Source organism: Cupriavidus sp. SS-3 (genome assembly GCF_035818815.1).
Lineage (GTDB): Bacteria > Pseudomonadota > Gammaproteobacteria > Burkholderiales > Burkholderiaceae > Cupriavidus > Cupriavidus taiwanensis_C.
The window spans coordinates 1-57,671 of record NZ_JAYLVT010000016.1 but is presented as its reverse complement, the minus strand read 5'-3'; the positions used below and the strand labels follow the sequence as shown (position 1 = coordinate 57,671).

Annotated in this window: 47 protein-coding genes and 2 riboswitches (1 of these 49 running past the window's edge); of the genes, 10 read left to right on the top strand and 37 right to left on the bottom strand. The window is 66.8% G+C overall.

Annotation, left to right across the window (positions count from 1 at the left end):
• Positions 1-1,403: the 5' portion of a UvrD-helicase domain-containing protein gene (locus U9J39_RS21680; RefSeq protein ID WP_326348017.1), read on the bottom strand. 694 nt of this gene lie to the left of the window's left edge; only the first 1,403 of its 2,097 coding nucleotides appear in the window; it begins with the start codon at positions 1,401-1,403; its stop codon lies off the left edge, out of view.
• A 270-nt stretch (positions 1,404-1,673) separates the two neighbouring features.
• On the opposite strand from U9J39_RS21680, the gene U9J39_RS21675 reads away from it, so the two are divergent.
• From U9J39_RS21675 to U9J39_RS21635, 9 genes are all read left to right on the top strand, one after another.
• On the top strand, positions 1,674-1,901 hold the full coding sequence (locus U9J39_RS21675; RefSeq protein WP_012354259.1) for a glycine zipper 2TM domain-containing protein: 228 nt from the start codon (positions 1,674-1,676) through the stop codon (positions 1,899-1,901).
• A 75-nt stretch (positions 1,902-1,976) separates the two neighbouring features.
• Positions 1,977-2,064: riboswitch (glycine riboswitch) on the top strand.
• 21 nt (positions 2,065-2,085) lie between these two features.
• A riboswitch (glycine riboswitch) is annotated at positions 2,086-2,210 on the top strand.
• A 95-nt stretch (positions 2,211-2,305) separates the two neighbouring features.
• Positions 2,306-3,433: a glycine cleavage system aminomethyltransferase GcvT gene (gene gcvT / locus U9J39_RS21670; RefSeq protein ID WP_326348016.1), complete on the top strand. Its 1,128-nt coding sequence runs from the start codon at positions 2,306-2,308 to the stop codon at positions 3,431-3,433.
• 100 nt (positions 3,434-3,533) lie between these two features.
• Positions 3,534-3,914, top strand: a complete 381-nt coding sequence (gene gcvH, locus U9J39_RS21665; protein WP_018006183.1) for a glycine cleavage system protein GcvH — start codon at positions 3,534-3,536, stop codon at positions 3,912-3,914.
• A 97-nt stretch (positions 3,915-4,011) separates the two neighbouring features.
• Complete coding sequence (gene gcvP, locus U9J39_RS21660; RefSeq protein WP_116311896.1) at positions 4,012-6,942, top strand: aminomethyl-transferring glycine dehydrogenase; 2,931 nt, start codon at positions 4,012-4,014, stop codon at positions 6,940-6,942.
• Between the two features lie 151 nt (positions 6,943-7,093).
• On the top strand, positions 7,094-8,470 hold the full coding sequence (locus U9J39_RS21655) for an L-serine ammonia-lyase (RefSeq protein WP_115711314.1): 1,377 nt from the start codon (positions 7,094-7,096) through the stop codon (positions 8,468-8,470).
• Positions 8,471-8,525: 55 nt separating this feature from the next.
• The gene (locus U9J39_RS21650; RefSeq protein WP_116311897.1) at positions 8,526-9,263 is read left to right on the top strand and encodes an MBL fold metallo-hydrolase; all 738 of its coding nucleotides are present in this window, start codon (positions 8,526-8,528) and stop codon (positions 9,261-9,263) included.
• 29 nt (positions 9,264-9,292) lie between these two features.
• Complete coding sequence (locus tag U9J39_RS21645; RefSeq protein WP_115711318.1) at positions 9,293-9,766, top strand: OsmC family protein; 474 nt, start codon at positions 9,293-9,295, stop codon at positions 9,764-9,766.
• A 19-nt stretch (positions 9,767-9,785) separates the two neighbouring features.
• Positions 9,786-10,643, top strand: coding sequence for an alpha/beta hydrolase (locus tag U9J39_RS21640; protein ID WP_326348014.1), 858 nt, complete (start codon positions 9,786-9,788; stop codon positions 10,641-10,643).
• A gap of 142 nt (positions 10,644-10,785) precedes the next feature.
• Positions 10,786-11,277, top strand: coding sequence for a YMGG-like glycine zipper-containing protein (locus tag U9J39_RS21635; protein WP_115678914.1), 492 nt, complete (start codon positions 10,786-10,788; stop codon positions 11,275-11,277).
• Positions 11,278-11,307: 30 nt separating this feature from the next.
• Here U9J39_RS21635 and U9J39_RS21630 read toward each other — a convergent pair whose 3' ends face one another.
• The 24 genes from U9J39_RS21630 to U9J39_RS21515 form a co-directional block, all read right to left on the bottom strand.
• On the bottom strand, positions 11,308-12,423 hold the full coding sequence (locus tag U9J39_RS21630) for a YbdK family carboxylate-amine ligase (protein WP_115678915.1): 1,116 nt from the start codon (positions 12,421-12,423) through the stop codon (positions 11,308-11,310).
• The gene (locus U9J39_RS21625; protein WP_115711322.1) at positions 12,423-13,649 is read right to left on the bottom strand and encodes a cation:proton antiporter; all 1,227 of its coding nucleotides are present in this window, start codon (positions 13,647-13,649) and stop codon (positions 12,423-12,425) included. Before U9J39_RS21625 ends, U9J39_RS21630 begins: the two co-directional genes overlap by 1 nt.
• Positions 13,650-13,815: 166 nt before the next feature.
• Positions 13,816-15,786, bottom strand: coding sequence for a tetratricopeptide repeat protein (locus U9J39_RS21620; RefSeq protein WP_326348011.1), 1,971 nt, complete (start codon positions 15,784-15,786; stop codon positions 13,816-13,818).
• Positions 15,787-15,935: 149 nt separating this feature from the next.
• Positions 15,936-17,087 (bottom strand): branched-chain amino acid ABC transporter substrate-binding protein, encoded by a 1,152-nt coding sequence (locus U9J39_RS21615; protein WP_326348009.1) that lies wholly within the window; start codon positions 17,085-17,087, stop codon positions 15,936-15,938.
• 169 nt (positions 17,088-17,256) lie between these two features.
• Positions 17,257-21,240 carry a trifunctional transcriptional regulator/proline dehydrogenase/L-glutamate gamma-semialdehyde dehydrogenase gene (putA, locus tag U9J39_RS21610; RefSeq protein ID WP_326348008.1) on the bottom strand — a complete coding sequence of 1,328 codons (3,984 nt, stop codon included), beginning with the start codon at positions 21,238-21,240 and terminating at the stop codon, positions 17,257-17,259.
• Between the two features lie 195 nt (positions 21,241-21,435).
• Entirely contained in the window at positions 21,436-23,751 is a 2,316-nt protein-coding gene (locus tag U9J39_RS21605) for a primosomal protein N' (RefSeq protein WP_326348007.1), read from the bottom strand.
• Positions 23,752-24,274: 523 nt separating this feature from the next.
• Positions 24,275-25,372, bottom strand: a complete 1,098-nt coding sequence (gene hemE, locus U9J39_RS21600) for a uroporphyrinogen decarboxylase (RefSeq protein ID WP_326348006.1) — start codon at positions 25,370-25,372, stop codon at positions 24,275-24,277.
• A 46-nt stretch (positions 25,373-25,418) separates the two neighbouring features.
• Positions 25,419-26,369 (bottom strand): alpha/beta hydrolase, encoded by a 951-nt coding sequence (locus U9J39_RS21595; protein ID WP_326348005.1) that lies wholly within the window; start codon positions 26,367-26,369, stop codon positions 25,419-25,421.
• A 48-nt stretch (positions 26,370-26,417) separates the two neighbouring features.
• Positions 26,418-26,858, bottom strand: coding sequence for a CoA-binding protein (locus tag U9J39_RS21590; RefSeq protein WP_115711331.1), 441 nt, complete (start codon positions 26,856-26,858; stop codon positions 26,418-26,420).
• 714 nt (positions 26,859-27,572) lie between these two features.
• Positions 27,573-27,989, bottom strand: coding sequence for a F0F1 ATP synthase subunit epsilon (locus tag U9J39_RS21585; protein ID WP_010811262.1), 417 nt, complete (start codon positions 27,987-27,989; stop codon positions 27,573-27,575).
• A gap of 148 nt (positions 27,990-28,137) precedes the next feature.
• On the bottom strand, positions 28,138-29,541 hold the full coding sequence (atpD, locus tag U9J39_RS21580) for a F0F1 ATP synthase subunit beta (protein WP_115678922.1): 1,404 nt from the start codon (positions 29,539-29,541) through the stop codon (positions 28,138-28,140).
• A 33-nt stretch (positions 29,542-29,574) separates the two neighbouring features.
• Positions 29,575-30,450, bottom strand: coding sequence for a F0F1 ATP synthase subunit gamma (atpG, locus tag U9J39_RS21575; protein WP_092316767.1), 876 nt, complete (start codon positions 30,448-30,450; stop codon positions 29,575-29,577).
• Positions 30,451-30,524: 74 nt separating this feature from the next.
• A complete protein-coding gene (gene atpA / locus U9J39_RS21570) occupies positions 30,525-32,066 on the bottom strand; it encodes a F0F1 ATP synthase subunit alpha (RefSeq protein ID WP_018006200.1) in 1,542 nt (513 codons plus the stop codon).
• 38 nt (positions 32,067-32,104) lie between these two features.
• The gene (locus U9J39_RS21565; RefSeq protein WP_115711333.1) at positions 32,105-32,650 is read right to left on the bottom strand and encodes a F0F1 ATP synthase subunit delta; all 546 of its coding nucleotides are present in this window, start codon (positions 32,648-32,650) and stop codon (positions 32,105-32,107) included.
• Positions 32,651-32,652: 2 nt separating this feature from the next.
• Positions 32,653-33,123 carry a F0F1 ATP synthase subunit B gene (locus tag U9J39_RS21560; RefSeq protein ID WP_062795846.1) on the bottom strand — a complete coding sequence of 157 codons (471 nt, stop codon included), beginning with the start codon at positions 33,121-33,123 and terminating at the stop codon, positions 32,653-32,655.
• Positions 33,124-33,222: 99 nt separating this feature from the next.
• Entirely contained in the window at positions 33,223-33,489 is a 267-nt protein-coding gene (atpE, locus tag U9J39_RS21555) for a F0F1 ATP synthase subunit C (protein WP_011299478.1), read from the bottom strand.
• A gap of 88 nt (positions 33,490-33,577) precedes the next feature.
• A complete protein-coding gene (atpB, locus tag U9J39_RS21550) occupies positions 33,578-34,444 on the bottom strand; it encodes a F0F1 ATP synthase subunit A (protein WP_115711335.1) in 867 nt (288 codons plus the stop codon).
• 242 nt (positions 34,445-34,686) lie between these two features.
• The gene (locus tag U9J39_RS21545) at positions 34,687-35,193 is read right to left on the bottom strand and encodes an ATP synthase subunit I (RefSeq protein WP_326348003.1); all 507 of its coding nucleotides are present in this window, start codon (positions 35,191-35,193) and stop codon (positions 34,687-34,689) included.
• A 317-nt stretch (positions 35,194-35,510) separates the two neighbouring features.
• Positions 35,511-36,413 (bottom strand): ParB/RepB/Spo0J family partition protein, encoded by a 903-nt coding sequence (locus U9J39_RS21540; protein ID WP_115711339.1) that lies wholly within the window; start codon positions 36,411-36,413, stop codon positions 35,511-35,513.
• A 16-nt stretch (positions 36,414-36,429) separates the two neighbouring features.
• The gene (locus U9J39_RS21535) at positions 36,430-37,203 is read right to left on the bottom strand and encodes a ParA family protein (RefSeq protein WP_062795850.1); all 774 of its coding nucleotides are present in this window, start codon (positions 37,201-37,203) and stop codon (positions 36,430-36,432) included.
• A gap of 85 nt (positions 37,204-37,288) precedes the next feature.
• Positions 37,289-37,990, bottom strand: coding sequence for a 16S rRNA (guanine(527)-N(7))-methyltransferase RsmG (gene rsmG / locus U9J39_RS21530; protein ID WP_115678925.1), 702 nt, complete (start codon positions 37,988-37,990; stop codon positions 37,289-37,291).
• A 23-nt stretch (positions 37,991-38,013) separates the two neighbouring features.
• On the bottom strand, positions 38,014-39,969 hold the full coding sequence (mnmG, locus tag U9J39_RS21525) for a tRNA uridine-5-carboxymethylaminomethyl(34) synthesis enzyme MnmG (RefSeq protein WP_326348002.1): 1,956 nt from the start codon (positions 39,967-39,969) through the stop codon (positions 38,014-38,016).
• Positions 39,970-40,180: 211 nt separating this feature from the next.
• Positions 40,181-41,053: an N-formylglutamate amidohydrolase gene (locus U9J39_RS21520; protein ID WP_326348000.1), complete on the bottom strand. Its 873-nt coding sequence runs from the start codon at positions 41,051-41,053 to the stop codon at positions 40,181-40,183.
• A 3-nt stretch (positions 41,054-41,056) separates the two neighbouring features.
• Entirely contained in the window at positions 41,057-42,052 is a 996-nt protein-coding gene (locus tag U9J39_RS21515) for a tripartite tricarboxylate transporter substrate binding protein BugE (protein WP_326347999.1), read from the bottom strand.
• A gap of 159 nt (positions 42,053-42,211) precedes the next feature.
• Between U9J39_RS21515 and U9J39_RS21510 the strand changes: the two genes are divergently transcribed.
• Complete coding sequence (locus tag U9J39_RS21510; RefSeq protein WP_116311908.1) at positions 42,212-43,147, top strand: LysR substrate-binding domain-containing protein; 936 nt, start codon at positions 42,212-42,214, stop codon at positions 43,145-43,147.
• 259 nt (positions 43,148-43,406) lie between these two features.
• On the opposite strand, the gene U9J39_RS21505 is transcribed toward U9J39_RS21510, so the two are convergent.
• The 12 genes from U9J39_RS21505 to U9J39_RS21450 form a co-directional block, all read right to left on the bottom strand.
• Positions 43,407-44,150: an ABC transporter ATP-binding protein gene (locus U9J39_RS21505; protein WP_326347997.1), complete on the bottom strand. Its 744-nt coding sequence runs from the start codon at positions 44,148-44,150 to the stop codon at positions 43,407-43,409.
• 21 nt (positions 44,151-44,171) lie between these two features.
• Positions 44,172-46,013, bottom strand: coding sequence for a branched-chain amino acid ABC transporter ATP-binding protein/permease (locus U9J39_RS21500; RefSeq protein ID WP_326347995.1), 1,842 nt, complete (start codon positions 46,011-46,013; stop codon positions 44,172-44,174).
• A 3-nt stretch (positions 46,014-46,016) separates the two neighbouring features.
• Positions 46,017-47,069 carry a branched-chain amino acid ABC transporter permease gene (locus tag U9J39_RS21495; RefSeq protein WP_092316787.1) on the bottom strand — a complete coding sequence of 351 codons (1,053 nt, stop codon included), beginning with the start codon at positions 47,067-47,069 and terminating at the stop codon, positions 46,017-46,019.
• 256 nt (positions 47,070-47,325) lie between these two features.
• The gene (locus U9J39_RS21490; RefSeq protein ID WP_115711352.1) at positions 47,326-48,474 is read right to left on the bottom strand and encodes an ABC transporter substrate-binding protein; all 1,149 of its coding nucleotides are present in this window, start codon (positions 48,472-48,474) and stop codon (positions 47,326-47,328) included.
• 286 nt (positions 48,475-48,760) lie between these two features.
• Positions 48,761-49,522: a sulfite exporter TauE/SafE family protein gene (locus U9J39_RS21485; RefSeq protein WP_115678933.1), complete on the bottom strand. Its 762-nt coding sequence runs from the start codon at positions 49,520-49,522 to the stop codon at positions 48,761-48,763.
• 85 nt (positions 49,523-49,607) lie between these two features.
• Entirely contained in the window at positions 49,608-50,144 is a 537-nt protein-coding gene (locus tag U9J39_RS21480) for a hypothetical protein (RefSeq protein ID WP_326347993.1), read from the bottom strand.
• Positions 50,145-50,462: 318 nt separating this feature from the next.
• Complete coding sequence (locus U9J39_RS21475) at positions 50,463-51,518, bottom strand: branched-chain amino acid ABC transporter permease (RefSeq protein ID WP_240987575.1); 1,056 nt, start codon at positions 51,516-51,518, stop codon at positions 50,463-50,465.
• The gene (locus tag U9J39_RS21470) at positions 51,518-52,402 is read right to left on the bottom strand and encodes a branched-chain amino acid ABC transporter permease (RefSeq protein ID WP_115705447.1); all 885 of its coding nucleotides are present in this window, start codon (positions 52,400-52,402) and stop codon (positions 51,518-51,520) included. Before U9J39_RS21470 ends, U9J39_RS21475 begins: the two co-directional genes overlap by 1 nt.
• Before the next feature lie 318 nt (positions 52,403-52,720).
• The gene (locus U9J39_RS21465) at positions 52,721-53,929 is read right to left on the bottom strand and encodes an ABC transporter substrate-binding protein (RefSeq protein WP_115678456.1); all 1,209 of its coding nucleotides are present in this window, start codon (positions 53,927-53,929) and stop codon (positions 52,721-52,723) included.
• Positions 53,930-54,008: 79 nt separating this feature from the next.
• A complete protein-coding gene (locus U9J39_RS21460) occupies positions 54,009-54,728 on the bottom strand; it encodes an ABC transporter ATP-binding protein (RefSeq protein ID WP_115678935.1) in 720 nt (239 codons plus the stop codon).
• Positions 54,729-54,744: 16 nt separating this feature from the next.
• The gene (locus tag U9J39_RS21455) at positions 54,745-55,521 is read right to left on the bottom strand and encodes an ABC transporter ATP-binding protein (RefSeq protein WP_115711358.1); all 777 of its coding nucleotides are present in this window, start codon (positions 55,519-55,521) and stop codon (positions 54,745-54,747) included.
• 351 nt (positions 55,522-55,872) lie between these two features.
• Positions 55,873-57,564: a GMC family oxidoreductase gene (locus U9J39_RS21450; protein ID WP_326347992.1), complete on the bottom strand. Its 1,692-nt coding sequence runs from the start codon at positions 57,562-57,564 to the stop codon at positions 55,873-55,875.
• Positions 57,565-57,671 lie beyond the last annotated feature (107 nt).

Below are 57,671 nucleotides of genomic sequence, written 5' to 3'. Positions count from 1 at the left end.
CAGAACACGCGCAGCGGCTCCAGCTGGCGCGGCTGCAGCTTGCCCTCGATGCCGCCCATCATCGCCGCCTCGAACAACGACACCTTGGCCTGCCCGGCAAACGTGCCCAGCACTTCGAGCGTAGTGTTGCCGACGCCGCGGCGCGGCGTGGTGATCGCGCGGATAAAGGCGGGATCGTCGTCGGGATTGGCGATCAGGCGCAGGTAGGCGCAGATGTCCTTGATCTCGGCCTTGTCGAAGAAGCTCTGGCCACCCGACAGCACATAGGGAATGCGCTCGCGCCGCAGGATCTGCTCGAACAGCCGCGCCTGGTGGTTGCCACGGTAAAGGATGGCGTAGTCGCGGAACTGCGCGCGGCGCTCGAACTTGTGCGCCGACAGGCGGAACACCACCGACTCGGCCTCGTGCTCCTCGTCGTTCATCGGGTGGATGGCGATGGGATCGCCCATGCCGTGCTCGCTCCACAGCTTCTTGTCGAACAGCTTGGGATTGTTGGCGATGACCGCGTTGGCCGCTTCCAGGATGCGCACGGTGGAGCGGTAGTTCTGCTCCAGCTTGATCACCTTCAGGTTGGGGAAGTCGGTCTGCAGGCCGCGCAGGTTATCCAGCGTGGCGCCGCGCCAGCCGTAGATGGCCTGGTCGTCGTCGCCCACCGCGGTGAAGGCCGGTGCGCGCAGGTGCGAGCCACCCGCCAGCAGCTTGAGCAGCTGGTACTGGCAGGCGTTGGTGTCCTGGTACTCGTCGACCAGGAAGTAGCGCAGCCGGTTCTGCCACTTCAGCTGTACCGCCTCGTTGCGCGCGAACAGTTCCGCCGGCAGGCGGATCAGGTCGTCGAAATCCACCGCCTGGTAGGCGTTCAGCGTGGCGACGTAGTTGCGGTAGACCAGCGCGGCCTGGTGCTCGTCGGCATTGGCAGCCTGCGCGATCGCGGCCTCGGGGTCGACCATGCCGTTCTTCCACAGCGAGATCGTGCTCTGCACGCCGCGGATCAGCTTCTTGTCGGTGGTGCCCAGTTGCTCCTGGATCAGGCCGAAGCAGTCGTCCGAATCCATGATCGAGAACTGCGGCTTCAGGCCCACGTGCTCGGCTTCCATGCGCAGGATCTGCACGCCCAGCGAGTGGAAGGTGCAGACCGTCAGCTGCTTGAGCGGAATGCGCTTGCCCTCGCGCGTGGTCTTGCCCTCCATCAGCTTGGCGATGCGCTCCTGCATCTCCTTGGCCGCCTTGTTGGTAAATGTGACGGCGGCGATATGGCGCGGCTCGAAGCCCTTGTCCTCGATCAGATGCGCGATCTTCTGCGTGATCACCCGGGTCTTGCCGGAGCCCGCGCCGGCCAGCACCAGGCAAGGCCCGTCCAGGTAGCGGACGGCTTCGGATTGGGCGGGGTTCAGGCCATGGGTCATGCGGGCAGGTGTCGGGGGCGGCAGCGGAATCGCGGGAAAGAGCGGATTTGCCGGCATCCCGTCACCCGGGCCTGCGGCAAAGCTGCCGATGTTAACACGCTCGCCGCGGCGGGTCAGTCAGCGCAAGCCGCGAGGGTGGGCCAGGCCGTGTCACTGGCGTAACACTTCGTAAAGACCGGAGCCAATGACATAACGCGACACTCTAATCAGTGTGTCCCCCGGTCCGCCGGATCGCTCGGGCATGCACGAATCATCACATCGGAGCCAACAATGAAAACCCTGCAAACTTTGACCAAGGTGACCCTGATCGGCATGACGGTCGCGGCCTTTGCCGGTTGCGCGGACATGACCCCGAAACAACGTAACACCGCCATCGGCGCCGGTGCCGGCGCGGTCGGCGGCGCCGTCCTGACCGACGGCAGCGCGCTGGGTACGCTGGGCGGCGCGGCCGTGGGCGGCGTCATCGGCAACGTTGTCACCGACGACAAGAAGAAGTAAGCAGCCCCGGCGCGCAGCGGCGGGTACGGGCCCTTGCCGTGGTTTGACAAAGGCCGGGGCCTCCCGTACATTGCGCGCATCCAACCGGGAGAGCGCGCATCGCCTGCGCCGCCGAAGGGGTATCACCCGAAAACTCTCAGGCACCACGGACCGGTCGGATCGGCATGCAACATGCACACAATGCATGCCGCACTCTGGAGAGCGGCACCCGTCATTCGTGGCGAGCGTGCCCACCGAAGGGGCGCGCGAGGATTGGGTCCACGGGATCCGCCTCGTAATCTCTCAGGTATCGAGGACAGAGGGGTCATCCGCCGCAGCGGATTGCTCGCCATATTGGCGTAGCGATCGTTGCGGCGGATGGCCCTTTTTTGTTTTCGCCAACCGAGACTGCCCCCGAGGATTCCATGACGCTCCATGCCACGCCCCTCAACGCTATCCACCGCGCCCTCGGCGCCCGCATGGTCGACTTCGGCGGCTGGGACATGCCGGTCAACTATGGCTCGCAGATCGAGGAGCACCATGCCGTGCGCAACGATGCCGGCATGTTCGACGTCTCGCACATGTGCGTGGTCGATCTCGCCGGCCCGAATACCCGCAGCTTCCTGCGCGGCCTGCTGGCCAACAACGTCGACAAGCTGCAGTCCCCCGGCAAGGCGCTCTATTCCTGCATGCTGGACGAGAACGGCGGCGTCATCGACGACCTGATCGTCTATTTCTTCGCCGAGGACCGTTTCCGCCTGGTGGTCAACGCCGGCACCGCGGTCGGCGATATCGACTGGATCCGCGCCCGCAACGACGCCACCGGCAGCGGCGTGACCATCACCCCGCGCCGCACGGACGTCGCGCCCGAGGGCGTGCAGCCGCTGGCGATCGTCGCGGTGCAGGGACCCAACGCCCGCGCCAAGGTGTGGAGCACCTTCCCGTCGACCCAGCCTTCCGACGCACTCAAGCCGTTCAATGCCGTGGTCGTGCAGGATCCCGACCTCGGCGAAGTGATGGTGGCGCGCACCGGCTACACCGGCGAGGACGGCTTCGAGCTGGTGGTGCCGGCCGCAAGCGTCGCCGGCCTGTGGGAAAAACTGAATGCCGCGGGCGTGCGCCCGGCCGGCCTGGGCGCACGCGACACGCTGCGCCTGGAAGCCGGCATGAATTTGTACGGCCAGGACATGGACATCAAGGTCTCGCCGCTGGACGCGGGCCTGGCGTGGACCGTCGACCTGCAGAGCGAGCGCGACTTCACCGGCAAGGCGGCACTGACCGCGGCGGGTTCGCGCCAGCAGTTCCTCGGCCTGATCCTGCGGGACAAGGGCGGCGTGCTGCGCGCCCACCAGAAAGTCATCACCCCCGCCGGTGACGGTGAAATCACCAGCGGCACCTTCAGCCCTTCGCTGTCGCAATCGATCGCCTTCGCGCGACTGCCGCAGGGCGTGAACGTGGGCGACACCGTGCAGGTGGAGATCCGCGACCGCAAACTCAACGCGACTGTGGTTAAACTGCCGTTTGTGCGTCATGGCAAGGCACTCGTGAGCTAAGGGGACAGCCCCGCTCACCCAACGGTCGCCCTCGCCTGCCGGCAGCGTTGCCGGGCAGGCATCACCCAACAAGAAACAGATCTGAATCCGGAGAACCTTCATGAATTTCCCCGCTGACCTCAAGTACACCGAGTCGCATGAGTGGGTGCGCGTCGAAGCCGACGGCACGCTCACCATCGGCATTACCGACCACGCACAGGACGCGCTGGGCGACATCGTCTTCCTGGAGCTGCCCGAAGTGGGCAAGTCGGTCGGTGCCGGCGACGCGCTGGCCGTGGTCGAGTCGGTGAAGGCCGCTTCCGACATCTACGCGCCCGTGGCCGGCGAAGTGATCGCCGTCAACGAGGCCGCCACCGCGGCGCCGGAAAGCGTCAACGCCAACGCCTTCGACGCGTGGCTGTTCAAGCTCAAGCCGGCCAATGGCGACGACGTCAACGGCCTGATGTCGGCCGACGCCTACAAGGCCAGCGTCGGCGCCTGATCGCCCGCCGGTCCCCCTCCGGGACCGGCATACCGCATTCGCGGCGCCGCGGCACGGCTGACCACCTGCCGCCGCGCCCTCCACGAGGTTCTTGCCCATGAACGCCCCGCTGCCCATGAACGCCGCCCAAGCAAACCGGCCCACGCTGGCCGAACTGGAGGCGCGCGACGCCTTCGCCGCCCGCCATATCGGCCCCGATAGCCCCGAACAGCAGCACATGCTGAAGGTGCTCGGCTACGAGAGCCGCGCCGCGCTGATCGACGCCGTCATCCCCGCCGCCATCCGCCGACGCGACGGCATGCCGATGGGCGAGTTCACCGAGCCGCTGAGCGAAGAGGCCGCGCTGGCGAAGCTGCGCGCGCTGGCGGGCAAGAACAAGGTGCTGAAGAGCTTCATCGGCCAGGGCTACTTCAACACCATCACACCCGGCGTCATCCTGCGCAATATCTTCGAAAACCCCGCCTGGTACACCGCCTACACGCCCTACCAGCCGGAAATCTCGCAAGGCCGCCTGGAAGCGATGCTGAACTTCCAGCAGATGGTGACCGACCTGACCGGGCTGGACATCGCCAACGCGTCGATGCTGGACGAAGGCACCGCCGCCGCCGAAGCGATGACGCTGCTGCAGCGCGTGAACAAGCACGACTCCAATATCTTCTTCGTCGCCGACGACGTGCTGCCGCAGACGCTGGAAGTGGTACGCACGCGCGCGCTGCCGCTGGGCATCGAAGTCAAGGTCGGCCCCGCCGCCGACGCCGCTGCCGCGAGCGCGTTCGGCGTGCTGCTGCAGTACCCGGGCGTGAACGGCGACATCAATGACTATCGCGCCATCGCCGACGCGGTGCACGCCGCCGGCGGCCTGGTGGTGGCCGCCGCCGACCTGCTGGCGCTGACGCTGATTGCCGCGCCGGGCGAATGGGGTGCCGACGTGGCCGTGGGCAACTCGCAGCGCTTCGGCGTGCCGCTGGGCTTTGGCGGCCCGCACGCCGGCTACATGGCGGTGAAGGATGCGTTCAAGCGCTCGATGCCGGGCCGCCTGGTGGGCGTGACCGTCGACGCGCAGGGCAACAAGGCGTATCGCCTGGCGCTGCAGACGCGCGAGCAGCATATCCGCCGCGAGAAGGCCACCTCCAACATCTGTACCGCGCAGGTGCTGCTGGCGGTGATGGCATCGATGTACGCCGTGTATCACGGCCCGCAGGGCCTGAAGCGCATCGCGCAGCGCGTGCATCGCCTGGCCGCGACGCTTGCCGCCGGCCTGGAGCAGCTTGGCTTTGTCCGCACCAACGCGACCTTCTTCGACACGCTGACGCTGGAAACCGGCTTCAACACCGAAGCCATCCATGCCGCCGCCACCGCGCGCGGCATCAACCTGCGCCATGCCGGCGCCACGCGCGTCGGTATCTCGCTGGACGAGACCGCCACGCGCGACGACGTGGTGGCGCTGTGGGAAATCTTCACGCAGGGCAAGCCGCTGCCGGCGGGCCTCGATTTCGACAAGCTCGAAGCCGCCACCCATGACGCCTTCCCGGCCGAACTGGCGCGCGCCAGCGAGTACCTGACCCACCCGGTGTTCAACACGCACCACGCCGAGCACGAGATGCTGCGCTACCTGCGCATGCTGGCCGACAAGGACCTGGCGCTGGACCGCACCATGATCCCGCTGGGCTCGTGCACGATGAAGCTGAACGCCACCAGCGAGATGATCCCGGTGACCTGGCCCGAGTTCAGCCAGATCCACCCGTTCGCGCCGCTGGACCAGACCGTGGGCTACCGCGAGATGATCGACCAGCTCGAGGCCATGCTGTGCGCCGCCACCGGCTACGCCGCGGTCAGCCTGCAGCCCAACGCCGGCTCGCAGGGCGAGTACGCGGGCCTGCTGATCATCCATGCGTATCACGCCAGCCGCGGCGAAAGCCATCGCGACATCTGCCTGATCCCGTCGTCGGCGCACGGCACCAACCCGGCGTCGGCGCAGATGGCCGGGATGAAGGTGGTGGTGGTAGCCTGCGACGAGAACGGCAACGTCGACCTGGAAGACCTGGCGAAGAAGGCCGAGCAGCACAGCAAGAACCTGGCTGCGATCATGATCACCTACCCGTCCACGCACGGCGTGTTCGAGCAGGGCGTGCAGCAGATCTGCGAGATCGTGCACCAGCACGGCGGCCAGGTCTATGTCGACGGCGCCAACATGAACGCGATGGTCGGCACCGCCGCGCCGGGCCAGTTCGGCGGCGACGTGTCGCACCTGAACCTGCACAAAACTTTCTGCATCCCGCATGGCGGCGGTGGCCCGGGCGTTGGCCCGGTTGCGGTCGGCGCGCACCTGGCGGATTTCCTGCCCAACCAGGACAGCGTCGGCTACCGCCGCGACGACCGCGGCATCGGCGGCGTGTCGGCGGCACCGTTCGGCTCGGCCAGCATCCTGCCGATCTCGTGGATGTATATCGCGATGATGGGTTCGGCCGGCCTGACCGCCGCCACCGAGAACGCCATCCTGGCGGCCAACTACGTGGCCAAGCGCCTGGCACCCTACTACCCGGTGCTGTACACAGGCCAGCACGACCTGGTCGCGCACGAGTGCATCCTGGACGTGCGCCCGCTGCAGAAGGAAACCGGCATCAGCAACGAAGACGTGGCCAAGCGCCTGATGGACTACGGCTTCCACGCGCCGACCATGAGCTTCCCGGTGCCGGGCACGCTGATGATCGAGCCGACCGAATCCGAAGCGCTGCATGAGCTGGACCGCTTCATCGACGCGATGATCGCGATCCGCCAGGAAATCGGCCGCGTCGCCGACGGTACTTTCGACCGCGAGGACAACCCGCTCAAGCACGCGCCGCACACTGCCGCGGTGGTGACCGCCAACGAGTGGACCCACAAGTACACGCGCGAGGAAGCCGCCTATCCGGTGGCGTCGCTGCGCACGCAGAAGTACTGGCCGCCGGTCGGCCGTGCCGACAACGTGTATGGCGACCGCAACCTGTTCTGCAGCTGCGTGCCGGTCAGCGACTACGTGGTCGACTGACGCACCCCCGGGCCGTGCCATCGCCTCGGCGGTGGCACGGCCGTCGCACTATGCTCAAGATGAAGGGCCCGCCGGCGGCGGTGTCCGTTGCCGTACTTCGACCGCCTGAAAAAGAGCCTCTGCAAGACCATCCCGTTGCTGGAGACAATCCGTGGCAGTCAGCGTATTCGATCTGTTCAAGGTGGGCATCGGCCCGTCGAGCTCGCATACCGTGGGCCCGATGCGCGCGGCCCTGATGTTCGCGCAGGGGCTTGAGCGCGACGGCCTGCTGCCGCAGGTGGCCAGCGTGCGGGTCGAGCTGTACGGCTCGCTCGGCGCCACCGGCAAGGGGCACGGCACCGACAAGGGCGTGATCCTCGGCCTGATGGGCGAGTCGCCCGACACCATCGATCCCGATTCCATCGACACCCGACTCGCCGCGTTGCGCAAGTCGCGCGAGCTGTCGCTGCTGGGCCGCCATATCGTGCCCTTTGTCGAGAAGGAGCACATCGCGTTCTACCGCCGCGAGGCCCTGGCCGAGCATCCCAACGGCATGAAGTTCCATGCCTTCGACAGCGGCGGCGCGAGCCTGCGCGAAGCGCGCTACCTGTCGGTGGGCGGCGGCTTCGTGGTCACCGCGGGTGCGCCCAACACCCAGGTGCTCAACGCCGCGCAGCAGCTGCCGCACCCGTTCCGCAGCGGCAAGGACATGCTGCAGATGGCGCGGGACAGCGGCAAGAGCATTGCGCGGCTGATGCTGGAGAACGAACTGACTTGGCGCAGCGAGCAGGAAGTCGTCGACGGCCTGCTGCATATCTGGGACGTGATGCAGGCCTGCGTCGCGCGCGGCTGCCGCACCGATGGCGAACTGCCGGGGCCGTTCAAGGTCAAGCGGCGCGCGCCCGAGTTGTTCCGCAGCCTGACCGAGCGCGCCGAACGCACGCTGTCGGATCCGCTCTCGGTGATGGACTGGGTCAACCTGTACGCCATCGCGGTCAATGAAGAAAACGCGGCGGGCGGTCGCGTGGTGACCGCGCCGACCAACGGCGCGGCCGGCATCATTCCTGCCGTGCTGCACTACTACGACCGCTTCGTGCCGGGCGCGAACCAGCAGGGCGTGGTCGACTTCCTTCTGACTGCGGGCGCGATCGGTCTGCTGTACAAGCTCAACGCATCGATCTCCGGTGCCGAAGTCGGCTGCCAGGGCGAGGTCGGCGTGGCCTGCTCGATGGCGGCCGGCGCGCTTGCCGCGGTACTCGGCGGCAGCCCGGCGCAGGTGGAGAACGCGGCCGAGATCGGCATGGAGCACAACCTCGGCCTGACCTGCGACCCGGTCGGCGGGCTGGTGCAGATTCCGTGCATCGAGCGCAATGCGATGGCGTCGGTCAAGGCGGTCAACGCGGCGCGCATGGCGCTGCGCGGCGACGGCACGCACTATGTATCGCTCGATTCGGTGATCAAGACCATGCGCGAGACCGGCGCCGACATGAAGACGAAATACAAGGAGACGGCGCGCGGCGGGCTGGCGGTGAATATCGTGGAGTGCTAGCGCCGGTGCGGCGTATCATGGCGGCGTTCCCCGGCCAAACAACAAGAGGACGGCCATGCAGACCTTCCACCAGCTGTTCGACGAGACCTCGTCCACCTTCACCTACCTGCTGATCGACGCCGCTACCGGGGACGCGCTGCTGATCGATCCGGTCGACCACCAGTTCGAGCGCGACCTGAAGCTGCTGCAGGAAACCGGCGCGCGCCTGGCTTGGGTGATCGAGACCCACGCCCATGCCGACCACATCACCTCGGCCGGCCACCTGGCCCTGCAGACCGGCGCGCATACCGCGGCGCCGTCCGGCTGCGACATCAAGCCCGCGCACAAGCAGCTGATCGACGGCGACACCGTCGCCTTCGGCAAGCAGGTGCTGCGCGCCATCCATACGCCCGGGCACACCGCCGGCAGCATGAGCTACCTGTGGGAAGAGGCCGGCGCCGACGGCATCGTGCGCCGCATCTTCACCGGCGACGCGCTGCTGATCGACGGTTGCGGCCGCACCGATTTCCAGTCCGGCGACGCCGGCACGCTGTACGACAGCCTGACCCGCAAGCTGTTCGCGCTGCCCGACGACACGCTGGTCTATCCGGCCCACGACTACAAGGGCCGCACCGTGTCCACCATCGGCCATGAACGCGCGCACAACAGCCGCGTCGCCGGCCGCACGCGCGAGCAGTTCATCGAGATGATGCGCAACCTGAACCTGCCGCGCCCCAGGCTGATCGATGTCGCGGTGCCGGCCAACCAGCGCCTGGGCCTGCGCGACGGCGAAAGCGTGCCGCACGGCGCCTGAATTCCCTCCCCAACCTCAGGAGTCCCTGCATGTCCACCTATACCGCTGAAGTCCTGTGGCAACGCGACGGACAGGATTTCGCCGGCAACCGCTACAGCCGCCGGCACGTGCTGCGCTTCGACGGCGGCGCCGAAGTCCCGGGCTCGTCGTCGCCGCATGTGGTGCCGCTGCCGATGTCCGACGCCAGCGCGGTCGACCCGGAAGAGATGTTCATCGCCTCGCTGTCGAGCTGCCACATGCTGTGGTTCCTGTCGCTCGCAGCCAGGCAGCGCTTGGTGGTCGACCGCTACCTGGACGCGGCCACCGGTGTGATGGAAAAGAACGCCGACGGGCGCATGGCGATGACCGTGGTGACGCTGCGCCCGCAAGTCACGTTTGGCGGCGAGGCCGAGCCCACGCGCGACCAGCTCGACGCCCTGCACCACGCCGCGCACGAGGCCTGCTTTATCGCCAACTCGGTCAGGACCGAGGTGCGCTGCGAGCCGGTGTACGCCGGCGCCTGACCGCCCCAGGCACACGGCCATGCCTGCCAGCGTGCTGCCCGGCGCGCCCGCACCGTCGGCGCTGCCACGGACGGCGAGGGCGCGCCTGTGGCGCTGGCTGGCCGCGGCGCTGGCGGGGCTAGCCGCGATCGCCATGCTGCAGGATCACTTCCTTTATTTCCCCGAACGCGCTTCGGTCGACGACATGGTTTCGCCCGGGCTGCGCGCGTGGCCGGGTCCGGACGACTTCCGCGGACTGGTGGCCGAGCCGCGCGGGCCGGTGCGCGCCACCGCGATGGTGTTCCACGGCAACGCCGGACATGCCGGGCATCGCGACTACTACGCCAGCGCGCTGGCGCCGCTGGGCGTGCGCGTGATCCTGGCCGAGTACCCGGGATACGGGCCGCGCCCGGGCACCCTGGGCGAACGCAGCTTCGTCGCCGACGCGGAACAGTCGATTGCGCTGGCGCGGCGCCAGTTCGACGGCCCTCTGCTGCTGATCGGCGAATCGCTGGGAGCTGGCGTAGCGGCGGCGGCGGCCGCGCGCCAGCGCGACAGCGTTGCCGGCGTGCTGCTGATCACGCCGTGGGACAAGCTGGCGCACCTGGCCTCGCATCACTATCCCTGGCTGCCGGCCGGCTGGGTGCTGCGCGACCGCTACGACAGCGTCGCCAGCCTGGCCGGCTTTGGCCGCCCGGTGATGGTGGCGGTGGCGCAACGCGACACCATCGTGCCGGCGCGCTTCGGCGAGGCGCTCTATGCGTCGCTGGGCGAACCCCGGCGGCTGGCGGTGATCGACGGCGCCGGCCACAACGACTGGACCGGGCATGTCGACCTGGCCTGGTGGCAGCAGGCCACCGCGTTCCTGCTGGCGCCGCCACCCACCACAAACAAATAACATCGCGCCGCCAAAACACTGATTTGACTTAGCCCTGCGGGCCGCAAATACTGGCCTTCAGAGAACACGGAACGGCTTGCCGCGCGCGCACCGGGCGGCGCGTCCAGCATTGCGTGGCCGACAACTGCGGGGGAACACGATCATGAAGCAACGCCAGCATCGCAAGCCGTATCTCGCCCTCGGCGCGCTGGCCGCGGCCCTCGCGCTGGCGCCGTTCCAGGCCACGGCGCAGAGCAAGCCCGTCGCCTATCCGGCCAAGGGCCAGAGCCAGCAGCAGCAGGCCAGCGACGACGGCGCGTGCTACAGCTGGGCCAAGCAGCAGACCGGCGTTGATCCTGCCCAGGCCGCCAACGCGCCGCCGCCGGCCCAGGCGCAAAGCGGCCAGCGCGTGCGGGGTGCGGCAGGCGGCGCTGCTGCCGGGGCCGTGGCGGGCGCGATTGCGGGCGACGCCGGCAAGGGTGCGGCAATCGGCGCTGCAACGGGTACGGTCGCCGGCGGCATGGCGCACCGCCAGTCACGCCGCCAGGCGAATGCCGCCAACCAGCAGGCGGCGGCCAATACCAGCCAGGCGATGGGCTCGTACTACCAGGCCTGGGGCGCCTGCATGCAGGGACGAGGCTACAGCGTCCAGTAAGGCAGCGGCGCGTTCAACGGGCGCGCCCACTCAGGCAGCCCACTGGTCACACGCCTTGCGCACCGTCTCGCGCTGGCTGCGCGCCTCCGCGTCGACCTGGCGCAGCCACTCGGCATCACCGTCGCGGCGCGCGGCCAGGGCGCGGATATTGGCCAGCGCCTCGAGCGAGCCGAGCGCCTCGGCATGCGGCACCAGCGCGTCGCAGATCGACAGGATATGGTCCGCGATCGGCATGCGGGTCAGTTCGTTGGGGTGCACGTATTCGCCTTCCAGCCCGAAGCGGCAGGCCTGGAAGCGGTTGAAGGTGTACACCAGGTAGTCGTCTTCCTGCGGCATGAACGGGCGCGACAGCAACAGGTAGCGCGCCAGCATCTGGATATAGGCGGCGATATCGCAGGCGCGCTGCACCGTCAGCGGCGTGTCCATCACGCGGACCTCGATGGTGCCGAATTCCGGCTTGGGCCGGATATCCCAGTAGAAGTCCTTCATGCTCTCGATCACGCCGGTATTGCGCATCTTCTCGAAGTACGCGGTGAAGGCATCCCACGTCAGCAGGAACGGCGCGCGCCCGCTCATCGGAAAGGCCGCGACCGAATTCAGCCGTGCCGAGGCAAAGCCGGTATCGACACCCTGCACATACGGCGACGACGCCGCCAGCGCGACGAAGTGCGGCACATAGCGGCCGATGGCGTGCAGCAGGAACAGCGATTCGTCGGCGCTGGGGCAGCCGATATGCACGTGCTGGCCGAACACGGTGAACTGCTTGGCGAGGTAGCCGTAGAGCTCGGAGATGTACTGGTAGCGCGGCGAATCGGAGATGGTGCGGTCGGACCATTGCTGGAACGGATGCGTGCCGCCGCCGGCAATGCCCAGGTTCAGCGAGTGCGACGCCGCCACCATCAGGTCGCGCATCACGGTCAGTTCTTCCAGCGCCTGCTGGTAGCTGTGGCAGATGCCCGTGCTGATCTCGATCATCGACGGGCTGATCTCGGGCTTGATGTCGCCGGCATGCTGGGCGCCCTTGAGCGCGCGCAGCAGGTCGGGCGCGAACGGCGCCAGGTCATAGTCGTGCCGGTTGACCAGCTGCAGCTCCAGCTCGACGCCGAACGTCAGCGCCTCGGATTGCTTGAACGGCTCGAGCGACATCAGCGCCCTCCTCCATTGGCCCGGATATCGACGCGGACTTCGCCTGCGTAGCGCAGCGCCCACGCCGCGATCACCGGGCCGAAAAGTTGTTCGATGGCCAGCGCGCACAGGATGATCGCCGCCAGCGGCTGCCCGGTGCCCGGGTAGAGGCGCGCGACGTCATGCATCAGCAGGTAGGCCAGGCCCGACATCGGCGCCAGCGCCATTCCCAGCGCCATGCACTGGCGCAGGCTCAGTCCCGAGAACGACCCCAGCGACACCACGCCGGCGAGCTTGGCGACGTGGCGCAGCACCACCAGCGCGATGGCGTAGACGCCGCCCACGGCCCAGTCCTGCGCCGTCAGCGGCAGGCCCAGCGACACCACCATGACGATGATCAGCAGGCTGCCGGCGCTGCCGAAATGCGGCGGCCACACGTGCGGCTGGTTGTCCTGGTGCTTGAATACCACGCCGGCCAGCATCAGCGTCAGCGGCATCGACAATTTTAGTACCCGGGTCAGCGCCAGCGTGAACAGCACCAGGCCCACCAGCACCAGGAAGCTGTAGTGATCGTCGGCCGACATGCGGTCGTAGATGGCATGGCCGAGCTTTCCCACCACCCAGGCCAGCAGGCACGAACCCACCAGCAGGTACAGCGGATGCAGCAGCGCCGCGCCCAGGTTGCCGTATTCCGAATGCAGCCAGCCGGTGGCGACCTGCACGATGGCGGCGGCATAGATGCTGTTGAGCGCGGCCATGGCCAGCAGACGCTCGGTGACCTGCCCGTCGGCGCGCAGCTCGTTCTTGAGCTGCAGCACGATGGTGGGCGAGGTGCTGACCGCGATGCCCCCGGCAAGTATGGCCACGCCGGGCGAGGCGCCGATCCACTGCAGCACTGCCGCCACCAGGCCCCAGGTCAGCAGGCTTTCAAAGGCACTGGTCAGCAGCAGCCAGCGGTTGGCGCGCAGCCAGGTCAGCGAAAGCCGGTGGCCGAGTTCGAACAAGGCCAGTGCCAGCGCCATATCGATCAGGATACGGGTCTGGTTGATCATGTTCTCGTCGACGATGCTGCGGCCCAGCATGCCTGCGCACAACCCCGCCGCGGCATAGCCGACGATGCGCGGGCAGCGCAGCCAGCGCCGGCTCAGCTCGCCCGCCAGGCCAGCGCCGACCAGGGCCAGTCCGACCCAGAAGAGGCCGCCGGGCGCGAGCGGGAGGCTAGGAAAAAGTTGGCTCAGTCCATTCATGGCGACATGGTAATGTAAGCACTTCACAATCCATGTCAGTGATTGTCCGACACCGCACCAAACGCGCGTCTTATTTCGGTCATCTTCACGTAAAAAACGCCATCTACGGATGGCGTTTTTTACATACCTTACATCTTCAGCCGATTCGCGGGCCGCCAGAGACGTTTCAGACGCCCCACATCTTCCACACCGGGCGGGTGGCCTTCAACGCCGCCTCGACCTGGCCGTGCAGCGTGCGCGTTGTGCCCTGCGCCGCACCCCGGGCACGCGCCTGGTCGAAGTAGCCCAGCGCGGCTTCACGCTGGCCCTGTCCGAGTGCGGACTGCACCGCGCGCAGGTACACCTCGGCATCCCAGTCGTCACGCGCGGCGAAGGCCGCGACGAAGTCCGCCAGCGCGGCGTCGTGGCGGCCCGCGGCGTTGTGCACCAGGCCGCGCTGCACGCGCGGGCCGGCCTGGTCCTGCGGATCGCCCTCGGTCAGCGCCACCGCCTGCTCGAACAGCGGCAGCGCGCGCTCGGGCTCGCCCAGGTCGCGCCAGACCTGGCCGAAACGGTTGTACAGCCAGGCGTCTTCCACCAGCAGCGCGCGGCGCTGCTGCACCTCGATCTCGGCCAGCGCATTGGTGCGGTCGTGCTCGTCCATGCCGGCCATGCGGGCCTGCAGCAGCGCGGCATAGTAGGCACGCGCATGCGCCATCGGATGCGCGGCCTCGCTGCGGGCTTCAACCGGCAGCGCGTCCAGGCGCGCATCCATGTGCGCCATCGCGGCGCGCGCGGCCTCGGTCGGCTCGGCGCCGCCGAGCGCCTTCCAGGCGGCGATCATGCGGCTGAAGGCCCAGGTCACGTCGGCCGGGTTGCGCTCGAGCGGATAGCGGTTGAGCACCTCGCCCGCCAGTTCCGCCACCTTCTGGTGCTGGCCCGCGTCGGCGTGGCAATCGAGCAGGTCGATCCAGTGCTCGATGAACTCGCTCGCGGCCATGCCCTGGCGGTGCAGCGCGATGCGCTCGTCGGCATGCGCGGCGTCGGCCGGCAGGCTGCGCGCCAGCAGCCGGCACAGCAGCGAATAGAGATGGGGGTCGGCATTGCCGCCATGGCCGGCGGCGTCGCCCTGGCCCGTGGCAAAGTACTGGTCGAAGCGCGCCACGCCCGCGCGCCCGGCCTGCACCAGCAGCGGTCGCAGCGCGGCCTCGGCGGCGGGCACGTCGTCGATGAATTCGCCCAGCGCCATCGCGGCGCGGTAGTAGCCGGCGCCGTCGTCGGACTGGTCGGTCAGCGTGAAGCGCAGCCACGGCTCGGGTTCGGCGGAGGCGGAGGGAGTGCCGTCGCCGCGCTGCGCCAGCTGGTGGCGCCAGGCCAGCTCGCGTACCTGGCTCTGCGGGTCGGGCACCTGGCGCAGGTAGACGCCGAGGTCTTCGAGCGCGCCTTGCAGGTCACCGACGCCATGGCGCAGCGGCGCGCGCAGCCGGCGCGCCTCGGGGTGGTCGGGGTGCTCGGCCAGCACGCGCGCGGCCTGGTCGGCGGCGACGGCATCGCCGGCCGCGGCATCGAGCTCCAGCAGATGCGGGTTGTCCAGCGCGATCCGGCCCAGGCAGACGCGCATCAACGGCTCCGCCGGCACGCCGGCAGCCTCGGTGCGGGCGATGTAGTCCGTTACCAGCGGCGCGATATCGTCGGCACCCAGGTCGGGGTTGCGCACCATCAGGTCGTACCAGTAGCGCGCGGCGCCGGCCATGTCGCCCAGCCGCAGCGCCGCCAGGCCGGCGTGAAAATGCGCGGCCCATTCGCCGGTCAGCAGGCCGCTGCGCTGCGCGGCCTCGTGCAGCCAGGGGCGGGCCTCGGCATCGCGGCCCAGGCTCATCATCATGGCGCCGTAGCGGTGCGCGATCACCCCGCGCGAGACCCAGCGGTGCGGAGGCTGCAGCGGCAGCGTCTCGAGCCGCGCCAGCGCCTCGTCCAGCACCGCCAGCGCGGCGCCGGCATCGCCGTTGTCAAAGTGCAGCCGCGCCCGCAGCGTGACGAAATCCACCACCTCGGGGCGCGCCAGCGACAGCTGGTCGGCAATCTGCAGCGCTTCGGCGAAGCGCCCCTGGTTGGCTAGCCCGATGGCGTGGTCGTAGCTGGCTTCCTGCTCGGACACGTACTGCTCCTATGGATGAAAAAAGTGCGAGTGCGGGATTATGCGCCAATGGCGGGATAGGGACCTTGTCTCGCCCGTCGCCGGCACCCGGGAAAGAAAAACGCCGCCCGCAGGCAGCGTTCTTCCCATGCGCCAGATGTGGCGGCAGCTTACTTGCCGCCAACCGTCTCCAGCACCGTCCACTTGCCGCCCACCACCTTGTAGACCGTGATACCGCCGTCCTTCAGGTCGCCGCGCGCGTCATACGCCAGCGTCTTGGTGGTCACGCCCTGCATATTGGTTGCAGCCAGCACCGGCAGATAGCGCGCAGGGTCGGTCGAGCCTGCCTTGACCATGGCCGTCATCATCGCGGTGGCGCCGTCGTAGGCGTACGGCGAATAGGTCTGGACCTTGGAACCGAAGCGCTTCTCGTACTTCTTCTCGTACGCGCCGCCGCCGGGCATCTGGTCCAGCGGCAGGCCGGCCAGCGACACCACGGTGCCTTCGGCAGCGGGGCCGGCCAGCTTCAGGAAGTTGTCGGTCTTGGACATTTCGCCCGACACCAGCGGGGCCTTCATGCCCAGTTCCTTGACCTGCTTGGCCATCGGCGCGGACTGCGTCTCGGCGCCGCCGTAGAAGATGATGTCCGGGTTGCTGCGCTTGATGTTGGTCAGCACGGCCTTGAAGTCCACCGCCTTGTCGTTGGTAAACTCGCGGCGCACGATCTTGCCGCCGGCGGCCTTGGCGGCCTTCTCGAACTCGTCGGCCAGGCCCTGGCCGTAGGCGGTGCGGTCATCGACGATGGCGATGTTCTTCGCGCCCAGCTTCTTCACCACGAACGCGCCGATCACCGAACCCTGCTGGGTGTCGGAGGTCATCATGCGGAAGGTGGTCTTGAAGCCCTGCTTGGTGTATTCCGGCGCGGTCGCCATGGCGATCTGCGGAATGCCGGCGCGGTTGTAGACCATCGACGCCGGGATCGTGGTGCCGGAGTTGAAGTGGCCCAGCATGCCCTGGATGCCGTTATCCACCAGCTTCTGCGCGACCACCGAGCCGGTCTTGGGATCGGCCTGGTCGTCTTCGGAAACCAGCACGAACTTGACTTCCTTGCCGCCGATCTTGGGCTTGGTGGCGTTCATGTCCTCGATCGCGAGGACGATGCCGTTCTGCATGTCCTTGCCGTACTGAGCCTGGCCGCCGGTCATCGGGCCGGCGTAGCCCAGCTTGATTTCCTGCGCCTGCGCGAACGCGGCGGAGGCGGCGGTCAGGCCAGCCAGGGTCAGGGCAACGGTCATTGCCGTCTTGTGGAAAGTCGAGCTCATCAGATCTCCTTGGGTCCCAAATGGTGCCGATGTGGTGCCGATGTGGTGTCGTTACCGGCAGTTGTATTGCGGCGCGGCCTGGCAGTGCCGCGCCGTGCTTTCTCTGCGCGGCGGGGCGGGATCGCCGCCATCGCCGCGCGCTTCGACATGACGCCGTCCGAGGGTTGCCTCAGCCGATCGTCATCAAACTGGCATTGCCGCCCGCGGCCGCGGTGTTGACCGAGAGCGAGCGCTCGATCAGCAGGCGGTCGAGCGCAATGTTCCGTTCACCCTGCGCCAGGCCCTGCACGCCGATGATCGGACCAGGACGCGCCGCGACCTGCTCGCACACCGTGCGCAGCTGGTCCGAATCGCCATGGTGCAGCACCGCATCGATTGCCGTGTCCGCCGCGGTCCAGTCGGCCACCATGCGGACGCGCGATTGTACGCCCTTAGGTAGGCGCGCAAACAGCCCCCGGGCGACAGGGTTTTCCGGCCATACCGCCTCGGCGCCCACCGTCAGCACGGCGCCCAGCTGCAGGGCCAGGTCGGCCTCTTGCGCGGCCAGGCAGAGCACCCGCTCGCGCGCCAGCAGCGTGTAGGTGTTGCGCTCGCCAGTGGGCCCGGCCAGCGTCACCGCGAGGCCCGAGGCCGAGGCCTCGGCGAAGCGCTCGCACGCGGCCGCCACCTCGGGCTGCTCGCGGCGCGCCCACTCGCGGAAGGCCTCGGTGGCGCGCACGGCTTCGTCGTCCGGCCCCACGGTCTGGGCGCCGCCGGCGCCGGCATTGACGTCGGCCGCGCGCACGCTGCGCGCCACCGCGTCCTGCGGACAGACCGACAGCAGCCGGTGCAGGTAGAGCGGGCCGCCGGCCTTGGGACCGGTGCCCGACAGCGCCTCGCCGCCGAACGGCTGCACCCCCACCACCGCGCCGACGATATTGCGGTTCACATACAGGTTGCCCACCTGCGCCCGGCTGACGATGAACGAGATGGTCTCGTCGATGCGGGTATGGATGCCCAGCGTCAGGCCATAGCCGGTGCCGTTGATCTGGCTGACCATGGTATCCAGCGCCGCGCGCGGGAAGCGCACCACGTGCAGCACCGGGCCGAAGACCTCGCGCTTGAGTTCCTCGATGCTGTCCAGCTCGATCAGCGTCGGCGGCACGAAGGTGCCATGGCGGCAGCTGGCGCCCTGCGCCGCGTTGGGATCGGCCTGGTGGACGCGGCGGCCCTTGGCGCGCATCGCATCGATATGGCGCACGATGCCGGCGCGCGCCTCTTCGTCAATCACCGGGCCGACGTCGGTCGACAGGCGGTCCGGGTTGGCCATGGTCAGTTCCTGCATCGCGCCCTTGAGCATTTCCAGCACGCGCTCGGCCACGTCCTCCTGCAGGCACAGCACGCGCAGCGCCGAACAGCGCTGGCCGGCCGAGTCGAAGGCGGAGTTGACCACGTCGCCGACCACCTGCTCGGCCAGCGCCGAGGAGTCGACGATCATCGCGTTCTGGCCGCCGGTTTCGGCGATCAGCGGAATCGGGCGGCCGGCGGCGTCCAGGCGCCCGGCGACATTGCGCTGCAGGATGCGCGCGACCTCGGTCGAGCCGGTGAACATCACGCCCTTGACGCGGGCATCGCCCACCAGCGCGGCGCCGACGGTCTCGCCGCGGCCCGGCAGCAGCTGCACCGCGCCGGCCGGCACGCCGGCCTCGCGCAGCAGCCTCACCGCGGCGGCGGCGATCAGCGGGGTCTGCTCGGCCGGTTTGGCCAGCACCGGGTTGCCCGCCGCCAGCGCGGCGGCCACCTGGCCGGTGAAGATCGCCAGCGGGAAGTTCCACGGGCTGATGCAGACCACCGGGCCCAGCGGGCGATGGGTCTCGTTGTCGAAGCCGCGGCGCACCTCGGCGGCGTAGTAGCGCAGGAAGTCCACCGCCTCGCGCACTTCGGCGATGGCATTGGAGAAGGTCTTGCCGGCCTCGCGCATGATGATGCCCATCAATGACTGCATCTGGGCTTCCATCAGGTCGGCGGCGCGCTCCAGCGCGGCGGCGCGCACGTCCGGCGGCGTCGCCTGCCAGATCGGCGCGGCATTGACCGCGGCCTGCAGCGCGGCGTCGACCTCGGCCTTGCCGGCTTCGGTCACATGGCCGACCACGTCGCGGTGATCGGCCGGATTCAGTACCGGCGTGGTGATGGCATCGGCGGCGCGCGCCACTTCGGCGCCCAGCATCGGCTCGGCCACCAGACGCTCGCCGGTGCCGGCCAGCAGCGCCGACGACAGCGACGCCAGCCGATGCTCGTTGGCCAGGTCGATGCCGGCCGAGTTGGGCCGGCTCTTGCCATACAGCGTGCGCGGCGACGGAATGCGCGGGTGCGGCAGGCCGAGCACGCCTTCGTCGCGATGCATGGCCTCGACCACGGCCACCGGATCGGCAACCAGCTCATCCAGCGAGATGGTGTCGTCGGCAATGCGGTTGACGAACGAGGTGTTGGCGCCGTTCTCCAGCAGCCGGCGCACCAGGTAGGCCAGCAGCGTTTCATGCGTGCCGACCGGCGCGTAGATGCGGCAGGGCCGGTTGTACTTGCCGTCGGCGGTGGGGCCCACCACCTGGTCATAGAGCGGCTCGCCCATGCCGTGCAGGCACTGGAACTCATACTGGCCGGGGTAGTAGCTGTGCCCGGCGATCTGGTAGATGGCCGACAGCGTGTGCGCGTTGTGGGTGGCGAACTGCGGGTAGATCGCGTCCGGCACCGACAGCAGCTTGCGCGCGCAGGCGATGTACGACACATCGGTGTAGACCTTGCGCGTATAGACCGGATAGCCTTCCAGCCCTTCCACCTGGGCACGCTTGATCTCGCTGTCCCAATAGGCGCCCTTGACCAGGCGGATCATCAGGCGGTGGCGGCTGCGGCGGGCCAGGTCGATCAGGTAGTCGATCACGAACGGGCAGCGCTTCTGGTAGCCCTGCACCACGAAGCCGATGCCGTTCCAGCCGGCCAGCTCGGGCTCGAAGCACAGGCGCTCGAGCAGGTCCAGCGAGATCTCGAGGCGGTCGGCCTCCTCGGCGTCGATATTGATGCCGATGTCGTACTGGCGCGCCAGCAGCGTCAGCGACTTCAGGCGCTCGTACAGTTCGCCCACCACGCGCTCGTGCTGCGCGCGGCTGTAGCGGGGGTGCAGCGCCGACAGCTTGATCGAGATGCCCGGGCCTTCATAAATGCCGCGGCCGCGCGAGGCCTGGCCGATGGCGTGGATGGCCTGCTCGTACGACGCCAGGTAGCGCGCGGCATCGGCCTCGGTCATGGCCGCTTCGCCCAGCATGTCGTAGGAATAGCGGAAGCCCTCGGCCTCGTAGCGGCGCGCATTGGCGAGCGCCTCGGAAATGGTCTCGCCGGTGACGAACTGCTCGCCCATCAGGCGCATCGCCATGTCCACGCCCTTGCGGATCAGCGGCTCGCCGCCCTTGCCGATGATGCGCGTCAGCGCCTTGGTCAGCCCCGATTCGGTATGGGTGGCGACCAGCTTGCCGGTCAGCAGCAGGCCCCAGGTGGCGGCGTTGACGAACAGCGACGGGCTCTGGCCCAGGTGCGACTGCCAGTTGGCGCCGCTGATCTTGTCGCGGATCAGCGCATCGCGCGTGGCCTTGTCGGGAATGCGCAGCAGTGCCTCGGCCAGGCACATCAGCGCCACGCCTTCCTGCGACGACAGCGAGAATTCCTGGATCAGCCCCTGCACCAGGCCCTCGCGCCCGGTCCCGACCTTCTGCTCGCGCAAGCGCGTCGCCAGTGCCTTGGCCATCTTGATGGCGGCCTCGGCCTGCTGCTGCGGCAGGCGCGCCTGCTCCAGCAGCACCGGCACGCAATCGGTTTCCGGGCGGCGATAGGCGGAGGTGATGGCGGCGCGCAGCACCGACTGCGGCTGGATGCTCTGCGCAAATTCCAGGAACGGCTGCGGTGCGCCGTCGCCATGGAGCGCATCCGCGCCGTCGCTGCCCTCGCCCTCGGCCCCGGCCGCGCCGGCTTCGTACGGCAGGTGGCCGCGCTCGATCTGCTCGAGGTAGCAGAAGATGGCCTGCTTGATCAGCCAGTGCGGGGTGCGGTCGATGGATTGGGCAACGCGCTTGAGGCGGTCGCGCGAGGCGTCATCGAGCTTGACGCCAAGGGTGGTGGTGGCCATTGCGGGCAATTCTCCGAAAGACTGGAGCCGCCGCCGGTGCTACCTCGTCCGAGCCGACAGGCAAGGGCGCGCGACCGGCCGCAGCCTGTGAGCTGGCGCGATCTTACTCCCGAAAATCACCAAGGTGCAACCTAGTGCAACCCTATCGAAAACCCTAACGCAGAGGTTGCACTTCTGCTCCACATGCCGGCGCGACTAGATCCGCAACGGGTCGATTTCCAACTGCCAGCGCACCCCCTTCACCTCCGTGCCAACCTCTGCGAAAGTCTGTACCCACTCGGCCACAAACCGTTGCAGTACAGGGCGCACGCTGGCTTCGACCAGCATCTGGGCACGCTCGCGGTTGAACACCCGCACCATCGACATCGGCACCGGATCATGCAGTTGCACCTCCGGCGCCAGGGTGCAGCGTTCGGCATGCCGGCGCGCGGCTTCCAGGAACTGCAGCGCCCGCTCCAGCTGCCCGTGTTCCGCGGTGACCAGCACCTGGAAGCAAAACGGGGGCAACCCGGCCTGGCGCCGCTCGCGCAACTGGCTGGCCGCGAATCCATCATAGTCATGGCGCGTCAGGGCCTGCAATGCCGGGGTATCGGGATAGCGGGTCTGGATCAGCACCTCGCCCGGCAGGCCGGCGCGCCCTGCCCGCCCGGCCACCTGCATCAGCGACGCAAACAGGTGCTCGGCGGCACGGAAGTCGTGGCTGAACATGGCCGCGTCGGGATGGACGATACCGACCAGGGTCACGCGCTGGAAGTCGTGCCCCTTGGCCACCATCTGGGTGCCGACCAGGATGTCGACTTCACCGGCATGGACCTCGTCGAACATGGCCTGTGCGCTGCCCTTGCGGCGCGTGGAATCGGCATCGATGCGGGCGATGCGGGCCTGCGGGAAGCGCGCCGCCAAGGCCTCTTCGATGCGCTGCGTGCCACGCCCCAGCGGCGCGATATCGACATTGCCGCAATCCGGGCAGTGGTGCGGCACGGGCGCCTCGAGGCCGCAGTGGTGGCAGCGCAGGCGCCGTTCGGGCCGGTGCAGCACCAGGTACGCCGAGCAGCGCGGGCAACCCGACAGCCAGCCGCAGCTGTCGCAGGCGATCACCGGCGCATAGCCGCGGCGGTTCAGGAACAGCAGGCTCTGCTCGCCGCGCGCCAGGCGTGCGTCGATGGCCTCCAGCAACGGCACCGACAGGCCCTCGAACAGGGCGCGCTGGCGCTGGCGCTCATGGTTCAGGTCGACCAGCCGCACCGCCGGCAGCGCCGCATCGGTCTGGGCGCGCTCGCGCAGCACCAGCTTGCGGTAGGTGCCCTGCCCGGCCCGCCACCAGGTTTCCATGGACGGCGTGGCCGAACCCAGCACCACCGCGATGCCGCGCTGCTTGGCGCGCCACACTGCCAGGTCGCGCGCGGAGTAGCGCAGCCCTTCCTGCTGCTTGTAGGAGGTGTCGTGCTCCTCGTCGACCACGATCAGCGCCAGCGCCGGCAGCGAGGCCATCACCGCCATGCGCGTGCCCAGCACGATGCGGGCCTCGCCGCGGTGCGCCGCCAGCCACTGCAGGCTGCGCTCCTGGTCGGCCAGGCCGCTGTGCAGCACCGCCAGCGGCAACTGCGGGAAGCGCGCGGCAATGCGGCTTTGCAGCTGCGGGGTCAGGTTGATTTCCGGCACCAGCATCAGCACCTGGGCCCGCGGGTCGCGCCCCAGCACCGACTGCATCGCATGCAGGTAGACCTCGGTCTTGCCGCTGCCAGTCACGCCGTGCAGCAGGAACGGGGCAAAGCCTTCGGCGTCGGCGATCGCCTGCACCGCGGCGCGCTGCTCGTCATGCAGCGGCGGCGCGGCCGACGGCGGCTGGGTGGGGTCGGTCGTCAACAAGGTGCGCGCGGTGCGGCTGGCCTCGACCAAGCCTGCGGCCTGCCATTCGGCCAGCCGCGACGGTGCCGCGGCACAAAGGGCACGCGCTTCCGCCAGGGGCAGCGGCTCGCCCGTGGCGGCGCGGTCGGACAGCGCCTGGGCCAGGGCCCGCACGCTGCGGGCGCGGGGCGGCACGGCCGCCAGCAAGGCCTCGGCCTGGTCCGGCAGCACGCGGTATTCATCGGTGCGGGCGCGCTGCGCCAGGCTGGGCCAGCTTTCAACCTCGCGCAGGGCGGGCGGCAAGGCCGGCAGCATCACTTCGCCTAGCCGGCGCTGATAGTAGCGCGCGGCAAAGGCTGCCAGCCCGATCCAGTCCGGCTGCAGCGGCGGCAGCCAGTCCAGCCGTTGCGCCACGGGGCGCAACTTGTCCACAGGCACTTCCGAGTCTTGCGCAAATTCGAGCGCGACGCCGACCATGCTGCGGCGGCCGAACGGCACCACCACCAGGTCCCCGGGCGCGATGTCGGCGATGGCGAGGTAGTCGAAGCAGTCGTCCGCGGGCGTGTCGAGCGCAACCCGTATCACCGGCGGCGACGACAACGCCACCCGTGCGGCGGCTGGCGCCGTGGACTCGGGAAGGAGGGTGCCGCTATCGGGCAGCATGCACGGCTTGAAGGTGCATCGCCGGGGGGCAAGGCTGGGTCCACTGACAGCCTGCCCGGCCATGGCGGAGGGTTGGTGTGCGGCGCAGCATCAACTTAAAGTAAAACTTCAAATGTGGCCCTAAGTCGATGATAGATGACTGGTTTTCCACTAATTCCACGGCCCCTGTGGATAACTTTGTTGAAAAGTCGCTTTGCCTGGCCCGGAAGCCCCGAGAAACAAGGGATCCACTGGCATCGACCCCTACTTTGCAAATCTTCCAAAGCCTTAAAAATCAAGGGCTTGCAAACATCCCCCAGATAGGTTAGGGAATAACCCTGTCCTGCACTGCGGCAAACCTATCGGTGTGCATAAGTCAAGTGCCGCCAATCAACCCAGCACACCTTTTTGGTGACTCTTGGCGAAAAAGTTAACTTGACACGGTACGCCCGCGCGGCTCGCGCAGCACTGGGTACGGGCCCGGCCGGGACGTTGCAGCGCGGGGCGGCGCCGCATCGCCCTGCCGGGCTGCATACCGCGACCGTCACTTTACTGCTGTGCGCAGCTGGCGGCTGTGCCGGTGCACCTCGTCGACCAGCACGGAAACACTCTCCGGGGGCGTGAACTGCGAAATCCCGTGGCCGAGGTTGAAGACATGGCCGTCGCTGCCGCCGCCGGCGGCATAGCTGTCCAGCACGCCACGCACCTGCTCGCGGATCGCGGCCTCGGGCGCAAACAGGACGGTCGGGTCGATATTGCCCTGTAGTGCCACGCGGCCGCCGGTGCGCCGGCGCGCTTCGGCCAGGTTGACGGTCCAGTCCAGCCCGATGGCATCGGCGCCGGTGTCGGCCAGCGCTTCCAGCCACAGGCCGCCGCCCTTGGTAAAGACGATCGCCGGCACTTGCTGTCCGGCGTGCTCGCGCTTCAGGCCGGCCAGCACGCGGCGCATGTACGCCAGCGAGAACGCCTGGTACATGCCGTCGGCGAGCGCCCCGCCCCAGGTGTCGAAAATCATCACCGCCTGCGCGCCCGCCTCGATCTGCGCGTTCAGGTACGCCGTGACCGCCTGCGCATTGATGTCGAGGATGCGGTGCATCAGGTCGGGACGGCCGTACATCATCGCCTTGACCGTGCGGAAGTCGTCCGAGCCGCCGCCTTCGACCATGTAGCAGGCCAGCGTCCAGGGGCTGCCCGAGAAGCCGATCAACGGCACGCGCTGACGGCCGTCCTGCACCAGCGCGCGGCGGATCTCGCCCACGGCGTCGAACACGTATTGCAGCGATGCCATGTCGGGCACGGCCAGCTTCTGCACGTCGGCTTCGGTGCGCAGCGGATGCGCGAAGCGCGGGCCCTCGCCCTGGGCGAACGACAGGCCCAGGCCCATTGCATCCGGCACCGTCAGGATGTCAGAGAACAGGATGGCCGCGTCGAGCGGATAGCGGTCCAGCGGCTGCAGTGTCACTTCGGTGGCATAGGCCGGGTTCTTGGCCAGCCCGAGGAAGCTGCCGGCGCGCGCGCGCGTGGCGTTGTACTCGGGCAGGTAGCGGCCTGCCTGGCGCATCAGCCACAGAGGCGTGTATTCGGTCGGCTGGCGGCGCAGCGCGCGCAGGAAGGTATCGTTCTGCAGTGCGGTCATGGTCATCCTCGTAAGACCGCCATTCTAAGGGATGGCCGCACGCGGATGCCGCTCAGACGTCGTCGATCATCCCCGCGAACGCCGACGCGGCGCGACGCATCCATTCCCGCGCGCGCTCGGCCTCCGGCTGCAGCCGGGCGAAGCCGTGGGTCATGCCGCTGGCCTCGATGGTGATGACCGGGGCGTCGTGGCGCACCAGGAAGTCGGCATAGGCCAGGCCGTCGTCGCGCAGCACATCGTGCGCCGCCACCATCAGCACGGTGGCCGGCGGCCGCACCGGCGGCGCGGCCATCAGGTGCACGCGCGGATCGGCGTGGGCAGCGCCCTGCGCCAGGGCCTCGGCACCGATGAACTGGGTCCAGAACCACGCCATCTCGTCACGCGTCAGGCCGGGGCCATCGGCGAAGGCGCGATAGCTTTCGGTGCTGAGCACCGGCGCCGCGACCGGATAGATCAGCAGCTGGGCGTCGACCCGCACCGCCTCGCCGGCATTGAGCCGCTGCGCGGCCTGCGCCGCGAGGTGGCCGCCGGCGCTGTCGCCGGCCACCGCCAGGAAATCGGGCGCCAGCCCCAGCGACTGACGCTGGCCGGCCAGCCACACCACGGCTTCGGCGGCATCGTCGCAAGGCGCCGGGAAGGCGTGCTCGGGGGCCAGCCGGTAATCGACACTGGCCACGGCGCACCCGGTATCGGCCGCGAGCAAGGCCGCGACGGTGTGGTGCGTCTGCGTCGAACCAACCACCCAGCCGCCGCCGTGGAAGTACACCAGCAGCCGTGGCGCGGCCACGCCGGCCGGACGGAACAATCGTGCGCCCAGCGTGCGTCCGGCCAGCGCCACTTCGAGCGGCTGCACCACAACGCCCTCCGGATCCGGCCGCAACGAGGCGGCGGCGATCTCGGCGAAGCGGGCGCGCTGCGCCGGGACGTCGGCCGGCGCCGGCTCCGTGGCATAGCGTTCGGCCAGGCGGCGGTAATAGGCGAGCAGTTGCGGATCGATGGCCATGGTCGGCGGCAAAGGGGTAATCAGTAGGGATAAAAGAAACGGCGGGAATCAGGCCCCGCCGAGCTGGCGCGTCAGCTCGATCTTGCTGCAACAGTCCTGCACCGCCAGCAGCCCGGCATCGGTGGCACGACGCACCGCCTGGTCGTTGATGATGCCAAGCTGGAGCCAGACCCCACGCGCGCCGATGGCGATGGCCTCGTCGACCACACCGGGTGTGTCCTCGGCGCGGCGGAAGATATCGACCCATTCGATCGGGGCGCCTGCCGCCGCGGCGGCGTCGGCGGCCTCGCGCAGCGTCGCGTGGCAGGTCTGACCCAAGATGCGTTCGCCGGCATGGCGCGGATTGACCGGCACGATGCGGAAGCCGTGGCCCTGCAGGAATTCGGCGACCTCATGGCTGGGCCGCTCCGCACGGTCGGACAAGCCGACTACGGCTACGGTCTTCATCGCCAGCATGGCTTGTATGGCTTGCTGCATCTCGGGCGGCATTGCGTCTCCGGGCTGTGGAGGTGAGTGACCAGATGACCGCCGGGCTGCATCGCAACGGGGACGCAACTCCGGCGGCCATTGAATCGTAACCGCAATTGTCACGCAGGATTTGGTGCGGAAACGAACACAGAAATCACGGATATAAAGATAATCCCGCAACACATGGCGGCGCAAAACGTGACGGCAAGGCGCGAAAATATGCCGATCACGCCGGATTTTAGGCGCTCCGGCTTTCAACTTCTTTCAAACCGATACATTTTGTTACTGCCATGCCCGGGAGTTTCCCCCACAATGCATTGACACACCCGCTGGGCGGGCGTGGCGCCCCGGTAAAAATGGCCGTGCAGACTAAAGGGGCGTGCTGAAGAAAGCCTTTTTGTAGCGTTTCCGGCAGTAACCCGATTTTCCGATCCAGCGTAAAGCTTGCTGGACCGGAGCACCAGGAAGACCGTTGCAGCGCGTGGCCTTTGCGGCCTGTGAGCGGATATTTGGATATCCGGTGCGCCTTGCTTGTCGACCTGGACCGAACCCGTTCCTTCGAATTGACCCCTCGAAGGGATTTTCCCGTCCGCGCGGAGCCTCCCCGGCCCGCGCGCTTTTTTTTGTCCAGGCGCGGCCAAAGCATATCGCCGCGCTTACAAAAAAGGCAGCCTCGCGGCTGCCTTTTTAAATGTCGCATCGAAAAAACAACAACGCGACAGTCCTGCTCGATGCTTACTTCTTCCGACGCAGACGGGCAATTGCTGCCAGTTGCGCCGCGGCCACGGCGAGTTCGCTCTGGGCGCGTGCCAGGTCGAGATCGCTGCTCTGGTTCTGCATCAGCTCTTCGGCCGCGCGCTTGGCTTCCTGGGCCTTGGCTTCGTCCAGGTCGCCACCGCGAATCGCGGTGTCGGCCAGCACAGTGACGTGCTTGGGCTGCACTTCGAGAATGCCGCCGGCAACGAACACGAACTCTTCGCTGCCGTCTTCCTTCTCGATGCGCACCGCACCCGGCTGGATGCGCGTGATCAGCGGCGTGTGGCCCGGCAGGATGCCCAGCTCACCCGACTCGCCCGGCAGCGCCACGAACTTCGCCTGGCCGGAGAAGATCGACGCTTCCGCGCTGACGACGTCTACAAGAATGGTTGCCATATCTGATCCTTTCTCCACTCACTTCGCTTCCGACGGCAAAACGCTTTACGCGATTTACCGTCGCCCCCGCGAACGCGGGGGCCCAGTGACTTTGGAACGACGTTCAAAGACGCTGGGTTCCCGCTTTCGCGGGAACGACAAGCAAGGCTTACTGGAGCTTCTTGGCCTTCTCGAAGGCCTCGTCGATCGAGCCGACCATGTAGAACGCCTGCTCGGGCAAGTGATCGCACTCGCCGTCGACCAGCATCTTGAAGCCGCGGATGGTTTCCTTCAGCGGCACGTACTTGCCCGGCGAACCCGTGAACACTTCTGCCACGTGGAACGGCTGCGACAGGAAACGCTGGATCTTACGGGCGCGGTTCACTGCCAGCTTGTCTTCCGGCGACAGTTCGTCCATGCCCAGAATCGCGATGATGTCGCGCAGTTCCTTGTAGCGCTGCAGGGTCTGCTGCACGCGGCGGGCGACTTCGTAGTGCTCGGTGCCGACCACTTGCGGGTCCAGCTGGCGCGAGGTCGAGTCGAGCGGATCGACGGCCGGGTAGATACCCAGCGCGGCGATGTCACGCGACAGCACCACGGTCGAGTCCAGGTGCAGGAAGGTCGTTGCCGGCGACGGGTCGGTCAAGTCATCTGCAGGCACGTACACGGCCTGGATCGACGTGATCGAGCCGGTCTTGGTCGAGGTGATGCGCTCTTGCAGCTTGCCCATTTCCTCGGCCAGCGTCGGCTGGTAGCCCACTGCGGAAGGCATACGGCCCAGCAGTGCCGACACTTCGGTACCGGCCAGGGTGTAGCGGTAGATGTTGTCGACGAAGAACAGGATGTCACGGCCTTCGTCGCGGAAGCGCTCGGCCATGGTCAGGCCGGTCAGCGCCACGCGCAGACGGTTGCCCGGCGGCTCGTTCATCTGGCCGAACACCATGGCCACCTTGTCGAGCACGTTCGAGTCCTTCATTTCGTGGTAGAAGTCGTTCCCTTCACGGGTACGCTCGCCCACGCCGGCGAACACCGACAGACCGCTGTGCTGCTTGGCGATGTTGTTGATGAGCTCCATCATGTTGACGGTCTTGCCCACGCCGGCGCCACCGAACAGGCCCACCTTGCCGCCCTTGGCGAACGGGCAGACCAGGTCGATCACCTTGATGCCGGTTTCGAGCAGGTCAACGGAAGGCGACAGTTCGTCGAACTTCGGTGCCTTCTGGTGAATCGCACGCAGTTCGTCCGAAGCGATCGGGCCGGCTTCGTCGATCGGGCGACCCAGCACGTCCATGATGCGGCCCAGGGTGCCGTGGCCAACCGGCACCGAAATCGGGGCGCCGGTGCTCTTCACCGACATGCCGCGGCGCAGGCCGTCCGACGAGCCCAGGGCAATGGTACGCACCACGCCGTCGCCCAGCTGTTGCTGGACTTCGAAGGTCAGGCCCTTCTCGGCGAACGAGGCATCGCCGGATTCTTCCAGCACGAGCGCGTCGTACACCTTCGGCATTGCGTCGCGGGGGAACTCGATGTCCACCACGGCGCCAATACACTGCACAATATTTCCGATACTCATTTCGTATCTCCGATAGCTTGAATTCGTGACGCCTTAGACCGCAGCTGCGCCGCTGACGATTTCCGACAGTTCCTTGGTAATCGCGGCCTGACGGGTCTTGTTGTAGACCAGTTGCAGTTCGCCGATCACGTTCTTGGCGTTGTCGGACGCAGCCTTCATGGCCACCATGCGCGCCGATTGCTCGGACGCCATGTTCTCGGCCACGGCCTGGTACACCAGCGCCTCGACGTAGCGGACCAGCAGCTCTTCCACGACGGTCTGGGCGTCAGGCTCGTAGATGTAGTCCCACGAGTAGGCGCGCTTTTCTTCTTCGGTCTGCGACAGCTTGTCGGCGGCGAGCGGCAGCAGCTGCTCAACCATCGGTTCCTGCTTCATCGTGTTGATGAACTTGGTGTACGCCACGTACACCGCGTCGACTTCACCATTGGTGAAGGCGTCGAGCTGGACCTTGATCGCGCCGATCAGCTTTTCCAGATGCGGGGTGTCACCGAGGTGCACCACGTGCGAAACCACCTTGGCGCCGATACGGCCCAGGAACTGCATGCCCTTGGTGCCGATGGCGGTGGCTTGCACATCCACGCCACGGCCTTGCAGGGCCTTCAGCTCATTGGTCACCGAGCGCAACACGTTCGTGTTCAGGCCGCCGCACAGCCCCTTGTCGGTCGTGACCACGATCATGCCGACGCGCTTGACTTCGCGCTCCTGCATGAACGGGTGCTTGAACTCGGGGTTGGCCGTAGCCAGGTGCGCCGCAATGTTGCGCACCTTCTCGGCATAGGGACGGGCGTTGCGCATCCGCTCCTGCGCCTTGCGCATCTTGGACGCGGCGACCATCTCCATCGCCTTGGTGATCTTGCGCGTGTTCTGCACGCTCTTGATCTTGGTTCGAATCTCTTTCGTTCCGGCCATATCTTCCTCTCCATCCGAACCATCGCCGCGCCGGCGTGAGCCAGGCGCGGCGACGATGTCGTGGAATTACGCGGTTAGAACGCGGCGGACTTCTTGAAATCCTCGACAGCGGCACGCAGGGCGGCTTCATCTTCCTTCGAGAGCTGCTTGGTCTCTTCGATGCGGTTGATGAGGTCGGCGTACTTGGTCTTCAGGTGGTCGTGCAGGCCCTTCTCGAACGGCAGGATGTCCTTCACTTCCACGTTGTCGAGGAAGCCGTTGTTGGCGGCGAACAGCGAAGCCGACAGCTGCCACACTTGCAGCGGCTGGTATTGCGGCTGCTTCAGCAGTTCGGTCACGCGGCGGCCGCGCTCCAGCTGCTTGCGGGTGGCATCGTCCAGGTCCGAGGCGAACTGCGCGAAGGCAGCCAGTTCACGGTACTGGGCCAGGTCGGTACGGATACCGCCGGACAGGTTCTTCACCACCTTGGTCTGCGCAGCACCACCGACGCGCGACACCGAGATACCGGCGTTGATGGCGGGGCGGATACCGGCGTTGAACAGGTCGGTTTCCAGGAAGATCTGGCCGTCCGTGATCGAGATCACGTTGGTCGGCACGAACGCGGACACGTCGCCGGCCTGCGTTTCGATCACCGGCAGCGCGGTCAGCGAACCGGTCTTGCCCTTGACGGCGCCGTTGGTGAACTTCTCGACGTAGTCGGCGTTCACGCGGGCGGCACGCTCCAGCAGGCGCGAGTGCAGGTAGAACACGTCGCCCGGGTAGGCTTCGCGGCCCGGCGGGCGGCGCAGCAGCAGCGACACCTGGCGATAGGCCCAGGCTTGCTTGGTCAGGTCGTCATAGACGATCAGCGCGTCTTCGCCGCGGTCGCGGAAGTACTCGCCCATGGTGCAGCCGGCGTAGGCGGCCAGGTACTGCATGGCGGCCGAGTCCGAAGCGGCGGCGGCGACGACGACGGTGTATTCCATCGCGCCGTGCTCTTCCAGCTTGCGCACCACGTTGGCGATCGTCGAAGCCTTCTGGCCGATTGCCACGTACACGCAGAAGACGCCCTTGCCCTTCTGGTTGATGATGGCGTCGACGGCGACGGCGGTCTTGCCGGTCTGGCGGTCGCCAATGATCAGCTCGCGCTGGCCACGGCCGATCGGCACCATCGCGTCGATCGACTTCAGGCCGGTCTGCACCGGCTGGCTCACCGACTGACGCGCGATCACGCCCGGGGCGACCTTCTCGATCACGTCCGTTTCCTTGGCGTTGATCGGGCCCTTGCCATCGATCGGCTGGCCCAGCGTGTTGACCACGCGGCCCAGCAGTTCCTTGCCCACCGGCACTTCCAGAATGCGGCCGGTGCACTTGACCGTGTCGCCTTCGGAAATGTGTTCGTACTCACCCAGCACCACGGCGCCGACCGAGTCGCGCTCGAGGTTCAGCGCGAGGCCGAAGGTGTTGCCGGGGAATTCCAGCATCTCGCCCTGCATCACGCCAGACAGGCCATGCACGCGGCAGATACCATCGGTCACGGAGATCACCGTGCCGGTGTTGCGCACTTCAGCTTCGGCGCCAAGGCCCGAGATGCGGGTCTTGATCAGCTCGCTGATTTCTGAGGGGTTCAGTTGCATCACAATGCTCCTAATTCTTCAATCCGCCGGACGGCCGCTCAGGCGGCGGTCAGCGCGGTTTGCATGGCTGCCAGGCGCGCACGCACGGAGGTGTCGAGCACTTCGTCGCCAACCTTGACGCTGACGCCGCCGATCAGGGACGGGTCCACCGCCACCTGCGCGTACAGCTTGCGGCCGAACTTGCGTTCGAGGGCGGCGACGAGGTCGTTCAGCTGACCATCTTCCAGCGGGAAGGCGCTGGTGATTTCAACGTCGGACGACCCTTCGCGGGCATTCTTGAGCGCATGGAACTGTTCGGCGATGTCGGGCATCACCGTCAGGCGGTTGTTGTCCACCAGCAGTTGCACGAAGCGGCGCGCTTCGTCGCTGACCGGGGACTTCAGCACCGACACGAACAGTTCGGCCAGCTTGGCGCCGGGAACGTTCGGATCGTCGGCGACCGCCTTCATGTCGGGATTGGCGGCAACCTGCCCCATTTCCGACACCAGCTCGGACCATGCACCCAGGTTGCCTGCGCTCGATTCACTGGCGACGCGGAACAGCGCCTCAGCGTAGGGACGGGCAATGGTTGCGGTTTCAGCCATGATTAGAGCTCAGCCTTGAGTTGATTGAGCAGGTCGTTGTGGACCTGCGCGTTCACTTCACGCTTGAGGATCTGCTCGGCACCCTTGACGGCCAGCACGGCAACCTGGTCGCGCAGTTCTTCGCGCGCGCGGGTAACCTGCTGTTCGGCTTCGGCCTTGGCCTGGGCAATGATGCGTGCGGCTTCTGCCTGGGCGTTCTGCTTGATCTCGTCGGCCGTCAGCTGGGCGCGCTTCTCGGCGTCAGCGACACGTTGAGCGCCTTCGGTGCGGGCTTCGGCCATGGCCTGGTCCACACGCTTGTTGGCGAGTTCAAGCTCGGCCTTGCCCTTCTCGGCAGCGGCGAGGCCATCGGCGATCTTCTTTGCGCGTTCGTCGAGCGCCTTCACCAGCGGCGGCCAAATGAATTTGGCAACAACCCACCACAGGATGAAGAACACGACCATCTGCGCAAAAAACGTTGCGTTCAGATTCATGGTGTGTTCCTTTCGGTAATCAAACTACAGATAAATGCACAAAAGGCGGCCAGGCTGGTGGCCCGCGCCGCCCGTCAGCATCATGCAGACCGAAAAGAATTACTGGATGACAGCCAGCAGCGGGTTGGCAAACGCGAACAGCATTGCAACACCCACGCCGATCAGGAATGCCGCGTCGATCAGGCCGGCCAGCAGGAACATCTTGGTTTGCAGCGGGTTCATCAGCTCAGGCTGACGTGCGCAGGCTTCGATGTACTTGCCACCCATCAGTGCGATACCCAGGCAGGCGCCGATAGCGCCCAGGCCGATGATGATGCCGATACCGATGGCGGTCAGACCCTGGATGTTGGCGAGAAATGCTTGCATGATGACTCCTTTAATTTAGAGAGACTTAGAACCAAAAAACCAAAAACCAAAAAACCTAAAACCTTGAACCTGCGCTGACCGATGACGATCAGTGGTGATCGTGAGCCTGGCCGATGTACACCAGCGTCAGCATCATGAAAATGAACGCTTGCAGCAGCACGATCAGAATGTGGAAGATCGCCCAGACTGCGCCGGCAATGACGTGGCCGACAAAGCCCAGCGCCGACAGGTCGGCACCGAACGTCCAGATGGAGCCCAGCAGCGCGATCAGCAGGAACACCAGTTCGCCGGCGTACATGTTGCCGAACAACCGCATGCCCAGCGACACGGCCTTGGCCAGGAATTCGATGATGTTCAGGACCAGGTTGAACGGGGCCAGGTACCACTTGGCGCCGAACGGGGCCGAGAACAGCTCGTGCATGAAGCCGCCCGCGCCCTTGATCTTGAAGCTGTAGTAGATCATCAGCACCAGCACGGCGCACGACATGCCCAGCGTGCCGTTCAGGTCGGCCGTGGCCACCGCGCGGTGGTGGGGGATATGGATGTGGAAGATCTCGAGGACCTTGTTCAGGCCGGTGACCCAGTCGACCGGGATCAGGTCGATGGCGTTCATCATGGTGATCCAGCAGAACACCATCAGCGCCAGCGGGGCGATCCACGAACGGTCGCCATGGATGATGCCCTTGGCCTGGTCGTCGACCATCTCGACGATCATCTCGACGAAGGCCTGGAAGCGGCCCGGCACGCCCGCGGTGACGCGGCGCGCGGCGGCATACAGGAACAGCACGGCGATGGCGCCGCACAGCACCGACCAGAACACCGTGTCATAGTTGATCACGGAGAAATCGACCACCGACGCCTGCTTGCCGCCGACCGAGTTCAAGTTCTGCAAGTGTTCGGCGATATAGCCGGAGGGTGTCAGCACGTGTTCCGCGCTTTGGGTAGCTTCTGCCATTGTCGAATCGAACGGTATATTGCGAAATCTTCGGGCCGCGCGCCGCTGTTCTGTGCAGCGCCCGGTACGCGTCTTGCATCACCTTCGGCGGATTCGCCGGTCACCGCGATGCAAGCGGGTTTCCAACCTTGGCCGTGTCCGGTGTCAGCGCCATGAAATCCGCCGCAACCGTCACGGAAACTCTTGATATTCCGTCTTGGTGCCACCACTTGCAAAGGAAGCACCGTTTTCAAGCAGCGGTCCTAGCGCAACGCCAGGGCCACTACCCAGTATGTCTTCAGCGCCAGCAGGAACGTGACCAGCATCGGCACCCAGCGCAGATCGCGGTACAGCACCACGACCAGCACCAGCAGCGCCACCGTGGCAAAGACCTTGATCGCCTCGCCCAACACCAGTCCGCCTACCGAAGCGCGATCGCGCGCCAGCCACAGGCGGAAGGCGAAGAACCCGCTCGGCACGAAGCACGCCATGCCGCCGAACAGCGCCGACCATCCATATGGTCCCGGCTCCTTCGCAAACAGCGCCCAGCACAGTGCCGACAGCAGGGAAACCGCCACCTGCGCCAGGACAACCTTGCCCGGGGTCATGCGCGAAGGACGCAGCGCGCGCTCGCCAAACAGCGTCACCGCCTCGGCATGCGACAGCGGATCGACAGCCTCTTCCTCACGGTCCGCGCCTTCTCTCCAGTCGTCCCAGTCATCTTCCTGACGGGACCCGGCGCCTCGTTGCTGACGGTCTCGCACCACCACCTGCCTGCCTTATCCGGGCCGGAACTTTTCGGCCCGACCAGAATTCAAACCGCACGATTTTAAGGGGAACTACGGATTCGCGTCAATCTGCTTACATTTACCTTGCAGTGCGTTGCGCACAACGGTTGCCATCACGATTGCATGATGGCTGCGCAAAAATTGCGCGGCAATGATGTTTGACGTAATTGGATTGCGCAGTGAACCCTGCGCATGATGGGGGATTACCGGTCGGACACAAGGTATACCGCGGATCGTCCCGACCAGTGCTGCGTGCGCGCAACAGTCGCCGCAGCAATGGCCGTTAATCGCGCAGTAAATCAGGCAGCCTGCTGCCCTTCGCGCGATTCGCGCAGGCGCGTCAGCACCCCTTCGAGCGCATCGTTGTTGCTGAAGTGGATCGTCAGCTGGCCCTTGCCGCGTGGCGACAGCTTGATCTGCACCGCCAGCCCGAGCGCATCCGACAGCTCCTCTTCCAGCCGCGCCACGTCGCGCACGTTATTGGCGCCTTTCTGCTTGAGCGACTTCAGGTCGAACGGCTTGAGCGTCGACGCCACCAGCTTCTCGGTCTCGCGCACCGACAGCCGCTTGTTGACGATCTGGTTGGCCAGCGTGATCTGGTTGGCACCGTCCAACGCCAGCAGCGCGCGCGCGTGGCCCATGTCGAGGTCGCCGGCCATCAGCATGGTCTGCACCGGCGCAGCCAGGTTCAGCAGGCGCAGCAGGTTGGACACCGCGCTGCGCGAGCGGCCCACCGACTCGGCCGCCTGCTCGTGCGTGAAACTGAACTCGCGGATCAGGCGCATGATGCCCTGCGCTTCTTCCAGCGGATTCAGGTCTTCGCGCTGGATGTTCTCGATCAGCGCCATCGCCGCCGCGGCTTCGTCGGCCACATCCTTGACCAGCACCGGCACCTTGTCCAGCCCGGCCAGTTTAGAGGCGCGGAAGCGCCGCTCGCCGGCAATGATCTCGTAGCGGTCGGGTTCGGCCACGCGTCGCACCAGGATCGGCTGCATCAGCCCCTGCGCGCGGATGCTCGCGGCCAGCTCTTGCAGCGCGCCCTCGTCCATGCGCGTGCGCGGCTGGTACTTGCCCGGCTGCAGCTGGTTCAGGTTCAGCACGGTGGGCGCGCCCTCCTGCTTGACCGACTCGACGATTTCAGCGGGCCCGCCCAACAGCGCTTCCAGGCCGCGGCCCAGGCCCTTCTTCTTTGCAGTGCTCATGCTCTTGCCCTCTCCTTCAGCCCAGCTGCCGGACCCGCGCGATCATCTCGGCGCCGAAGTCCAGGTACGCCTTGGCGCCCTTCGATGACGGATCGAACGCCACGCCCGGCATGCCATAGGACGGTGCCTCGGCCAGCCGCACATTGCGCGGGATCAGGGTCTTGAAGACCTTTTCCCCGAAGTGCGATTCCAGTTGCGCCGACACTTGCTGCTGCAGCGTCACGCGCGGGTCGAACATCACGCGCAGCAGGCCGATCACCTGCAGGTCGCGGTTCAGGTTGGCGTGCACCTGCTTGATGGTATTGACGAGGTCCGACAGCCCTTCCAGCGCAAAATACTCGCACTGCATCGGCACGATCACCCCATGCGCCGCGCACAGGCCGTTCAGCGTCAGCAGTGACAGCGACGGCGGGCAATCGATCAGCACGAAGTCATAGTCGCCGTCGACCTCCGCGATGGCCTGGCGCAGCCGACGCTCGCGCTGGTCCAGTTCGACCAGCTCCACTTCCGCTCCGGCGAGTTCGCGGTTGGCCGGCAGCACGTCGTACTTGCCGGTTTCGGAGCGCTGGCGCGCCTGCGCGATGCCGGCCAGGCCGACCAGCACCTGGTACACGCTGGTTTCCAGCGCCTGCTTGTCGATGCCGGAGCCCATCGAGGCATTGCCCTGCGGGTCCAGGTCGACCAGCAGCACGCGCTGGCCCTGCGCCGCCAGGCCAGCGGCAAGGTTCACCGTGGTGGTGGTCTTGCCTACCCCGCCCTTCTGGTTTGCGATCACGAATACCTTGGCCATAAGCTCCTGCGGCTCCTGCTTCAAATCATCCGGCCAGCACGCGGCTGGCAGTTCGCGGCGCGCTTGCGCGGCACCGCGGCGTAGGTCATGCGGGGGTGCCCGCGCGGCGCGACAGTACCACCAGGTGGCGCTCCGCCTCCAGCCCGGGCACGGTCAGCCGCGGCACGGCGTCGACCTGCCATTGCGCCATCAGTCCGGCGGCTTCCATGCGGTCCAGCTCGGCCTGCGGATACACCCCCTTCATCGCGATCAGCTTGCCGCGCGGCGCGAGCAGCTGGCCCGACAGGCTGACAAAATCCGTCAGCTCGGCAAACGCGCGCGAGGTGATCACGGCAAAACCGTCGGCATCGTCCAGCTTCTCCACCGGGCCCCAATGCGCGGCGGCATTGGACAAGCCCAGTTGGGCGCGGCACTGGGTCAGGAAAGCGGTCTTCTTCTGCACGATGTCGACCATCAGCACCGATACATCCGGACAGGCGATGGCCAGCGGCAGGCCCGGCATGCCGCCACCCGAGCCCACATCGAGCACCCTGCCCCGCGCCGGTGTATCGACTTCGGCGGCACGGGCGGCTTCGGCCAGCGCCGGGACCGCGGCAAGGGAATCCAGCAGGTGATGCGTAAGCATCTCGTCGGGATGGCGGATGGCGGTCAGGTTGTAGACGCCATTCCATTTGCGCAGCAGTGCCAGGTACGCGAACAGCGTGTCGATCCGGGCCGGCGCCAAGGCCAGCCCGATCTCGACCAGGCCCGCTTCAAGGCGACGACGCTGCGTGGCGTCGTCGGTCATGGTGGGTCGCGGTGCGGGCACTCTCAGGCAGCCTCTTCACCGTTGCCGGACGATGCGGCGTCCGCACGGCCGCGCCCCAGCCCCTTCTTCTTCAGGTGTACCAACAGCAGCGAGACCGCCGCCGGCGTCACACCCGAGATGCGCGATGCCTGGCCCAGCGTTTCCGGGCGATGCTGGTTCAGTTTCTGGCTGACTTCAAAACCCAGCCCGCGCACTTCGGTGTAATCCAACCCTTCCGGCAGGCGCGTTGATTCGTTGGCTTCCAGCTTGTCGACTTCGGCCGCCTGGCGGGCGATATAGCCGTGGTACTTGATGCCGATTTCGATCTGCTCGCGGATCTGCTCCGCCAGCATCGGCTCGGCATCCAGCGGGGTCTCGGGCGCATGGCGGCCGCCCTGCAGCGCCATCAGGGCTTCGTAGCTGACTTCCGGGCGACGCAGCAGGTCGGCCAGGCTGTACTCGCGCTCGATCGGCTTGCCCAGCAGCGGCACCGCCTCCTCGGCCGGCAGCATCGCCGGGTTCACCCAGGTGCTCTTCAGGCGTTCTGTTTCACGTGAAACAGCGTCGCGCTTGCGGTTGAACGCATCCCAGCGCGCATCGTCGACCACGCCCAGTTCGCGGCCAACCTCGGTCAGCCGCATGTCGGCGTTGTCTTCCCGCAGGCTCAGGCGGAATTCCGCCCGGCTGGTGAACATGCGATACGGCTCGGTCACGCCCCGCGTGATCAGATCGTCGACCAGTACTCCCAGGTAAGCCTGGTCGCGGCGCGGCGTCCACGCATCGCGCTCGCGCACGTAGCAACCGGCATTGATACCGGCCAGCAGGCCCTGCGCCGCGGCTTCTTCATAACCCGTCGTGCCGTTGATCTGGCCGGCGAAGAACAGGCCCCGGATCGCCTTGCTCTCCAGCGATGCCTTCAGGCCGCGCGGATCGAAGTAGTCGTACTCGATTGCATAGCCGGGACGCAGGATATGGGCGTTCTCCAGGCCACGGATCGAGTGCACGAGTTCCAGCTGCACGTCGAACGGCAGGCTGGTCGAGATCCCGTTGGGATAGAACTCGTTGGTGGTCAGGCCTTCTGGCTCCAGGAAGATCTGATGGCTTTCCTTGCTGGCAAAGCGATGAATCTTGTCCTCGATGCTGGGGCAGTAACGCGGCCCTACCCCCTCGATCACGCCGGTGTACATCGGCGAGCGGTCCAGCCCGCTGCGGATAATGTCGTGGGTACGGCTGTTGGTATGGGTGATCCAGCACGGCAGTTGCTGCGGGTGCTGTTCAGGCCGGCCCAGGAAGGAGAAAACCGGCACGGGATCGAGATCGCCGGGCTGCTCTTCCATCACCGAAAAATCGATGGTGCGCCCGTCGATGCGCGGCGGCGTGCCGGTCTTCAGGCGGCCTTGCGGCAGCTTCAGGTCCTTCAGGCGTGCCGACAGCGACACCGCAGCAGGGTCGCCGGCGCGGCCGCCGGTGTAGTTATCCAGGCCCACGTGGATCTTGCCGTCCAGGAAGGTACCGGCCGTCAGCACGACCGCGCGCGCACGGAAGGCGATGCCGACCTGCGTCATGGCGCCGACGACACGGTCGCCCTCCACCATCAGGTCGTCGACGGCCTGCTGGAACAGCATCAGGTTCGGCTGATTCTCCAGCCGCGTGCGGATCGCCTTGCGATACAACACCCGATCTGCCTGGGCGCGCGTGGCACGCACGGCCGGTCCCTTGCTGGAATTCAGGATACGGAACTGGATGCCAGCCTCGTCCGTAGCGGCGGCCATGGCGCCGCCCATGGCGTCCACTTCCTTGACCAGGTGCCCCTTGCCGATGCCCCCGATCGACGGGTTGCAGCTCATCTGCCCAAGCGTCTCGATGTTATGGGTCAGCAGCAGCGTCTGGCAGCCCATGCGGGCCGCGGCAAGGGCGGCTTCAGTGCCGGCATGGCCACCGCCGACGACGATGACATCGAATTCTTTCGGGTAAAGCATGGGACACCTCCTCCGGGAGGCTGGCGGGAAAATTCGGGAATGCGAAATTATAGCGGCATTCGAGTTAGCGCTTTCCGGCGGACACCATGTTTCACGTGAAACATGGCGCTTACGGTACGTCATCAGTCGTCTGAAAGCGACGTTGTGTTTCACGTGAAACAAAAAGGCCGGGCGCAAGGCCCGGCCAGATGTTTCACGTGGAACAAGCGCCTCAGAGTTGTGAACGGATATACGCCGCTACTTGCTCGGTCAGCTTGCCCAAGTCTCGCTGCAGCGAGACGAAGCCGGCATTACGCTCGCGAGTCAGCTCATCCATGTACAGCGGTCGCCGGATCTCGATCTGCAGGCTGTTGCGCCGCTCTGCCGGCCGCCCGATCTGCGCGATCAGCTGCACCCCCTTGTACGGATCGTTGCGTGCCACGGTGTAGCCCATGCCGCGCAGTTCCCGCTCGACCAGATCTACCAGCCCCGGCTCGCAGGTCGTGCCGTCGCGATCGCCCAGCACAAAGTCGGCCAGCGGATGCGGGCTGGCGATCTTCAGGCGTTCGTAGGCGTTGTTGGGCATGGAGTGCAGGTTCAGGTGCCAGAGCGCCCCAAAACCCGCGTAAGCACCCTCCACGGCCTCGGCCAGCGCCGCATGGTACGGACGATAGTAACGCTCGATGCGGGCCTGAACTTCTGCGACTGACAGCATGCGGTCGTAGATCGGCGTGGCCGCATCGATCCGGCTCCAGATCAGCCCGTAGCCCAGCTGCGTCTTCGGCCCCGGGGCCAGCCGCGTCGGCCACGTGCCATCGACCTGCGCCGGGTCGATGTCGTCGACCATACGGTTCGGGTCGATATAGACGCGCGGGAAGGTCGCCGCCAGCAGCGTGCCGCCCGCCGCGGGCACGGCCTGCCACAGCGCATCCACATGCGTATCCTCGCCGCCGCGCAGGCGCGCGGCGGGCACCGCGGCGCCAAAGTCAGCCGGGTACGCGGTCCCACTATGCGGCGAGTCGCACACCAGCGGCAGGGCCTCCCCTTCCGGCAGGCGCACGATCACCGGCGGCAGCGCGGCCGCGTGGTTGCTTGCTTCCGCCATAACTCAGTCCAGCTTGATCTCGGCGGCCTTGGCGACGCGAGCGTAGCGCGCCATGGCCTGCTGGATCTGTGCCTTGAACTGCTCCGGCGTAGTCGGCACCAGGGTGCCGCCGGACTCTTCCACCTTGCGCTTGAACTCAGGGTTCTGCATGGCCTTGTGGATCGCCTGGTTCAGCCTGGCGACGATGGCGGCCGGCGTATTGGCGGGCGCGACAATGCCGAACCAGCCGCCCTCACCCATGTCCTTGAAGCCCAGTTCGGCGTAGGTCGGCACGTTGGGCAGCTGCGCGGAGCGGGCAGCACCCAGCACCGCCAGCGCGCGCAGCCGGCCGGCCTTCACGTGCGGCAGCGTCGACGACAGGTTGTCGGTGATGGCGTTTACCTGCCCTGCCACGGCGTCGTTCAGCGCCAGCCCGGCGCCCTTGTAGGGCACGTGCAGCAGGTCGATCTTGGCCAGCATCATGAAGTTCTCGATGTTGACGTGGCCCAGCGAGCCGGCCCCCGGCGACGCGAAGCTGTACTTGCCGGGGTTGGCCTTGGCAAGGGCGATGAACTCTTGCATGGTCTTGGCCGGCACGCTCGGGTGCACCGCGAACACGCTGGGAATCGCCACCACGTTGGTAACCGGGGCAAAGTCCTTGATCGGGTCGTACTTGAGCTTGGGATAAACGGCAGGATTGGAGCCATGCGTGCTGACCGTGGCCATGCCGATGGTGTAGCCGTCCGGCGTGGCATTGGCGACCTGCTCCATGCCCAGCGAGCCTCCGGCGCCGCCCTTGTTTTCCACGACGATCGACTGCCCCAGCTCGCGGCCGGCAAACTCGGCCACCAGGCGCGCCGACAGGTCGGTGGAGCCGCCGGCGGCAAAAGGCACGATCAGCCGGATCGGACGGGTCGGGTAGTTGGCCTGCGCCAGCGCGCTACCGGCAAAGACCAGCGTGGCGGTGGCGGCGGTGCCGGTAAGCAGCAACTGGCGGCGGGACATCCGGGCTCGGATCATGGGGTTTCTCCTGTTGGTGTTTTGTGCATGAACCGGGCGAGTGTCAGCCGTTTACCAGCCGGGCGCAAACGACTATATTGCACCTTTGCATTACCAAAGATCATCCTTGCGCCGGTGGCGGGAAACCGCCCTGCCCCGCTCTCCGCCCCTCCCTCCGCCATGCGGTTGCATTCCCCTTCGATGTCCGAGCTGCACGCCTTTGCCACCGCGGCGCGGCTGGGCAGTTTTACGCGCGCGGCGGAGGAACTGTGCGTGACGCAGGGAGCGATCAGCCGCGCCATCGCCCGGCTGGAAGCGCATTTCGGCCAGCCGCTGCTGCAACGCAATGCGCACCGGCTGGGACTGACCGACGCCGGCCGGCAGCTGCTCGATGCCGTGGCCGAGCCGCTCGCCGCCATCGAACACGCCAGCGCCGCCTTGCGCGCCGGCGACCGCCGGCACCATCTGACCCTGTCGGTGGTGCCCACCCTCGCCAGCGTCTGGCTGGTGCCGCGGCTGCCGGATTTCCACCGTCGCCACCCGGAAATCCGGCTCGACTTCGTCCCCTACCAGCGCGACGAAGACTTGTCCGGCCCCTCGCCCGACGCCGCCATCCTGGCCGGTGAAGCCGGCAAGTGGCCTGGCCTGCAGGCCGACTACGTGGTCGGCCGGGAAATGGTGCCGGTCTGCCACCCGGACCGCGCGCGCGCCCGTCGCGAGGCCGGCCGCTGGCGATCTCCCGCCGAGCTGCTGGACGAGCCCCTGCTGTACCACACCACCGCGCCGGCGAACTGGCAAAACTGGCTGCAGGCCGCCGGCGTACCCAACGCTGCGCCCCGGTTATCCACAGCGTTCGACCAGGTCTCGATCCTGATCCAGGCGGTGCGTGCCGACATGGGCGTGGCCGTGCTGCAGCGCTGCCTGGTGCGCGAGGAAATTGCGGCGGGACGCGTGGTGGCGCCGTTTGACCTGCCGATTACGCTGCAACGCGGCTATTTTCTGTGCGCGCCCAGGGAGCGGCGCGATCATGCAGCGTTGAATTGCTTTCGCGCATGGCTGCTGGAAACTGCAAGCGCGGATACGGCCAGGGAGAACGCCAAATTATTCAGCGTATGACTAGATCGACGGCTGGCAGTAACGTCATCATCCATCACACGAATGTTGATCGCCGCGATATCAGCACTATGGATGTTTTATTCGGATTGATTTGCGGCTTCATCCATCCCGAGAATGGAAACAGGCATGGATGCCTATCGTCCCGAGCTGCAAGGTAAAAGCCCCCGTGAAATCTGGTTATCCCCAAAGTTATTCACAAGAGCAATAACAAAGGGCCCGCCAATGCGGGCCCCCATTCCTGCGGCGAACACAACGGCTCTTAAGCCGCTTTCTTTGCCAGTCCAAGGTAGGTTTCAATCACCTTCGGGTTCGCCGCCAGTTCGTCGGCCGGACCTTCCATCGCCATGTCGCCGGTCTCGATGACGTAACCGTAGTCCGCCACCTGCAGCGCCGCGCGCGCGTTCTGCTCGATCAGCAGCGTGGCCACGCCGGTCTGGCGCAGGTTGCTGATGATGTGGAAGATTTCCTTGACGATCAGCGGGGCCAGGCCAAGACTGGGCTCGTCCAGCATCAGCAACTGCGGCTTGGCCATCAGCGCGCGGCCCACCGCCAGCATCTGGCGCTCGCCGCCGGAGAGCGTGCCGGCGTCCTGGCGTGCGCGCTCGCGCAGGCGCGGGAACAGGTCGTAGACCACGTCCATCTGGTCCAGGTAATGCTTGTCGCCGGCGCGCTTGCGGCGGAAGGCGCCCAGCTGCAGGTTGTCCTCCACCGTCATCGAGGCGAACAGCTCGCGCTTTTCCGGCACCAGGCACATGCCGCGCGCGACCCGCCCTTCCACCGGGATGCCTGCCATGTCGTGGCCCAGGTAGCTGACCGTGCCGCTGGACGACCCCGTCACCGGCAGCGCGCCCATGATGGCATTGAGCATGGTCGACTTGCCGGCGCCATTGGGGCCGATCACGGTGACGATGCGGCCGGCCTCGACCTTCAGGTTGGCGCCGTGCACTGCTTCCACCTTGCCGTAGCGGATGTGGAGGTCCTTCACTTCCAGAATCAGGCTCATGTCGCTATCTCTGTCGCTCCGTTACTCCACGCCGCCCAGGTAGGCTTCCAGCACCGCGGGGTTCTTCTGCACCTCGTCGGGCACGCCCTCGGCGATGCGCGAGCCGAATTCCATCACCACCAGCCGATCGGTGAGGTTCATCACGAAGTCCATGTCGTGCTCGACCAGCAGCACGCTCATGCCTTCGCCACGCAGCTTGCGCAGCAGTTCGGCCAGCGCCTGCTTCTCCTTGTAGCGCAGGCCCGCGGCAGGTTCGTCGAGCAGCAGCAGGGCCGGGTCGCAGCACAACGCGCGCGCGATTTCCAGGATGCGCTGCTGCCCCAGCGCCAGGCTGCCGGCTTCCATGTACATGCAGTCGGCCAGGCCGACGCGCTCCAGCTGGCGCTTGGCCTCGAACAGCAGCTTTTCTTCCTCAGCCTTGTTCATGCGCAGGATCGCCGCGCAGACGCCGCCCTGCGCGCGGAAGTCGCCGCGCAGATGGGCGCCGATGGCGACGTTCTCGAGCACCGTCATGGTCGGCAGCAGGTGCACATGCTGGAAGGTGCGGCCGATGCCGCGCTTGACGATCTCTCGCGACGGCAGGCCCGAGATCACTTCGCCGCGGTAGCGCACCTCGCCGCCGGACACCGGCAGCACGCCGGTCACCAGGTTGAAAGTGGTGGACTTGCCCGCGCCGTTGGGGCCGATCAGGCCGATGATTTCGCCGGCGCGCACCTGGAAGCTGACATCGTTGACCGCGACCAGCCCGCCGAACTGCTTGCGCGCGGCACGCACGTCCAGGATCAGCTCGCCCGTCTCGGGCTTTTGGCGCACCGCCAGCCCCGCGGCCTGACCCGGCGCCAGCACTGGCGGTCCGGCCGGCACCAGGCGCCGCAGGAACGGCCAGATGCCATCGCGCGCGTACTGCAGCAGCAGCACCAGCAGCACGCCGAAGACGATGATCTCGAAGTTGCCATTGGCGCCGAGCAGCTTGGGCAGCACGCCCTGCAGCACGTCTTTCAGGATGGTCAGGATGCCCGCACCCAATACTGCGCCCCACACGTGGCCAACGCCGCCGACCACGGCCATGAACAGGTATTCGATGCCATAGTTCAGGCCGAACGGCGTCGGGTTCACCGCGCGCTGCAGGTGTGCGTACAGGAAGCCCGACACGCATGCCAGGATCGCCGCGACCACGAAGATCACCACCTTCATCCACGCGGTGTTCACGCCCATGGCCTCGGCCATCACGCCGCCGCCCTTGAGCGCGCGGATGGCGCGACCCGGACGCGAGTTCAGCAGGTTCTGCATCGCCAGCACCGCCAGCAGCACCACCGCCCAGATCAGGTAGAACATCGAACGCCCGGACTGCAGTTCGATGCCGAAGAACGACAGCACCGGGATACCGTTCAGCCCGTCATACTTGCCCAGGAACTCCAGGTTGCCGAACAGGAAGAACAGCGACAGGCCCCAGGCGATGGTCGCCAGCGGCAGGTAGTGCCCGGACATGCGCATCGTGATCAACCCGATCACATAGGCCGACGCCATCGTGATCACCAGCCCCACCAGCAACCCGAACCACGGCGACAGCCCGAACTGCGTGGTCAGGTACGCGGTGCTGTAGGCGCCCAGTCCCACGAACGCCGCCTGCCCGAACGAGGTCATGCCGCCCACGCCGGTGAGCAGCACCAACCCGATCGCGACGATGCTGTAGAGCCCGATGTAGTTGCCCAGCGTGATCCAGAACTCCGGCGTCGGCAGCACCGGCAGCAGCGCCAGCACCACGATCAGCACCAGCACCAGCACCCGGTTGCGGTTCAGCCGCGCGCGGCTGCCGGCTTCGGCACCGGCCACGCCGGCCTGCTTGTCGGTCAGCATGGTCATGGCTTATTCCTCCTCCTCGACATGCTTGCTCGTCAGCGAGCGCCACAGCAGCACCGGAATGATCAGTGTGAAGACGATGACCTCCTTGAACGCGCTGGCCCAGAAGGACGAATACGATTCCAGCAGGCCCACCAGCAGCGCGCCGAGCGCCGCCACCGGATAGCTCACCAGCCCACCGACGATGGCGCCGACAAAGCCCTTCAGCCCCACCAGGAAGCCCGACTCGTAGTACACCGTGGTCAGCGGCGCGATCAGGATGCCGCACAGCGCCCCCATCGCCGCCGCCAGCGTGAACGACAGGCGCCCCGCCTGCGTGGTGCCGATGCCGACCAGGCGCGCGCCCAGCCGGTTCACCGCGGTCGCACGCAGTGCCTTGCCCTGCAGCGTGCGTTCGAAATAAAAGTACAGCGCGCCGATCAGCAGGGCCGACACCGCCACCACCCACAGGCTCTGCCCGGAGATGCTGAGCGCGCCGACCTCGAAGCGCGCATCCGAGAACGGATTGGTGCGCGAGCCCTCGGCGCCGAACATCACCAGACCCAGGCCGACCAGCGCGAAGTGCACGCCCACCGATACGATCAGCAACACCAGCGTGCTGGCCTCGGCCAGCGGCTGGTAGGCCAGCCGGTACAGCATCGGCCCGAGCGGGATGATGATCAGCAGCGTCAGCGCGACCTGCGCCAGCATCGGCAGCGGCTGCGCGCCATATTGCTGCACCACCCAGTGCACCGCCAGCGGGAACACCAGGTACTTGCCGGCCAGCACCGCCAGCCTCTGGCCAAGCGTGCGCCGCAGCTCGGCGCTGCGCAGCACGGTGACGGTCTCGTAGAGAAAGGTCAGCACGCCCATCGCCACCAGCAGCCAGCTGGTTTGCGGTGCGTGCCCGGCCTGCATTGCCGCCAGCGTCAGTGCGCCATAGGCAACGAATTCGCCCTGCGGAATGAAGATGACGCGGGTCACCGAGAACACCAGCACCAGAGCCAGCGCCAGCAACGCGTAGATCGCGCCCGAGGTGATGCCGTCCTGCGCCAGGATGGCGGCGATTGATAAGTCCATTGTCTCCCCGTCTTGTTGGAAAACCTGCCTGCATCGAACGGGGTCAGCGGGGCGCCGACGGGCCGACAGGGTGGTGCGCTTCGGGTTACGAAATAGTAAACGGGTTGCGCAATGCGGAAATACAGAGCAACCCTAGGTTGCGCGCGCAGTCACCCGGCCGGCACCAGAACAAAGGGCGCATGGTCAGCCATGCGCCCTGCTTCACTGCGACTCCGGCAGGCCGTGCCGGCCGGCGCCAGACGCCGGGGTCAGCCGCTTATTTCAGCAACTTCCACTTGCCGTCGACGATCTGCACCATCACGCGCGCGCGCTGGTCGAAGCCGAGGTGGTCGGTGGCGCTCATGTTCATGATGCCGTGCGACACCGGCAGGTTTTTGGTCTGCTCCATGGCATCGCGCAGTGCCTTGCGGAACTCCTTGGTGCCCGGCTGGCCCTTCTTCAGCGCTTCCGGGATGGCGTGCTGCAGGATCAGGCCCGCATCCCAGGCATGGCCGCCGAAGGTCGAAACCTGTCCGCCGAAGGCCTTCTCATAGGCGGTCTTGTAGGTCAGCGCCGGCTTCTTCACCGGATTGCTGTCGGGCAGCTGCTCGGCCACCAGCAGCGGGCCGGCCGGCAGGAAGGTGCCTTCGCAGTCCTTGCCGCACACGCGCAGGAAGTCGGCATTGGCGACGCCGTGGGTCTGGTAGATCTTGCCCTTGTAGCCGCGCTCCTTGAGCGTCTTGGCCGGCAGCGCCGCGGGCGTGCCCGAGCCGGCGATCAGCACCGCGTCGGCATTGGCGCCCATCATCTTCAGCACCTGCCCGGTGACCGAGGTATCGGTGCGGGCGAAGCGCTCGTTGGCAACCACCTTGATCTTGCGCAGCTCGGCGACCTTGGCGAATTCCTGCGCCCAGCTGTCGCCATAGGCATCCGCGAAGCCGATGAACGCCACCGTCTTCACGTTGTTGTTGCTCATGTGCTCGGCAATGGCGGTGGCCATGTGCGAGTCGTTCTGCGGGGTCTTGAAGACCCACGCGCGCTTGGCGTCCATCGGCTCGATGATGCGGGCCGAGGCCGCCATGGTGATCATCGGGGTCTCGTTCTCGGCCACCACGTCGACCATCGCCAGCGAATTGGGCGTGACGGTCGAACCGACCATCACGTCGACCTTGTCTTCGCTGATCAGCTTGCGCGTGTTCTTGACCGCCGTGGTCGTGTCCGAGGCATCGTCCAGCACGATGTACTCGATCTTCTTGCCCGCGATCTCCTTGGGCATCAGCGTGAAGGTGTTCTTTTCCGGAATGCCCAGCGATGCCGCCGGACCGGTGGCCGACACCGTCACCCCGACCTTGACCTGCGCCTGGGCGGCCCCGGCAACCAGGCTGGCCGCAGCGATTGCCAGCAGGCTGGCGCGCTTGAAATCCATCTTGTCTCCTTCGGTTCCTGAAACGGAAAGGCATCCGTCCGGCGTCCGCCGGCGGATGCCCCTTTTTTTGGACCCCTCGGGTCAACGCAGGCACATCGCCGGCACCTGCGCTACAACCAGGAGCGACACCGGGCCGCTCCCCATTTCCCGTCCACGCCACTCCCCCGGAAAGGCGCTTCGGCGATTCACCGACCGTGCGGTCGGGAATGCGGATCGAGTCTATCACAGCGCCCTGGCGCGAACAGCGAGGATTAACCCGCATCGCGCGCCCAGCCTGGCTTTGCCGTCAGCGGATGAAGGCGTCCCAGGCGGTCTTCAGGATCAGCGCGCTGACCACCACGATGAATACCTTGCGCACGAAGGCGCTGCCATGGCGCAGCGCCAGCTTGCTGCCCACCTGGCTGCCGGCGACGTTGGCCACCGCCATCACCAGGCCCAGCTGCCACCAGATATGGCCCTTGCTGGCGAGCAGCAGCAGTGCCGCCAGGTTGGTGGCCAGGTTGACCAGCTTGGTCGACGCCGCCGCGTGCAGGAAGTCATAGCCAAACACCCGCACGAACACGATCATCAGGAAGCTGCCGGTGCCCGGCCCGAACACGCCGTCATAGAAGCCCAGCACGGCACCGGCCAACAGCGCCGCGCCGCGTTCGCCCCAGCCGCTCAGCGTGGGCGCGTGCTCGGCACCCAGGTCCTTCTTGGCAACGGTGTAGACCAGCAGCGCCACCAGCACGAACGGCAGCGCCTTGCGCAGCGGCTCGGCCGGGATCATGGTCAGCGCCCAGGCACCGGCCATCGAGCACGCAAAGGCCGCCACCACGGCCGGCGCGGTCGCGCCCCAGTAAATGCGCACGCTGCGGCCGTAGCGCAGCGCCGCGCTGGCGGTGCCGGCGATCGAACCGACCTTGTTGGTGCCGAGCAGCGTGGCCGGGGCGAGGTTGGGATAGGCCGAAAACAGCGCCGGGATCTGGACCAGCCCGCCGCCGCCGGCGACCGCGTCGATCAGCCCGGCAAGAAAGGCGGCGACCGCCAGGAATGCGAATTCCGTCATTGCAGAAAAGCGAAAAGGGAAAAGGAAAAAGGGAAAAGCAGGAAAGCCGGGACAGCGGCGCCGGCGCACGGCCGGGCGCGGCGGATCAGCCCAGTACCTTGGCCGTCGGCACCAGGCTGCGGTGCCACATGCCGTTGACATGCAGGCAGAATCCCGGCGGCGCGCCGCCGTGACCGGCCACCAGGCCGGGGGCCAGCAGTGCATGGCGGATGCCGTGGGCGCGGCCCCAGTCGGCCAGCGTGGCGCAGCAGGCGTCCAGGCAGGCACGGCGGGTGGCCCCGTCAAGTTCAGGCCGTACCCACCACTCGCTGGCGCAGGCCGCGAAGCCCGCAAGCTCGAGGCTGGGCAGCAAGGCCGCCGGCAGGCAGGCCAGCAGGCCGCCGCCGTCCGGTGCGTCGCAAGCCAGCAGGCAGATGCCGCGCCCTGACTGGGCCAGTAGTTCGCCCAGCATCAGTTGCCGCGCGCGTGCGGCGGGCACGGGCAACGGCGCAATGTGGTCCAGCCACGCCGATACCAGCGCAGCGTCGGCGCCCTGTCCCAGGCGTACCTGGACCTGCGGCGCGATGGCGCCGCCATGGTCTGGCGTGGCTGGGGTGGGATCAGGGGGAACGGTGGCGGACATGGGCGGGCAGCGAAGCGCGCCCGCATTGTCGCATGCGTGAGGCTGCCAGGTGATGCCGATGCGGCATGAGCGCCCCAAAACGGGGCGAAGGCGTCACAACGCGGGCGGAAAGCCCAAATGAAAAAAGCGTTGCCGAGGATCACCCGGCAACGCCCTTTATTTATAACGCTGCTACCCGACACCGGGTGCGCGCCTGTCGTCTCCTCGCTTCCGCCTCCATTTAACCTGCGAAAACCGTATATGGAATGTAACGAAGCGGTGCATCGAGGACAAGCTAGAAAAAACCCTAGCCCCAGAATCGGGCATGTCGACCCACGATCACTCCTTGCGCCCGGCGTGTCCGCCGAAGCGCGCCAGCAATTCGCCCATGATGCCACGCCGGAAGGTCAGCACGCAGATCACGAAGATCACGCCGGTCACCATCGTCACCGACTCGCCCAGCGTGCCGAACCACGAGATCCCGGTCACCGACGCCAGGAAGTTGCCGATGTCGCCCAGCTTGTTCTCGAGCGCGACGATCACGAAGGCGCCGACGATCGGGCCCGACAATGTGCCCAGGCCACCGACCAGCGTCATCAGGATCACCGAGCCCGACATCGACCAGTGCACGTCGGTCAGGGTCTCGAAGCCCAGCACCAGCGCCTTGATCGATCCCGCCAGCCCCGACAGCGCCGCCGACAGCACGAACGCGGTCAGCTTGAAGCGGTCGACGTCATAGCCCAGCGACACCGCGCGCGGCTCGTTCTCCTTGATCGCCTTCAGGATCTGGCCGAACGGCGAATGCACCGTGCGCACGATCAGCGCGAAGGCCGCGACGATGATGGCCAGCGCCACGTAGTACAGCGTCAGGTCATCCGACAGCGACAGCACGCCGAACAGCTTGCCGCGCGGAATGCCCTGCAGCCCGTCCTCGCCGCCGGTGAACGGCGCCTGCAGGCAGATGAAGAACAGCATCTGCGCCAGCGCCAGCGTGATCATCGAGAAGTAAATGCCCTGGCGCCGGATCGCCAGCGATCCCACCACGTAGCCGATCAGCGCGCCCGCGCCGGTGCCCAGGATCAGGCCGATCTCGGGCGTCACGCCCCACACCTTCATGGCATGGCCGGCAGCGTAGCCGGCGCCGCCGAAGAAGGCCGCATGGCCGAACGACAGCAGTCCGGTGTAGCCGATCAGCAGGTTGAAGGCGCACGCAAACAGCGCGAAGCACAGCACCTTGAGCACGAACACCGGATACGCCCCGGCCAGCGGCGCCGCCAGCAGTGCCAGCAGCAGCAATCCGTACAACAGTTTCTTCTGCACGCCTTGTCCCTTTCCTGCCTTGCCTGCATTGGCCGCCACGGTGGCTGGCGTCGATGATGTCGAGGGTGCGCTCATCACTTCTCCTTGCCGAACAGCCCGGCCGGGCGCAGCAGCAGCACGATCACCATGATGAAGAACACCACGGTCGACGATGCTTCCGGATAGAACACTTTGGTCAGGCCTTCGATCACGCCAAGCCCGAGGCCGGTCAGGATCGAGCCCATGATCGAACCCATGCCGCCGATCACCACCACCGCGAACACGATGATGATCAGGTTCTGCCCCATCAGGGGCGAGATCTGGATCACCGGTGCGGCCAGCACGCCGGCAAACGCGGCCAGCGCCACGCCGAAGCCGTAGGTCAGCGTCACCATCAGCGGCACGTTGACGCCGAAGGCCTCGACCATCTTGGGGTTCTCGGTGCCGGCGCGCAGGTAGGCGCCCAGCTTGGTCTTCTCGATCACGTACCAGGTGGCGAAGCACACCACCAGCGACGCCACCACGACCCAGGCGCGATAGTTCGGCAGGATCATGAAGCCGAGGTCAGTCGCGCCCTGCAGCACGTCCGGCGTCGAGTACGGCAGCCCCGACACGCCGTAGGCCGAGCGGAAGATGCCTTCGATCACCAGCGTGATGCCCAGCGTCAGCAGCAGGCCGTAGATGTGGTCGAGCTTGTAGATCCAGCGCAGCATGGTCTTCTCGATCACCACGCCCAGCGCGGCAACGACCAGCGGCGACAGCAGCAGCATGAGCCAGTAGTTCAGCCCGGCGTACTCCATGCCCATCCAGGCCAGCACCGCGCCGAGCATGAAGAGCGCGCCGTGCGCGAAGTTGATGACGTTGAGCAGGCCGAAGATCACCGCCAGGCCCAGGCTCAGCATCGCATAGAAGGCGCCGTTGACCAGCCCCAGCAAGAGCTGGGAAAGCATGGCCGGCAAAGGGATTCCGAAGATGTCCATGGGCATCGATTCTGGTTGTTGGCAGACACCAAGCGGAGCCAACGGTTTTGGGTGCGCCAAAGCCGCCGAGCTAGCCTGCGCAAGGTGTTCTCCCTCTCCCCTCACGGGGAGAGGGTTGGGGTGAGGGGCGGCTTAGCGGGGATCCACATCAAGCGAAGCCTTCGGTGTGTTCCGGCATGGCGGCCCTGGCAAGGCCAACGGTGTCAGCCCACCCGGCCTCAGCCTTTGACGCTCAAGCCCTCACCCCTGCCCCTCTCCCGCTCGCGGGAGAGCGGAGCAAACTGCCGGCTCGTTAACCGCCCAAGCCGGCCTTCCTACTTACTTCTTCAACATGGCGCACTTCGACTCGGCCACCGTGGTGAAGGCCTGGTCGCCCGGGATGGTCGCGACCACCTTCAGGTAATCCCACGGCTTCTTCGATTCGGCCGCGGTCTTCACCTGCATCAGGTACATGTCGTGGATGCCACGGCCGTCCTGGCGGATATAGCCCTTGGTGTAGAAGTCGTTGATCTTCATCTTCTTGAGTTCCGCCATGACCTTGTCCGGATCGTCGGTCTTGGCGGCTTCGACGGCCTTCAGGTAGGTGCTGGCCGCCGAGTAATCCGCGGCCTGCAGGCTGCTCGGCATCTTCTTCATCTTGCCGAAGAAGCGGTTGGCGAACTTGCGGGTGTCGTCGTTCATGTCCCAGTACCAGCTGTCGGTCATCAGCAGGCCTTCGGTGTTCTTCAGCCCGAGGCTGTGGACATCGTTGATGAACATCAGCAGGCCGGCGATCTTCATCGACTTGGTGATGCCGAATTCCTTGGCCGCCTTGATCGCGTTGATGGTGTCGCCGCCGGCGTTGGCCAGGCCCAGGATCTGCGCCTTGGACGACTGCGCCTGCAGCAGGAACGACGAGAAGTCAGATGCCGACAGCGGATGGCGCACCTGCCCCGCCACCGTGCCGCCGTTGGCCTTGACCACCGCGGCGGTGTCGCTTTCGAGCGAGTGGCCGAAGGCGTAGTCGGCGGTCAGGAAGAACCACGACTTGCCGCCCTGCTTGACCACCGCGCTGCCCGTGCCCTTGGCCAGCGCGACCGTGTCATAGGCATAGTGCACCGTGTACGGCGAGCACTCTTCGTTGGTCAGGCGAGCGGTGCCGGCGCCGATGTTGATGTAGACGCGCTTCTTCTCGGAAGCGACCTTGTTCATCGCCAGCGCGGTGCCCGAGTTGGTGCCGCCCAGCAGCATGTCCAGGCCTTGCTGGTCCATCCATTCGCGCGCCTTCGAGGCGGCGATGTCGGCCTTGTTCTGGTGGTCGGCCGAGACGATCTCGATGGGCTTGCCCAGCACCTTGCCGCCGCGATCCTCGATCGCCATCTTGATGGCTTCGAGGCCGCCGGGGCCGTCGATATCGGCATACAGGCCCGACATGTCGGTGATGTAGCCGATCTTGACGGTGTCGCCCGATACCTGTGCGGCAGCGCCGAAGGACACCGCACCCATGGCAATGGCCGCCATCGCGGCCGCGAGCCGAGTCTTTTTCATTTCCCTGTCTCCTGATTTGCGGCGGCGTGCGCGCCACCCGTTCCTGCCAACAAGCAACCATCGATCCGCATTGCGCGGATCAGACCCCGAGCAATTCATGCAGCACCGGCATCTTGGCCTGCAGCTCGCTGGCCGCGAAGCGTTCGACGATGGTGCCGTGCTCCATCACGTAGAAGCGGTCCGCCAGCGGCGCGGCAAAGCGGAAGTTCTGCTCCACCATCACCACCGTGTACCCCTTCTGCTTGAGCATCCGGATCATGCGCGCCAGCGCCTGCACGATCACCGGTGCCAGCCCTTCCGAGATCTCGTCGAGCAGCAGCAGGTTGGCGCCGGTGCGCAGGATGCGCCCGACCGCCAGCATCTGCTGCTCGCCGCCCGACAGGCGCGTGCCCTGGCTCTGGCGGCGCTCCTTCAGGTTCGGGAACATCTCGTAGATCTCGGCCTCGCTCATGCCGGAGTCCTTGCCTTTCAGCTGCGGCGGCAGCATCAGGTTCTCTTCGCATGAGAGGCTGGAGAAGATGGCGCGCTCTTCCGGGCAATAGCCGATGCCGTAGTGCGCGATCTTGTGCGTGGGCAGGCCGATGGTCTCGTGGCCATTGACCCGGATCGAGCCCTTGCGCGCCCCGGTCAGGCCCATGATCGCGCGCAGCGTGGTGGTGCGCCCGGCGCCGTTGCGGCCCAGCAGCGTGACCACCTCGCCCGGGTTCACGGTCAGGTCGACGCCGTGCAGGATGTGCGATTCGCCGTACCAGGCGTGCAGGCCCTTGATTTCCAGGGCGGGAGTATTGGCTGTGCTCATGGTGTCGTCCCCGGCCTCAGTGCGCGCCCTGCAGTTCCGCGTCGGCGGTGCCCATGTAGGCCTCCATCACCCGCGGGTCCTTCGACACTTCCGCATACGGGCCTTCGGCCAGCACCGCGCCACGCTGCAGCACCGTGATCTTGTCGGCGATCGACGAGACCACGCTCATGTTGTGCTCCACCATCAGGATGGTGCGCCCCGCCGAGACCTGCTTGATCAGCTGCGTGACGCGGTCCACGTCCTCGTGGCCCATGCCCTGCGTGGGTTCGTCCAGCAGCATCAGCTCGGGCTCCATCGCCAGCGTGGTGGCGATCTCCAGCGCGCGCTTGCGCCCGTACGGCAGGTTCACCGTGAGCGTATCCGCGAACTCGGTCAGGCCGACCTGCTCGAGCAACTCCATGGCGCGGTCGTTGAGCACGTCGAGCGAACGCTCGCTGCGCCAGAACTGGTACGCCGTGCCCAGTTGCCGCTGCAGGCCGATGCGCACGTTCTCCATCACTGTCAGGTGCGGGAACACCGCCGAGATCTGGAACGAGCGGATCACGCCGCGCCGCGCAATCTGCGCCGGCTTTTCCCGGGTGATGTCGATGCCGTTGAATAGGATGGTGCCGGTGGTCGGCTCCAGGAACTTGGTGAGCAGGTTGAAGCAAGTGGTCTTGCCCGCGCCGTTGGGGCCGATCAACGCATGGATCGAGCCGCGACGCACCCGCAGGTTGACGTCGCTCACCGCCGTGAACCCCTTGAACTCCTTGGTGAGGTTCCGCGTTTCCAGGATGGTTTCCTGCTGGTTCATGTCTCCTGCCCGCCCTCTTGCTGTACTGCCGGGGTGATGCCCGGCACTGACAATGGTCCGAACCGGCCTTGTAGGCCCTTACTGCCGCTTGTTCCGTCAGGCTCGCCGTGGTTACCGGCCATGCCCGCGGGTTTTATCTGTGCGGGGCGGCTCCCGCGCGGGTTGCAGCGGCGGCATGGTATGTGCGGCCGAAGCACCCTGTGAGGCGTCTATTGTGTGCGCCTGTTGCATCGCAAAACATCGGGGTTTGCACTATGAAACATGAACCAAGTGTCAGTTTTTTGGCGGCCGAATAAGCGGCGCACAAGCCACACGACCACCGCCCCGCCGGCGATCATGCGACGTGGCGCTTCAAGCGCTTGTGGCTACTGTCACCGGCACCGGACTGGCTTGCGCCAGCGCCTGCGCCGGGCTTGCCACTTCGGTGGCCAGGTCGCGCTGCCTGCGGTCTTCGCGGATCATGTCACTGGCGCGCTCGGCGATCATGATGGTCGGCGAGTTGGTGTTGCCCGAGGTGATCAGCGGCATCACCGAGGCATCGACCACGCGCAGCCCCTGCACGCCCAGCACGCGCAGCCGATGGTCGACCACCGCCATGGGATCGTCGGCGCGGCCCATCTTGCAGGTGCCCACGGGATGAAAGATGGTGGTGCCGATATTGCCGGCGGCCTCGGCCAGTTCTTCGTCACTCTGGAAGGCTGGCCCCGGCAGCCATTCCTCGGGCCGGTACGGCGCCAGCGCCGGCGACGCGACGATGCGGCGCGTAAGCCTGATCGAATCGGCGGCCACCTTGCGGTCCTCGTCGGTCGACAGGTAGTTGGGCGCGATCACCGGGGCCTGGCGGAAGTCAGCGCTGCCGGCATGCACGCTGCCGCGCGAGGTCGGGCGAAGGTTGCAGGCGCTGGCGGTAAAGGCGTTGAAGGCGTGGAGCGGATCGCCAAATTTGTCCAGCGACAATGGCTGCACGTGGTATTCGATGTTCGGTCGCGACTGCGCCGGATCCGAGCGCGCGAACGCACCCAGCTGCGATGGCGCCATGCTCATCGGCCCGCTCTGGTTGAAGGCGTACTGCACGCCGATGCAGAACTTGCCCCACAGGCTGGCGGCGCGTGTGTTCAGCGTGCGCACGCCGTCGACCTTGACCACGCTGCGCAACTGCAGGTGGTCCTGCAGGTTCTCGCCAACGCCGGGCAGTGCGTGGCGCACCGGAATGCCCAGCGCCTGCAGCCGTTCAGGCTGGCCGATGCCGGACAACTCCAGCAACTGCGGCGTGTTGACCGCGCCCGCGGCGAGAATCACCTCGAGCGTGGCCGCCGCCGCGTGCGCGCGGCCGCCGCCCAGATAGTTGACGCCGGTGCAGCGGCGCCCGTCGAAGCTCAGCCCGCTCACCTGCGCGCCGGTGACAATGGTCAGGTTGGGCCGCTCCGAGGCCCGCCGCAGGAACGCCTTGGCGGTGTTCCAGCGGATGCCGCGGCGCTGGTTCACTTCGAAGTAGCCGACGCCGAAATTGTCGCCGCGGTTGAAATCGTCGGTGCGCGGGATGCCCGCTTGCTCGGCGGCGTCGGCAAAGCGCTCGAGGATGTCCCAGCGCAGCCGCTGCCCCTCCACGCGCCATTCGCCGCCGGCGCCGTGGAATTCACTCGGCCCCCGGTGATGGTCTTCGCTGCGCTTGAACAGCGGCAGCACGTTGTCCCAGCGCCAGCCGTCGTCGCCGGTCAGCCGCGCCCACTCGTCATAGTCCTCGCGCTGGCCGCGCATGTAGATCATGCCGTTGATCGACGAGCAGCCGCCCAGCACGCGACCGCGCGGATAACCCAGCGAGCGCCCGTTCAGCCCCGCTTCGGCTTCGGTGCGATAGAGCCAGTCGGTGCGCGGGTTGCCGATGCAGTAGAGATAGCCCACCGGAATGTGGATCCAGTGGTAATCGTCCTTGCCGCCGGCTTCCAGCAGCAGCACGCTGACGTCCGGGTCCTGCGTCAGCCGGTTCGCCAGGACACAGCCGGCCGAACCGGCCCCCACGATGATGTAGTCGAATGTCTCCATGGCGCTTGTTATGGTGATGGTCTGGTTTATTTCGCCACCGGCATGGTGAACTCCGCGCCCTTGGCGATCGAATCGGGCCAGCGCTGCATCACGCTCTTGTAGCGCGT

Bases quoted from the DNA above. Each gene is read 5' to 3' on its own strand.
- U9J39_RS21675 (WP_012354259.1), top strand. From the start codon at position 1,674: ATGAAAACCCTGCAAACTTTGACCAAGGTGACCCTGATCGGCATGACG.
- U9J39_RS21510 (WP_116311908.1), top strand. From the start codon at position 42,212: ATGCGGTTGCATTCCCCTTCGATGTCCGAGCTGCACGCCTTTGCCACC.
- U9J39_RS21490 (WP_115711352.1), bottom strand. From the start codon at position 48,474: ATGGATTTCAAGCGCGCCAGCCTGCTGGCAATCGCTGCGGCCAGCCTG.
- U9J39_RS21540 (WP_115711339.1), bottom strand. From the start codon at position 36,413: ATGAGCACTGCAAAGAAGAAGGGCCTGGGCCGCGGCCTGGAAGCGCTG.
- rsmG (WP_115678925.1), bottom strand. From the start codon at position 37,990: ATGACCGACGACGCCACGCAGCGTCGTCGCCTTGAAGCGGGCCTGGTC.
- atpA (WP_018006200.1), bottom strand. From the start codon at position 32,066: ATGCAACTGAACCCCTCAGAAATCAGCGAGCTGATCAAGACCCGCATC.
- U9J39_RS21560 (WP_062795846.1), bottom strand. From the start codon at position 33,123: ATGAATCTGAACGCAACGTTTTTTGCGCAGATGGTCGTGTTCTTCATC.
- atpE (WP_011299478.1), bottom strand. From the start codon at position 33,489: ATGCAAGCATTTCTCGCCAACATCCAGGGTCTGACCGCCATCGGTATC.
- gcvP (WP_116311896.1), top strand. From the start codon at position 4,012: ATGAACGCCCCGCTGCCCATGAACGCCGCCCAAGCAAACCGGCCCACG.
- U9J39_RS21565 (WP_115711333.1), bottom strand. From the start codon at position 32,650: ATGGCTGAAACCGCAACCATTGCCCGTCCCTACGCTGAGGCGCTGTTC.
- U9J39_RS21455 (WP_115711358.1), bottom strand. From the start codon at position 55,521: ATGAACCAGCAGGAAACCATCCTGGAAACGCGGAACCTCACCAAGGAG.
- U9J39_RS21605 (WP_326348007.1), bottom strand. From the start codon at position 23,751: ATGCTGCCCGATAGCGGCACCCTCCTTCCCGAGTCCACGGCGCCAGCC.
- U9J39_RS21635 (WP_115678914.1), top strand. From the start codon at position 10,786: ATGAAGCAACGCCAGCATCGCAAGCCGTATCTCGCCCTCGGCGCGCTG.
- U9J39_RS21640 (WP_326348014.1), top strand. From the start codon at position 9,786: ATGCCTGCCAGCGTGCTGCCCGGCGCGCCCGCACCGTCGGCGCTGCCA.
- U9J39_RS21590 (WP_115711331.1), bottom strand. From the start codon at position 26,858: ATGCCGCCCGAGATGCAGCAAGCCATACAAGCCATGCTGGCGATGAAG.
- U9J39_RS21585 (WP_010811262.1), bottom strand. From the start codon at position 27,989: ATGGCAACCATTCTTGTAGACGTCGTCAGCGCGGAAGCGTCGATCTTC.
- U9J39_RS21595 (WP_326348005.1), bottom strand. From the start codon at position 26,369: ATGGCCATCGATCCGCAACTGCTCGCCTATTACCGCCGCCTGGCCGAA.
- U9J39_RS21495 (WP_092316787.1), bottom strand. From the start codon at position 47,069: ATGGACTTATCAATCGCCGCCATCCTGGCGCAGGACGGCATCACCTCG.
- U9J39_RS21625 (WP_115711322.1), bottom strand. From the start codon at position 13,649: ATGAATGGACTGAGCCAACTTTTTCCTAGCCTCCCGCTCGCGCCCGGC.
- mnmG (WP_326348002.1), bottom strand. From the start codon at position 39,969: ATGCTTTACCCGAAAGAATTCGATGTCATCGTCGTCGGCGGTGGCCAT.
- atpG (WP_092316767.1), bottom strand. From the start codon at position 30,450: ATGGCCGGAACGAAAGAGATTCGAACCAAGATCAAGAGCGTGCAGAAC.
- gcvT (WP_326348016.1), top strand. From the start codon at position 2,306: ATGACGCTCCATGCCACGCCCCTCAACGCTATCCACCGCGCCCTCGGC.
- U9J39_RS21535 (WP_062795850.1), bottom strand. From the start codon at position 37,203: ATGGCCAAGGTATTCGTGATCGCAAACCAGAAGGGCGGGGTAGGCAAG.
- U9J39_RS21460 (WP_115678935.1), bottom strand. From the start codon at position 54,728: ATGAGCACAGCCAATACTCCCGCCCTGGAAATCAAGGGCCTGCACGCC.
- U9J39_RS21500 (WP_326347995.1), bottom strand. From the start codon at position 46,013: ATGACCATGCTGACCGACAAGCAGGCCGGCGTGGCCGGTGCCGAAGCC.
- U9J39_RS21630 (WP_115678915.1), bottom strand. From the start codon at position 12,423: ATGTCGCTCGAGCCGTTCAAGCAATCCGAGGCGCTGACGTTCGGCGTC.
- atpB (WP_115711335.1), bottom strand. From the start codon at position 34,444: ATGGCAGAAGCTACCCAAAGCGCGGAACACGTGCTGACACCCTCCGGC.
- U9J39_RS21645 (WP_115711318.1), top strand. From the start codon at position 9,293: ATGTCCACCTATACCGCTGAAGTCCTGTGGCAACGCGACGGACAGGAT.
- U9J39_RS21650 (WP_116311897.1), top strand. From the start codon at position 8,526: ATGCAGACCTTCCACCAGCTGTTCGACGAGACCTCGTCCACCTTCACC.
- U9J39_RS21475 (WP_240987575.1), bottom strand. From the start codon at position 51,518: ATGAGCGCACCCTCGACATCATCGACGCCAGCCACCGTGGCGGCCAAT.
- atpD (WP_115678922.1), bottom strand. From the start codon at position 29,541: ATGAGTATCGGAAATATTGTGCAGTGTATTGGCGCCGTGGTGGACATC.
- putA (WP_326348008.1), bottom strand. From the start codon at position 21,240: ATGGCCACCACCACCCTTGGCGTCAAGCTCGATGACGCCTCGCGCGAC.
- U9J39_RS21505 (WP_326347997.1), bottom strand. From the start codon at position 44,150: ATGAGCCTGATTCTGGAAGTGAAGGACCTCCACATCCGCTACGGCAAG.
- U9J39_RS21465 (WP_115678456.1), bottom strand. From the start codon at position 53,929: ATGAAAAAGACTCGGCTCGCGGCCGCGATGGCGGCCATTGCCATGGGT.
- gcvH (WP_018006183.1), top strand. From the start codon at position 3,534: ATGAATTTCCCCGCTGACCTCAAGTACACCGAGTCGCATGAGTGGGTG.
- U9J39_RS21480 (WP_326347993.1), bottom strand. From the start codon at position 50,144: ATGTCCGCCACCGTTCCCCCTGATCCCACCCCAGCCACGCCAGACCAT.
- U9J39_RS21520 (WP_326348000.1), bottom strand. From the start codon at position 41,053: ATGGCGGAAGCAAGCAACCACGCGGCCGCGCTGCCGCCGGTGATCGTG.
- U9J39_RS21485 (WP_115678933.1), bottom strand. From the start codon at position 49,522: ATGACGGAATTCGCATTCCTGGCGGTCGCCGCCTTTCTTGCCGGGCTG.
- U9J39_RS21615 (WP_326348009.1), bottom strand. From the start codon at position 17,087: ATGAGCTCGACTTTCCACAAGACGGCAATGACCGTTGCCCTGACCCTG.
- U9J39_RS21515 (WP_326347999.1), bottom strand. From the start codon at position 42,052: ATGATCCGAGCCCGGATGTCCCGCCGCCAGTTGCTGCTTACCGGCACC.
- U9J39_RS21450 (WP_326347992.1), bottom strand. From the start codon at position 57,564: ATGGAGACATTCGACTACATCATCGTGGGGGCCGGTTCGGCCGGCTGT.
- U9J39_RS21470 (WP_115705447.1), bottom strand. From the start codon at position 52,402: ATGGACATCTTCGGAATCCCTTTGCCGGCCATGCTTTCCCAGCTCTTG.
- hemE (WP_326348006.1), bottom strand. From the start codon at position 25,372: ATGACCATGACCGCACTGCAGAACGATACCTTCCTGCGCGCGCTGCGC.